At 73.0% G+C, this 56,300-nt stretch carries 49 protein-coding genes and 3 pseudogenes (1 of these 52 running past the window's edge); 15 read left to right on the top strand and 37 right to left on the bottom strand.

The features are described from left to right. The 4 genes from ACIQCJ_RS23335 to ACIQCJ_RS23320 form a co-directional block, all read right to left on the bottom strand. On the bottom strand, window positions 1-168 hold the 5' end (the start) of the coding sequence (locus ACIQCJ_RS23335) for an ABC transporter permease (RefSeq protein WP_402712395.1). The gene continues 873 nt to the left of window position 1, outside the view; the window shows 168 of its 1,041 coding nt (coding positions 1-168); it begins with the start codon at window positions 166-168; its stop codon lies off the left edge, out of view. 4 nt (window positions 169-172) lie between these two features. Next, window positions 173-1,780, bottom strand: coding sequence for an ABC transporter substrate-binding protein (locus tag ACIQCJ_RS23330; RefSeq protein WP_391160979.1), 1,608 nt, complete (start codon window positions 1,778-1,780; stop codon window positions 173-175). Window positions 1,781-2,123: 343 nt separating this feature from the next. Further along, window positions 2,124-2,879: an ABC transporter ATP-binding protein gene (locus ACIQCJ_RS23325; protein ID WP_401307287.1), complete on the bottom strand. Its 756-nt coding sequence runs from the start codon at window positions 2,877-2,879 to the stop codon at window positions 2,124-2,126. A 136-nt stretch (window positions 2,880-3,015) separates the two neighbouring features. Further along, complete coding sequence (locus tag ACIQCJ_RS23320) at window positions 3,016-3,969, bottom strand: ABC transporter permease (RefSeq protein WP_391046344.1); 954 nt, start codon at window positions 3,967-3,969, stop codon at window positions 3,016-3,018. Between the two features lie 116 nt (window positions 3,970-4,085). Here ACIQCJ_RS23320 and ACIQCJ_RS23315 point away from each other — a divergent pair, with 116 nt between their 5' ends. Beyond that, window positions 4,086-4,724 (top strand): TetR/AcrR family transcriptional regulator, encoded by a 639-nt coding sequence (locus tag ACIQCJ_RS23315; protein WP_402712394.1) that lies wholly within the window; start codon window positions 4,086-4,088, stop codon window positions 4,722-4,724. 434 nt (window positions 4,725-5,158) lie between these two features. Here the strand turns inward: ACIQCJ_RS23315 and ACIQCJ_RS23310 are convergent, their stop codons facing one another. The 9 genes from ACIQCJ_RS23310 to infC all read right to left on the bottom strand — a co-directional run bounded on the left by ACIQCJ_RS23310 (window position 5,159) and on the right by infC (window position 14,752). Then, window positions 5,159-5,755 carry a hypothetical protein gene (locus ACIQCJ_RS23310; RefSeq protein WP_402712393.1) on the bottom strand — a complete coding sequence of 199 codons (597 nt, stop codon included), beginning with the start codon at window positions 5,753-5,755 and terminating at the stop codon, window positions 5,159-5,161. Between the two features lie 60 nt (window positions 5,756-5,815). After that, window positions 5,816-6,970, bottom strand: a complete 1,155-nt coding sequence (locus ACIQCJ_RS23305) for a PP2C family protein-serine/threonine phosphatase (protein WP_402712392.1) — start codon at window positions 6,968-6,970, stop codon at window positions 5,816-5,818. 261 nt (window positions 6,971-7,231) lie between these two features. After that, window positions 7,232-9,757, bottom strand: a complete 2,526-nt coding sequence (pheT, locus tag ACIQCJ_RS23300; RefSeq protein ID WP_391046336.1) for a phenylalanine--tRNA ligase subunit beta — start codon at window positions 9,755-9,757, stop codon at window positions 7,232-7,234. After that, window positions 9,757-10,887 carry a phenylalanine--tRNA ligase subunit alpha gene (pheS, locus tag ACIQCJ_RS23295; RefSeq protein WP_391046334.1) on the bottom strand — a complete coding sequence of 377 codons (1,131 nt, stop codon included), beginning with the start codon at window positions 10,885-10,887 and terminating at the stop codon, window positions 9,757-9,759. Before pheS ends, pheT begins: the two co-directional genes overlap by 1 nt. A gap of 186 nt (window positions 10,888-11,073) precedes the next feature. Further along, window positions 11,074-12,129 carry an ATP-binding protein gene (locus ACIQCJ_RS23290; RefSeq protein ID WP_391161384.1) on the bottom strand — a complete coding sequence of 352 codons (1,056 nt, stop codon included), beginning with the start codon at window positions 12,127-12,129 and terminating at the stop codon, window positions 11,074-11,076. A gap of 209 nt (window positions 12,130-12,338) precedes the next feature. Further along, window positions 12,339-13,196 carry an RNA methyltransferase gene (locus ACIQCJ_RS23285; RefSeq protein ID WP_355332865.1) on the bottom strand — a complete coding sequence of 286 codons (858 nt, stop codon included), beginning with the start codon at window positions 13,194-13,196 and terminating at the stop codon, window positions 12,339-12,341. A 106-nt stretch (window positions 13,197-13,302) separates the two neighbouring features. Further along, on the bottom strand, window positions 13,303-13,686 hold the full coding sequence (rplT, locus tag ACIQCJ_RS23280; protein ID WP_018564305.1) for a 50S ribosomal protein L20: 384 nt from the start codon (window positions 13,684-13,686) through the stop codon (window positions 13,303-13,305). Between the two features lie 98 nt (window positions 13,687-13,784). After that, window positions 13,785-13,979 (bottom strand): 50S ribosomal protein L35, encoded by a 195-nt coding sequence (rpmI, locus tag ACIQCJ_RS23275; RefSeq protein WP_327291998.1) that lies wholly within the window; start codon window positions 13,977-13,979, stop codon window positions 13,785-13,787. A gap of 110 nt (window positions 13,980-14,089) precedes the next feature. Further along, window positions 14,090-14,752, bottom strand: coding sequence for a translation initiation factor IF-3 (gene infC, locus ACIQCJ_RS23270; protein ID WP_401857819.1), 663 nt, complete (start codon window positions 14,750-14,752; stop codon window positions 14,090-14,092). Between the two features lie 360 nt (window positions 14,753-15,112). Between infC and ACIQCJ_RS23265 the strand changes: the two genes are divergently transcribed. Then, complete coding sequence (locus ACIQCJ_RS23265; protein WP_188281368.1) at window positions 15,113-15,466, top strand: DUF1844 domain-containing protein; 354 nt, start codon at window positions 15,113-15,115, stop codon at window positions 15,464-15,466. A gap of 64 nt (window positions 15,467-15,530) precedes the next feature. On the opposite strand, the gene ACIQCJ_RS23260 is transcribed toward ACIQCJ_RS23265, so the two are convergent. From ACIQCJ_RS23260 to ACIQCJ_RS23245, 4 genes are all read right to left on the bottom strand, one after another. After that, window positions 15,531-16,289, bottom strand: a complete 759-nt coding sequence (locus ACIQCJ_RS23260; RefSeq protein ID WP_355332870.1) for an MIP family channel protein — start codon at window positions 16,287-16,289, stop codon at window positions 15,531-15,533. A gap of 182 nt (window positions 16,290-16,471) precedes the next feature. Beyond that, window positions 16,472-17,206, bottom strand: a complete 735-nt coding sequence (locus ACIQCJ_RS23255; protein WP_401857778.1) for an SseB family protein — start codon at window positions 17,204-17,206, stop codon at window positions 16,472-16,474. A 9-nt stretch (window positions 17,207-17,215) separates the two neighbouring features. After that, a complete protein-coding gene (mycP, locus tag ACIQCJ_RS23250) occupies window positions 17,216-18,451 on the bottom strand; it encodes a type VII secretion-associated serine protease mycosin (RefSeq protein ID WP_402712391.1) in 1,236 nt (411 codons plus the stop codon). Further along, on the bottom strand, window positions 18,448-19,548 hold the full coding sequence (locus ACIQCJ_RS23245) for a hypothetical protein (protein ID WP_402712390.1): 1,101 nt from the start codon (window positions 19,546-19,548) through the stop codon (window positions 18,448-18,450). The genes mycP and ACIQCJ_RS23245 overlap by 4 nt, the downstream gene beginning before the upstream one ends. A 165-nt stretch (window positions 19,549-19,713) precedes the next feature. Here ACIQCJ_RS23245 and ACIQCJ_RS23240 point away from each other — a divergent pair, with 165 nt between their 5' ends. Beyond that, on the top strand, window positions 19,714-20,916 hold the full coding sequence (locus ACIQCJ_RS23240) for an amino acid deaminase/aldolase (RefSeq protein WP_355332882.1): 1,203 nt from the start codon (window positions 19,714-19,716) through the stop codon (window positions 20,914-20,916). 78 nt (window positions 20,917-20,994) lie between these two features. On the opposite strand, the gene ACIQCJ_RS23235 is transcribed toward ACIQCJ_RS23240, so the two are convergent. Further along, window positions 20,995-21,987 carry a DUF2510 domain-containing protein gene (locus tag ACIQCJ_RS23235; RefSeq protein ID WP_355332884.1) on the bottom strand — a complete coding sequence of 331 codons (993 nt, stop codon included), beginning with the start codon at window positions 21,985-21,987 and terminating at the stop codon, window positions 20,995-20,997. A gap of 141 nt (window positions 21,988-22,128) precedes the next feature. Next, complete coding sequence (locus tag ACIQCJ_RS23230; protein WP_401721233.1) at window positions 22,129-23,079, bottom strand: LysR family transcriptional regulator; 951 nt, start codon at window positions 23,077-23,079, stop codon at window positions 22,129-22,131. Window positions 23,080-23,149: 70 nt separating this feature from the next. On the opposite strand from ACIQCJ_RS23230, the gene ACIQCJ_RS23225 reads away from it, so the two are divergent. Further along, window positions 23,150-24,271 carry a TDT family transporter gene (locus tag ACIQCJ_RS23225; protein WP_402712389.1) on the top strand — a complete coding sequence of 374 codons (1,122 nt, stop codon included), beginning with the start codon at window positions 23,150-23,152 and terminating at the stop codon, window positions 24,269-24,271. Window positions 24,272-24,286: 15 nt separating this feature from the next. Here the strand turns inward: ACIQCJ_RS23225 and ACIQCJ_RS23220 are convergent, their stop codons facing one another. After that, entirely contained in the window at window positions 24,287-25,036 is a 750-nt protein-coding gene (locus ACIQCJ_RS23220; protein ID WP_401306835.1) for a helical backbone metal receptor, read from the bottom strand. 48 nt (window positions 25,037-25,084) lie between these two features. Between ACIQCJ_RS23220 and ACIQCJ_RS23215 the strand changes: the two genes are divergently transcribed. After that, complete coding sequence (locus ACIQCJ_RS23215; protein WP_355332893.1) at window positions 25,085-26,023, top strand: 5'-3' exonuclease; 939 nt, start codon at window positions 25,085-25,087, stop codon at window positions 26,021-26,023. A 75-nt stretch (window positions 26,024-26,098) separates the two neighbouring features. On the opposite strand, the gene ACIQCJ_RS23210 is transcribed toward ACIQCJ_RS23215, so the two are convergent. From ACIQCJ_RS23210 to ACIQCJ_RS23185, 6 genes are read right to left on the bottom strand one after another with little or no spacing between them, the layout of a single operon-like run. After that, window positions 26,099-27,334, bottom strand: coding sequence for a cytochrome P450 (locus ACIQCJ_RS23210; protein WP_402712388.1), 1,236 nt, complete (start codon window positions 27,332-27,334; stop codon window positions 26,099-26,101). Continuing rightward, entirely contained in the window at window positions 27,331-28,644 is a 1,314-nt protein-coding gene (locus tag ACIQCJ_RS23205) for a cytochrome P450 (protein WP_402712387.1), read from the bottom strand. The genes ACIQCJ_RS23210 and ACIQCJ_RS23205 overlap by 4 nt, the downstream gene beginning before the upstream one ends. Continuing rightward, window positions 28,644-29,270, bottom strand: a complete 627-nt coding sequence (locus ACIQCJ_RS23200; protein ID WP_355332899.1) for an ATP/GTP-binding protein — start codon at window positions 29,268-29,270, stop codon at window positions 28,644-28,646. Before ACIQCJ_RS23200 ends, ACIQCJ_RS23205 begins: the two co-directional genes overlap by 1 nt. Next, window positions 29,245-29,610, bottom strand: a complete 366-nt coding sequence (locus tag ACIQCJ_RS23195; protein WP_355332902.1) for a DUF742 domain-containing protein — start codon at window positions 29,608-29,610, stop codon at window positions 29,245-29,247. The genes ACIQCJ_RS23200 and ACIQCJ_RS23195 overlap by 26 nt, the downstream gene beginning before the upstream one ends. After that, window positions 29,607-30,029, bottom strand: coding sequence for a roadblock/LC7 domain-containing protein (locus tag ACIQCJ_RS23190; RefSeq protein ID WP_355332904.1), 423 nt, complete (start codon window positions 30,027-30,029; stop codon window positions 29,607-29,609). The genes ACIQCJ_RS23195 and ACIQCJ_RS23190 overlap by 4 nt, the downstream gene beginning before the upstream one ends. Continuing rightward, a complete protein-coding gene (locus tag ACIQCJ_RS23185) occupies window positions 30,026-31,648 on the bottom strand; it encodes an ATP-binding protein (RefSeq protein ID WP_402712386.1) in 1,623 nt (540 codons plus the stop codon). Before ACIQCJ_RS23185 ends, ACIQCJ_RS23190 begins: the two co-directional genes overlap by 4 nt. 429 nt (window positions 31,649-32,077) lie before the next feature. Here ACIQCJ_RS23185 and ACIQCJ_RS23180 point away from each other — a divergent pair, with 429 nt between their 5' ends. The 3 genes from ACIQCJ_RS23180 (at window position 32,078) to ACIQCJ_RS23170 (ending at window position 34,389) form a co-directional block, all read left to right on the top strand. Beyond that, a complete protein-coding gene (locus ACIQCJ_RS23180) occupies window positions 32,078-32,863 on the top strand; it encodes a polysaccharide deacetylase family protein (protein ID WP_402712385.1) in 786 nt (261 codons plus the stop codon). A gap of 168 nt (window positions 32,864-33,031) precedes the next feature. Continuing rightward, window positions 33,032-33,733: a FadR/GntR family transcriptional regulator gene (locus ACIQCJ_RS23175; protein ID WP_402712384.1), complete on the top strand. Its 702-nt coding sequence runs from the start codon at window positions 33,032-33,034 to the stop codon at window positions 33,731-33,733. Next, a complete protein-coding gene (locus ACIQCJ_RS23170) occupies window positions 33,730-34,389 on the top strand; it encodes an alpha-ketoglutarate-dependent dioxygenase AlkB family protein (RefSeq protein ID WP_402712383.1) in 660 nt (219 codons plus the stop codon). The genes ACIQCJ_RS23175 and ACIQCJ_RS23170 overlap by 4 nt, the downstream gene beginning before the upstream one ends. Window positions 34,390-34,464: 75 nt before the next feature. Here the strand turns inward: ACIQCJ_RS23170 and ACIQCJ_RS23165 are convergent, their stop codons facing one another. The 4 genes from ACIQCJ_RS23165 to ACIQCJ_RS23150 all read right to left on the bottom strand — a co-directional run bounded on the left by ACIQCJ_RS23165 (window position 34,465) and on the right by ACIQCJ_RS23150 (window position 43,740). Further along, window positions 34,465-38,646 carry a carboxypeptidase regulatory-like domain-containing protein gene (locus ACIQCJ_RS23165; RefSeq protein ID WP_391046300.1) on the bottom strand — a complete coding sequence of 1,394 codons (4,182 nt, stop codon included), beginning with the start codon at window positions 38,644-38,646 and terminating at the stop codon, window positions 34,465-34,467. A gap of 168 nt (window positions 38,647-38,814) precedes the next feature. Next, on the bottom strand, window positions 38,815-39,861 hold the full coding sequence (locus ACIQCJ_RS23160) for a LuxR C-terminal-related transcriptional regulator (RefSeq protein WP_402712382.1): 1,047 nt from the start codon (window positions 39,859-39,861) through the stop codon (window positions 38,815-38,817). A gap of 195 nt (window positions 39,862-40,056) precedes the next feature. Beyond that, window positions 40,057-41,763, bottom strand: coding sequence for a nitrate/nitrite transporter (locus ACIQCJ_RS23155; RefSeq protein WP_401721201.1), 1,707 nt, complete (start codon window positions 41,761-41,763; stop codon window positions 40,057-40,059). 279 nt (window positions 41,764-42,042) lie between these two features. Beyond that, a complete protein-coding gene (locus tag ACIQCJ_RS23150) occupies window positions 42,043-43,740 on the bottom strand; it encodes a cellulase family glycosylhydrolase (RefSeq protein ID WP_402712542.1) in 1,698 nt (565 codons plus the stop codon). A 362-nt stretch (window positions 43,741-44,102) separates the two neighbouring features. On the opposite strand from ACIQCJ_RS23150, the gene ACIQCJ_RS23145 reads away from it, so the two are divergent. Next, on the top strand, window positions 44,103-45,041 hold the full coding sequence (locus tag ACIQCJ_RS23145; protein ID WP_402712381.1) for a siderophore-interacting protein: 939 nt from the start codon (window positions 44,103-44,105) through the stop codon (window positions 45,039-45,041). Window positions 45,042-45,286: 245 nt separating this feature from the next. Here ACIQCJ_RS23145 and ACIQCJ_RS23140 read toward each other — a convergent pair. Further along, window positions 45,287-45,556: pseudogene (locus ACIQCJ_RS23140) on the bottom strand (ABC transporter permease); the annotation flags it as partial. Beyond that, window positions 45,556-45,885: pseudogene (locus tag ACIQCJ_RS23135) on the bottom strand (PadR family transcriptional regulator); the annotation flags it as partial. The pseudogenes ACIQCJ_RS23140 and ACIQCJ_RS23135, both read right to left, overlap by 1 nt. Window positions 45,886-46,039: 154 nt before the next feature. Here ACIQCJ_RS23135 and ACIQCJ_RS23130 point away from each other — a divergent pair. Further along, the gene (locus ACIQCJ_RS23130; RefSeq protein ID WP_402712380.1) at window positions 46,040-47,632 is read left to right on the top strand and encodes an amino acid permease; all 1,593 of its coding nucleotides are present in this window, start codon (window positions 46,040-46,042) and stop codon (window positions 47,630-47,632) included. Between the two features lie 96 nt (window positions 47,633-47,728). On the opposite strand, the gene ACIQCJ_RS23125 is transcribed toward ACIQCJ_RS23130, so the two are convergent. Then, the gene (locus ACIQCJ_RS23125) at window positions 47,729-47,917 is read right to left on the bottom strand and encodes a hypothetical protein (protein WP_402712379.1); all 189 of its coding nucleotides are present in this window, start codon (window positions 47,915-47,917) and stop codon (window positions 47,729-47,731) included. A 168-nt stretch (window positions 47,918-48,085) separates the two neighbouring features. On the opposite strand from ACIQCJ_RS23125, the gene ACIQCJ_RS23120 reads away from it, so the two are divergent. Continuing rightward, complete coding sequence (locus ACIQCJ_RS23120) at window positions 48,086-48,214, top strand: hypothetical protein (RefSeq protein WP_402712378.1); 129 nt, start codon at window positions 48,086-48,088, stop codon at window positions 48,212-48,214. Between the two features lie 10 nt (window positions 48,215-48,224). Here ACIQCJ_RS23120 and ACIQCJ_RS23115 read toward each other — a convergent pair whose 3' ends face one another. Continuing rightward, a complete protein-coding gene (locus ACIQCJ_RS23115) occupies window positions 48,225-50,057 on the bottom strand; it encodes a sensor histidine kinase (RefSeq protein WP_402712376.1) in 1,833 nt (610 codons plus the stop codon). Between the two features lie 49 nt (window positions 50,058-50,106). Beyond that, window positions 50,107-50,835 carry a response regulator transcription factor gene (locus ACIQCJ_RS23110; RefSeq protein WP_355332939.1) on the bottom strand — a complete coding sequence of 243 codons (729 nt, stop codon included), beginning with the start codon at window positions 50,833-50,835 and terminating at the stop codon, window positions 50,107-50,109. A 111-nt stretch (window positions 50,836-50,946) separates the two neighbouring features. Between ACIQCJ_RS23110 and ACIQCJ_RS23105 the strand changes: the two genes are divergently transcribed. The 4 genes from ACIQCJ_RS23105 (at window position 50,947) to ACIQCJ_RS23090 (ending at window position 55,236) form a co-directional block, all read left to right on the top strand. Beyond that, window positions 50,947-51,642 carry a hypothetical protein gene (locus tag ACIQCJ_RS23105; RefSeq protein ID WP_391161022.1) on the top strand — a complete coding sequence of 232 codons (696 nt, stop codon included), beginning with the start codon at window positions 50,947-50,949 and terminating at the stop codon, window positions 51,640-51,642. 128 nt (window positions 51,643-51,770) lie between these two features. Next, window positions 51,771-53,216 (top strand): peptidoglycan-binding protein, encoded by a 1,446-nt coding sequence (locus tag ACIQCJ_RS23100; RefSeq protein WP_402712375.1) that lies wholly within the window; start codon window positions 51,771-51,773, stop codon window positions 53,214-53,216. Continuing rightward, entirely contained in the window at window positions 53,213-53,899 is a 687-nt protein-coding gene (locus tag ACIQCJ_RS23095) for an ABC transporter ATP-binding protein (protein ID WP_355332945.1), read from the top strand. Before ACIQCJ_RS23100 ends, ACIQCJ_RS23095 begins: the two co-directional genes overlap by 4 nt. A 158-nt stretch (window positions 53,900-54,057) precedes the next feature. Continuing rightward, a complete protein-coding gene (locus ACIQCJ_RS23090; RefSeq protein WP_355332948.1) occupies window positions 54,058-55,236 on the top strand; it encodes an ABC transporter permease in 1,179 nt (392 codons plus the stop codon). Between the two features lie 526 nt (window positions 55,237-55,762). Here ACIQCJ_RS23090 and ACIQCJ_RS23085 read toward each other — a convergent pair. Then, window positions 55,763-56,116, bottom strand: coding sequence for an anti-sigma factor antagonist (locus ACIQCJ_RS23085; RefSeq protein WP_391047940.1), 354 nt, complete (start codon window positions 56,114-56,116; stop codon window positions 55,763-55,765). After that, window positions 56,113-56,300 (bottom strand): annotated as a pseudogene (locus tag ACIQCJ_RS23080) (histidine kinase); the annotation flags it as partial. The pseudogene ACIQCJ_RS23080 and the gene ACIQCJ_RS23085, both read right to left, overlap by 4 nt.

The raw sequence follows: 56,300 nt of genomic DNA, 5'->3' as shown, positions 1-56,300 counted from the left end.
CGCCACCAGCACGACGGCGAACGAGATCGCCGCGCGACGCAGTCGTTGCAGGACGAATTCGAGCCTCGGCGATCCGGCCAGGAGCCGGGGGCGCCCGGCCCGAGCGGCGGCCGGTTCGGCCTGCTCGGGGGGCGCGGCGGTGGTGACCGCGTTCGAAGGGATCGTCATGCCGTCAGCCCAGCATGCGGATGGTCGTCGGCGCGATGCCCCAGGGCACGTCGGCGGTGGCCTTGTTGAAGAAGGTCGGCGCCGCGGTCTGCGCGAGGGGGTAGGCGTCGGCCCGGTCGATCAGTTCCTTCTCCGCGCTCTGCCACAGGTCGCACGCCGCCGTGGTGTCCTTGGCGGTCATCGCCTGCTTGGCCAGGTCGTCGTACGCGGGGTTGCGCACGTCCATGAAGTTGTAGCCGCCCTTCTCGCTGGTGGCGCCGAGGAAGAACAGGCTGAGCGTGGAGGGCTTGTTGGGGGCGAGCTGGATGAAGCCGGTGTCCCAGTCGTAGGACTGGTAGAGGTCGGTGGACCAGCCGGTCGGGTCCTCGGCGACGAGCTTGGTGTCGACGCCGATCTCCTTCCACTCGGCCTGGATCTCCTCGGCGGCGGCGGAGTGGCTGGGCGTGCCCGCGTCGTACAGGAAGCGGATGGTCAGCGGCTTGCCGTCCTTGGAGCGCTTGCCGCCGGAGCCTGCCGGGTACCCGGCCTCGTCCAGCAGCGCGCCGGCCTTCGCCTTGTCGGTGGCGGGCAGCGTCCACTTCGGGCCGCCCTTGACGCACAGGAACGGCGCCTGGACGACCAGCGACTTCATCTCCTCGGAGTGGCCGTTGGTGACGAGGTCGCCGACCGAGGAGCGGTCGAGGGCGAGTGTGAGCGCCTTGCGCACGCGCTCGTCGGAGGTCGGCCGGCTGGAGCGCTCGTTGAAGAGCATCTCGCCGATCGGGTTCGGCACGCCCTTGGACGCCAGCTTGGCGGCCTGGAGGCGGTCGCGGTCGGTGCCCGCCACGCCTGCCGCGTTGAGTCCGCCGGACAGCAGCAGGTTCGCCGCCGTGGACTCGTCGGTCACGACCTTCCCGACGACCTTGTCGGGCAGCCCCTTGGTGCTGCTGGTGACGCCCTGGGGTCCCCAGGTGTAGTCGGTGCGCTTGGTGTAGACGTACTCGTTGCCCGCCTTGGCGGTGGTCAGGTGGAACAGCGCCGTGCCGTTGGTCGCGTTCTTCAGCGAGTCGGGCTTGTCGAGGCCGCCCTGGCAGACCATCTCGACCTCGCCCGTCATGCTGAGCAGGAACGGGTTGCTGGTCTTCGAGGTGATCGTGAGCTTGTTGCCCTCGGCCGTGGCCTTCATGTCGGCGGTGACGTCGGAGCCGTGCCAGAAGGTGCCGTGCTTGGCGTCCGCCTGGTAGGTGATGTTGTTCGCGGCCGTCGCGGCCGTGAACGTGCTGCCGTCGGAACAGGTGACGCCGTCCTTGAGGGTGTACGTCACGGAGGTGGGGGTCTGCGTCCAGCTCTGCGCGAGCCACGGCAGGGACTGGCCGTCCCCCGAGGTGTAGACGAGCGATTCGTAGGCGTACGGCACGAGCTGGCGCTGCACGAGCGAGACCCCGGTGAGCGGCGAGAGGCTGCCCGGGTCGTCGTTGAGCCCGACGTTGAACGTGCCGCCGGAGACGTACGAGGTCGGGCCTGCGCTCGCCTTGGCGCCGGAGCCTGAGCCGGAACCGCAGGCGGCGAGCGTTACGGCCGCGACCGCACATGCCGCGACCGCGACGGACGGCTTGAGGTGCTTCCTGGTCATTGCTGTCGTCCTTTGGTTCGACGCGGTGCGGGACGGGAGCCTGGTCGATGGGGCCGGGCGGCCCCGGGTACTCCGAGGCCCTGGGTCCGAGGCTAGAAAGCCCGGATACACCCGACAATGTGCCGACGACGCAGAGAATCGTGGCGCACTGTGCTGTGAACACAGTGGCCGGCACCACATCGGCTCGTGACCGCGCGCCGTCCGGGTACCGGTGTCCCCGCACCCGCGCCGGGTACGGGCCGCTCGAAAGCCGCCCCGGCGCGGTGATCTCCCTGGAGACGATGCAGGAGCGGGCTCCGTACTTCAAGCCCCGACGGCATCGACATGTGCCGCGACCAGCGGTTCAGCCGCCGCCGCTGTGCTCCTCGTAGGCGGCGACGACCTCTTCGGTCGGGCCGTCCATCACCAGCTCGCCCTTCTCCAGCCAGATCACGCGGTCGCAGGTGTCGCGGATGGAGCTGTTGTTGTGACTGACGAGGAAGACGGTGCCCGCCTCCTTGCGCAGCTCCCTGATCCGGTCCTCCGAGCGCTTCTGGAAGGCGCGGTCACCGGTGGCCAGCGCCTCGTCGATCATCAGCACGTCGTGGTTCTTGGCCGCCGCGATCGAGAACCGCAGCCGGGCGGCCATGCCGGAGGAGTACGTCCGCATCGGCAGCGAGATGAAGTCGTCCTTCTCGTTGATCCCGGAGAACTCGACGATGCCGTCGTACCGCTCGCGCACCTCCTCCTGGGACATGCCCATGGCCAGGCCGCCGAGGATGACGTTGCGCTCGCCGGTCAGGTCGTTGAGCAGGGCAGCGTTGACGCCGAGCAGGGACGGCTGGCCGTCGGTGTAGACCCGGCCGCGGTCGGCGGGGAGCAGGCCCGCGATGGCCTTGAGCAGGGTGGACTTGCCCGAGCCGTTGGAGCCGATGATGCCGATCGCCTCACCGCGGTAGGCCGTGAAGGTGACGCCCCTGACCGCGTGCACGGTGTGGACGTTCGGCGAGGCCCTGCGGGAGACCAGCCGGTGCAGGGCGGAGGTCGCGTTGCCCCGGCCGGTGCCCGCGCCGTAGATCCGGTAGACGACGTGCAGTCCGTCGACGATGACGGTGGGCACCAGGGGCCGGACCAGGCGCGGGGCGACCTCCGGGGCGATCTTCGGGTCCAGGGCGGCGGCCAGCTCGGGGGCCAGGCCCCTGGCGCTGTTCGGGACGGCGTTCAGCGCGGTCTCCTGCGTTGCCTCGTCCGTTGGTTCAGCCACGGCCGTACTCCTCCTCCGACGACCAGAAGAACGCGTACCCTGCGCAGGCGGCCACGGCCGCCCAGCCGACCGCGAGCGGCCAGATGTGCGGCGGGAGCTGTTCGCGGGTGACGCTGTCGATCAGCGCGAAACGCATCAGACCGACATATACCAGGGCGGGGTTGACGTTGAGCATCACCGCGACGGCGTGCGGCGCGCCGACGGTGAAACGGGAGAGGTCGTAGAAGACCCCGGAGACGTACATCCAGGTCCGCAGCACGAAGGGCAGCACCTGGGCGAAGTCGGTGGTCCTGGCGCCGACGCGGGCCAGGCCCAGTGCCAGCCCCGCGTTGAAGAGCGACTGGAGGGCCAGCGCGGGGACGGCGAGCAGCCAGCGGGTGGTGACCGGGATGCCCTCGGCGACCACGATGACCGAGAGCACGCCGAGCGAGAGCAGGAGCTGCCGGAGCTGGAGCAGGGTGGCGGCGATCGGCAGGCAGGCGCGCGGGAAGTGCAGGGCGCGGACGAGTCCGATGTTGTCGGTCAGCGAGCGGGCGCCGCCGAGGACGGCCGACTGGGTGAAGGTGAAGACGAAGACCCCGGTGCACAGGAACGGGATGTAGTCCGTGACGCCGCGGCCCGCGCCGAGCAGCAGTCCGAAGATCAGGAAGTAGACGGCCGCGTTGAGCAGCGGGGTGAGCACCTGCCAGAGCTGGCCGAGGCGCGCGTCGCTGTAGAGGGCGGCCTGCCGGGCACCGGCGAAGGTGGTGACGAAGTGGCGGCGGGCCCAGAGCCGCCGGGTGTACTCCACGATTCCGGGGCGGGCGCCGCTGACGGTCAGGCCGTGGGCGGCGGCGAGCGCGGCGGGAGCGAGGTCCGCGGGGCCCGGCCGCGCGGGTGCGCGCGGGGCGGTGATCACGGCGGGAGAGGCGACGGGCATGGGCGGCTGCCTTCGGGTGACGGGCATGGGGAGACACCTGCGCAACGACGGAACGGGCCCGTATCGTCGTCACGGTCGACGGTAGAGCAGTCGCGGGATGGAACGCAACCGTTCCGTCGTCACGTCGGGTTAGGATCGCTCGCATGACCGACTCCGCCGAGGCCGCTTCTCCGTCCACGACGACCGGCGGTCCGCGCCGCGCCCCGGCGGGCGCCGCCGTGCTGCGCGAGGACGTCACCGAGGCGATCCGGGCGGCCGTCTTCGCCGAGCTGGCCGCCGTCGGATACGGGCGCATGTCGATGGAGGGCATCGCCCGGCGCGCGGGGGTCGGCAAGGCCGCCGTGTACCGCCGGTGGCGCTCGAAGCTGCCGCTGGTCCTCGACATGGTGTCCGACTTCGCCGCGCAGGGCCTTCCCGCGCCCGACACCGGCACGCTGTACGGGGACGTCCGCGCCCTGCTCGACGTCAGCGCGCGGGCCCTGCGGCATCCGGTCGCGGCGCAGATCATCCCCGATCTGCTGGCCGAGGCCGCTCGCAGTCCCGAGCTGGCCGACACGCTGCGCACCGCGCTGCGCGAGGCCCAGGGCGGGATCACCGTCGCCGTCATACGCCAGGCCGCCGCGCGCGGCGAGCTGTCCCCCAGCGCCGATCCCGAACTCGCCCTCGACCTCATCGCGGGCCCGCTCTACTGGCGTCTGGCCGTCATGCGCGCCGCCTACTCCCGAGCGCAGCTCGACGCCCTCACCTCAGCCGTCGTCGCTGCGCTCCAGGCTTCCACGTAGCGCGTACGTCCGCCCCCACCCCGCCGCCGCGCTCCCGGCTTCCGCATAACCACCGGGCCTCCGGCCCGGACCCCCACAGGACCTGCCCCGCTGGGACCGGTCCGCACAGCGCACCACCGCCGCGGCCGGCCGCGCAGTTCCCCGCGCCCCTAAAAACCCGCCGCACCCAGCCGAGCAACCACGCGCCCGAAGGGCCGCGGGGAACTGCGCGAGCAGCCACAACGCACCGGAAGTCGGCGAACACCCGGCCGGGCTACGGCGCGCGCCCGAAGGGGCGCGGGGAACTGCGCGGGGAAGCCACCACCGGCGGGTGGTCGGGGGGATGCGGCAACCGCCCCACCGGGGCCGGTAGTGACCGGCAGGTCAAAGGCCGTCCACGTGCCGGTGGTGACCGGCGGTCAAAGGGCGTCCACGTGCCGGTGGTGACCGGCAGGTCAAACGGCTTCCCCGTGCGGGAGCACCACGGTGCGGTGGGCGTGGTCGCCCGCCGCGTCCGCCGTGGGGGCGGCGGCGATCACGAGGATGCCCGCGGCGGCGACCCCGCGGAGGCGGGCCCAGATCCGGCCCTCGGCCGGAACGGCGAGGTCGGCGGGGTCGACCAGGAGGACGTCCGGGGCCGGGATGAGGGCCAGGGCGACGGCCAGGAGAAGCTGGTCGCAGACCCCCAGGTGTTCGAAGCGGGCGCGGCGGGGGACGACGCCCGGCCGCTCCGGGTCCGGGTGGTCGGCCAGGGTGAGCCCGGCGGCGGCCAGGGCTTCGTGGATGCGCCGGGCGCCGACACGCAGGCCCGCGTGGACGGCCGCCAGGTCGAGGAGTTCACCGACGCGGTCGTACGGGTCGGGGGCCCCGGGGCCGTACACCCGCGCCACCCCGGTCCTGCGCCCGCCGGGCCGCAGCCCGCGCCCGAGCGCGACCAGCATCGCGGTGCGTTCGGGACCCGCGGGGCCGATGACGGCCAGGAGTTCCGCGGCCGATACGGCGGCGGGCGCGACGCCGTGTGCGGGGGCGCTGTGCCCGGTCACTGTCACCACGCCGTCCCCTTCCTTCGTAGAGGCGAGCAATCCGCCCATATCTACCAAGGAAGGGGGCGTTCAGCGGCGCGGCACTCCGGAGAGCGCCGCCGTACGCGGCCGGGTCGCCGGCCGTACGCCGTCCCGGACGAGCACCAGCAGGGCCACGTCGTCGGCGGGGCGGTCGGCGGCGTGCCGCAGGACGGCGGCGCGCAGGTCCGCGGCGACGGCGCGGCCGGACAGCGGGGTGCCGGGGCGTACGTCGGCCGCGTCGGCCAGGGCGTCGGCCAGCGGGAAGAAGACGCCCTCGGCGTCCCGCGCGTCCTGCATGCCGTCGGTGCAGAGCAACAGCCCGTCGCCGGGCGGCACATGGCCGGTGGCGGCCGGTGCGGCCGTCCGCGCCGGGTCGAACAGGCCCAGCGGCGGCAGGGGTTCGCCGATCGGCAGCGGACCGGGCGCGGCGTCGAGCAGATACGGCTGCGGGTGGCCGCAGTTGACGATCCGGTAGGCGCCGTCGTCGGCGAGCTCGACGAGTTGGAGGGTGGCGAATTCCTCGGCGACCGGATCCTGTGGCGGGACACCGGCCGCCGCCGGGTGCTCACCGCGGGTCCGCTCCCGCAGATGGCGTCGCAGGGCCCCGTCCAACCGCCGCAGCACGCCCGCCAGTTCGGGTTCCTGATGGGCCGCCTCGCGGAAGCTGCCGAGCAGCGCGGCGACCATGCCGATCGCGGGCAGGCCGTGGCCGCGCGCGTCCCCGATGAGCGCCCGCACCCCGAACGGCGTGGCCAGCACCTCGTAGAAGTCGCCGCCGACGTGAGCGCCCCGGCTGGCCGACACGTACTCCCCCGCCACCGTCCAGCCGCCCGCTCTGCGCGGCAACGGCCGCAGCAGCACCTGCTGGGCGGCGACGGCGATCTCCCGCGTACGGTCCAGCTCGTCGCAGAGCAGCGACCGGCGGCGGGCGGTCCACATCGCCGCGGCTATCACCGCGACCACGGTGGCCGCGGCGCCGAGCACCGGGCCGAAGCCGTCGAAGGAGTCGTCGGCCAGTTCCGCGCCCAGCACGCCGAGCGCCAGCAGCCCGCTGCCGAACACCCAGAGCCGCCGGGCGCCCGCCGCGCAGGCCACCGCGGGTGTCACGGCGAGGGCGGGCAGCACGTCCGCGCCTTCGGACAACTGCCAGGTGAGCACGCCCATCACCGCCACCCACACGGCGGGTACCAGCGCCCACGGCACCCTTCGCAGCGCACGGACTGCCCGGTTTCGGATCATCCGCCCGGCTCCCCCCAGAAGCCGCGGTCGCGGCAGCGTCGGAGCCGCGGCCCGCATGCCCGGCTCCCGCATCCCGACCGATTCTGGCCATTCCCCGCGCACAAGTGGCCCGCCGAACGGGGTAATCACTCGAATGAGCGACGAAACCCTTGAGCGCTGCCCGAAAGACGAAGGGGGCCGCCCCGGTGCGTCCGGGACGGCCCCTCTCTCGGGTCCTGCGCGCCGTCAGGCGCCGCGCAGCACCGCCCCGGTGAGGGCGTGGGCGCTGGCGACCGCCGCGTCACGCGCCGCCGTGGTCTCCTCGGCCGTCAGCGTGCGGTCGGGGGCCCGGAAGCGCAGCGCGTAGGCGAGGGACTTGCGGCCCTCGCCGATCTGCTCGCCGGTGAAGATGTCGAACAGCCGGAGCGATTCGAGGAGTTCACCGGCGCCGTCGCGCAGCGCGCGCTCGACGTCGGCGGCCGGGACCGAGGAGTCGACGACGAGCGCCACGTCCTGGGTCGCCACCGGGAAGGTGGACACCCGCGGCCCGGTGGGCCGGTCGCCGCCCGCGCGCTCGACCTGGTCCATGTCGAGTTCCATCGCGCAGGTCCGCTCGGGCAGGCCGAGCGCCTTGGTGACCCGCGGGTGCAGCTCCCCCGCGTTGCCCACCAGCGTCTCCTGGCCGTCGACCACCGCGTACAGCGCGGCGCAGCGGCCCGGGTGGTAGGGGGCGTGCTGGTCCTGGCGGACGCTCAGCTCGACCCCGGCCTCGCGGGCCACGGTACGGGCCGCCTCGACCGCGTCGGCCCAGGTCGCCGGGTGTCCGGCGCCCCACCAGCCATTACGGTCGCGGGCACCGCAGAGCACGACGGCGACCCGGCGGGGCTGGTCCGGCAGCGCCTCCTGGAGCCGCGCGATCTCCGCGTCCGTCGGACGGCGGTCGACCGCGAGACGCGGCGGCGCCTTCTCCGCGCCGGTCGGCAGGAAGACCAGACCGGTCTCGAAGAGCGCCAGGTCGTGCGTGCCGCGGCCCAGATTGCGGCGCAGCGTGGCCAGCAGACCGGGCAGCAGCGTCGTGCGCAGACCGGGCTCGGTGTCCGAGAGCGGGTTGGCGACGGTCACCGTGCGGCGGCGCGGGTCGTCCGCGTCGAGCCCGAGCTGGTCGAAGACCTCGGCGCTGACGAAGGGGTAGCTCGGCGCCTCCACGTATCCGGCACCGGCCAGGGCCCGGCCGACCCGGCGGCGCAGGAGCTGCGACTCGGTCAGCCCGCGTCCGGCGGGCGGCTTGGGCAGCGTCGACGGCAGATTCTCGTAGCCTTCGAGCCGGATGACCTCTTCGGCGAGGTCGTTGGGGAAGGCCAGGTCGGGGCGCCAGCTCGGCACGGTGACGATCAGCTCGTCGCTGCCGTAGACGTCGCAGCCGATCTCCTGGAGGCGGCGGACGACGGTCTCGCGGCCGTACTCGGTGCCCGCGACGCGGTCCGGATGGTCGGCGGCCATCGCGACGGTGCGCGGGGCCGACGGCGAGACGACCTCGGTGACGCCGGGGTCCGCGGTGCCGCCCGCCAGGCCCGTCAGCAGGTCGACCGCGCGCTGGGCCGCGGCCGAGGTGGCCTGCGGGTCGCTGCCGCGCTCGAACCGCTTGGACGCCTCGGAGCCGAGCTTGTGGCGGCGCGCGGTGCGGGCGATGGTGACCGGCGCGAAGTGCGCGGCCTCGATGACGATCTCGGTGGTGCCGGTGACGACGCCGGTCTCCGGGTCGGTGGCGGGCGCGGCGATCTCGGTGTTCGCGCCGCCCATCACGCCCGCGAGGCCGATCGCCCCGGAGTCGTCCGTGATGACCAGGTCCTCGGGGTCCAGCGTGCGCTCGACGTCGTCCAGCGTCGTCAGCTTCTCGCCGGGCAGCGCGCGGCGCACCCCGATCGGCCCTTCGATCCGCGAGCGGTCGTAGGCGTGCAGCGGCTGGCCCAGCTCGAACATCACGTAGTTGGTGATGTCCACGGCCAGCGAGATCGGCCGCATGCCGACCTTCTGGAGCCTGCGCTGGAGCCAGATCGGCGACCGCGCCTCGGGGTCGAGACCGGTGACCGTACGGGCGGTGAAGCGGTCGCAGCCGACCGGGTCGGCGACCTTGACCGGGTAGCCGAACGCGTTGGGCGCGGGCACGTCGATCAGCGCCGGGTCGCGCAGCGAGACGCCGTACGCGATGGCCGCCTCGCGGGCGACGCCGCGCATCGACAGCGCGTAGCCGCGGTCCGGCGTGACGGCGATGTCCAGGACCTCGTCGACCAGTTCGAGCAGCTCGACGGCATCGGTGCCCACCTCGTGCTCGGGCGGCAGCACGATGATGCCCTCGTGGTCGTCGCCCATGCCCAGCTCCTGCGCGGAGCAGATCATGCCGTGCGAGACATGGCCGTACGTCTTGCGCGCGGCGATCGCGAAGTCGCCGGGCAGCACGGCGCCTGGCAGCACCACGACGACCTTGTCGCCGACCGCGAAGTTGCGGGCGCCGCAGACGATCTCCTGCGGCTCGCCGGTTCCGTTGGCGTCGCCGACGTCGACCGTGCAGAAGCGGATCGGCTTCTTGAAGCCCTCCAGCTCCTCGATGGTCAGCACCTTGCCGACGACCAGCGGGCCCTTGAGCCCGGCGCCGAGCTGTTCGACGGTCTCGACTTCGAGACCGGCGGAAATGAGCTTGGCCTGGACGTCGCGGCCGGTCTCACCGGCGGGCAGTTCGACGTACTCCCGCAGCCAAGAAAGCGGGACCCGCATCAGATCTCCATCCCGAACGGAAGGGTGAAGCGCACATCACCCTCGACGATGTCTCGCATGTCCTCGACGCTGTGGCGGAACATCAGCATCCGCTCGATGCCGAAGCCGAACGCGAAACCGCTGTACTTCTCCGGGTCGACGCCGCAGGCGGTGAGCACCCTGGGGTTGACGACGCCGCAGCCGCCCAGCTCGATCCAGCCCTCGGAGGAGCAGGTGCGGCAGGGGCGGTCGGGGTTCCCGACCGAGTCGCCGCGGCAGACGTAGCAGAGCATGTCCATCTCGGCGGACGGCTCGGTGAACGGGAAGTGGTTGGGCCGCAGCCGCGTCGTCATGCCCTCGCCGAACAGCGAGACCACCATGTGGTCGAGGGTGCCCTTGAGGTCGGCCATGGTCAGGCCCTCGTCCACGGCGAGCAGTTCGACCTGCGCGAAGACCGGGGTGTGGGTGGCGTCCAGCTCGTCGGAGCGGTAGACGCGGCCCGGCGCGATCACGTAGACGGGCAGCTCGCGCTCCAGCAGGGCACGGATCTGCACCGGGGAGGTGTGGGTGCGCAGCACCACGCCGGACTCGCCGCTGCCGCCGGGGCCTTCGGGGCCCTCGACGAAGAAGGTGTCCTGGGTCTCGCGGGCGGGGTGGTCGGGCGGGAAGTTGAGGGCGTCGAAGTTGAACCACTCGCTCTCGACCTCGGGACCCTCGGCGACCTCGTAGCCCATGGCCACGAAGATGTCCTCGATGCGCTCGGAGAGCGTGGTGAGCGGGTGCCGCGCGCCGACCGGGCGCCGGTCGTAGGGCAGCGTGACGTCCACGGCCTCCTCGACCAGCACGCGGGCGTCGCGCTCCGCCTCCAGCTCGGCCTGCCGGGCGGCCAGCGCCTTGTTGACCGCGCCGCGCGCCTGGCCGACGCGCTTGCCCGCCTCCGCCTTGGCCTGCGGCGGCAGCGCGCCGATCTCGCGGTTGGCGAGCGCCAGCGGCGAGGCGCCGCCGGTGTGCGCGGTCTTCGCGTGCGCGAGCGCGTCGAGGTCGGTGGCGGCGGCGACGGCGGCCAGCGCCGCGTCGCGCATCCGCTCGATCTCCTCCGGCTTCAACGCCTCGACCTCCACAGGGTCGTACGACTTGTTCGGTGCCGACATCTTTTCCCGTTCCGCAGTGGATGGTGGTGGGGGCGCCTCCCAGGACGGAGTCTCCGAGTGGAGGCTCTGCCCGACCGGACACATACCGAAGCCCGATTCTACCGGCGCCGCGTGGACCGCCTGATCACGCCCGTCGGGGGTCCGCCGGGACGACATCCCCGGCGAACGCTCTGCCCGCGCGGCCGGTCAGGCCATGAAAGCGGGTGCCCCGACGGGCAGAATAAATCGGAACTGGGCGCCGCCGCCGGGGGCCCTGCCGACGGAGATGGTGCCGCCGTGCGCCTCGACGATGCCCTTGACGATGTACAGGCCGAGGCCGGTGCCGCCGCGCTTGCTGCCCCGCCAGAAGCGGGTGAAGACGCGGCCCATCGACTCCTCCGGAATGCCGGGGCCCTCGTCGCTCACGGTCACCGCTGTGCCGGTGCAGCTCCGCTCCTGCGCGGAGAACGAGGGCTCTACGTCGATGGTGACAGTCCCCTCGCCGTGCCGCACCGCGTTTTCCAGCAGATTGCCGAGGACCTGGTCGACCTTGTCGGGGTCGGCCCACAGCGCGGGCAGCGGCTGGGTGACCCGCACCCGGAAGCGGTCGGCCCGCTGGCCCGCGGCGACATGGCCGTCCACGTGCCGCTGCACGGCCGCCGCCATGTCCACCGGCTGGCGGCGCACTTCCAGGCGGCCGGAGTCGATCCGGGAGATGTCGAGGAGTTCCGCGATCAGCCGGGTGACCCGGTTGGCGTCGGCGTCGACGGTCTCCAGCATGAGTTTCTTCTGGTCGTCGGTGAAGCGTTCCCACTTGGCGAGCAGGGTCGCGGTGAAGCCCTTGACCGAGGTGAGCGGCGAGCGCAGTTCGTGCGCGACGGTGGCGATCAGCTCGGCGTGGCTGCGTTCGGTACGGCGGCGGGCCTCGGTGCCGCGCAGCGAGACCACCAGACGGCGCACCGGTCCCGTGGGGTATTCGCGCACATAGCGGGCGGCGACCAGCACTTCGCGTCCGCCGGGCAGCAGCAGATTGCGTTCCGGCTGGCCGACCCTGATGGCCAGGCCGCCGTACGGGTCGGTGAGCGCCCACCAGCGGCGGCCTTCGAGGTCTTCCAGCGGCAGCGCACGCTCCACGGATTTGCCGAGCACGTCGCGCGGGTGCAGGGCGGTGATCCGGGCGGCGGCGGCGTTGAAGGCGATCACCCGGCCGCGCTCGTCGGCGACCACGAGGCCGTCGGGGAGGTCGTCCGGGTCCAGGCCCAGGGAGTCGACGCCGAACGGTTCCGCGCCGAGGGGGCGGGCGGCACGCGGCGCGGTGTCCCGCGATTCCGCTTCGTGGCCCGCGGGCCCCGGTGTCCGCGGTCCCGCGGAGCGCGCGGTCCGGCCCAGGACGGCGCTGCGCGCCTCGTCCTCTGGCACCGTCACATCCATCCCCGCCACTCCCCTTTCAGGGCCCCCGGGCCGCCACCCTACTAGGTGGATGTGACGCTGCGGCACCCTCCGGGCGCGCGCTGCGCCCGCGCGGAGGCGTAGAGGCAGACGGCGGCGGCCGTCGCGAGGTTGAGGCTTTCGGCGCGGCCGTGGATCGGGACGCGGACGACCTCGTCGGCCAGCGCGCGGGTCTCCTCGGGCAGGCCCCACGCCTCGTTGCCGAAGATCCAGGCGGTGGGGCCGTTCATGGTGCCCTCGTCCAGCTCGGCGTCCAGGTCCCGCCCGCCCGCGCCGTCGGCGGCCACCACCCGTACCCCGGCGGCCCGCAGTCCTGCCACGGCGGTGTCGACGGGCACGCCGACGGCGACCGGCAGGTGGAACAGGCTGCCCGCGGAGGCGCGTACGGCCTTGGGGTTGTACGGGTCCACGGACGCGTCGGTGAGCACCACCGCGTCGGCGCCCGCGGCGTCGGCGCAGCGCAGCACCGTACCGGCGTTGCCGGGGTCGCGGACGTTGGCGAGCACGGCGACCAGCCGGGGCCCGGCGCGCAGGATCTCCTCGAACGGCGAGTCGAGGAAGCGGCACACCCCGACCAGACCCTGCGGGGTGACGGTGTCGGAGATCTCCGCCATCACCTCGGGGGTCGCGGTCAGTACGGGCGCGCCGACGGTACGGGCGGCGGCCACGATGTCGGCGTGCCGCTCGGCGGCCTCCGGGGTGGCGTACAGCTCGACCAGGGTCCTGCCGCCCTCGGTGCCGGGGTGCGCGATGGCCTCCCGTACGGCCTGCGGTCCTTCGGCGAGGAAGCGGCGCTCCTTGCCGCGGAAGCTGCGCTTGGCCAGCCGGTGCGCGGCGGTGACGCGCGTCGAACGCAACGAGGTCAGCTCGGGGGCTGGCATGGGTGACTCGCCTTCGGGATACGGGTGAAGCGGGCATGGCACAGGCCCGCAGGGGACAACCACCCGCGGGCCCGGAACCGTACCGTGAACAGGGCGCGTGTCGGCGTCAGGCCGCCTTGGGCGCGTTCACGTCGGAAGGCAGCGCCTTCTGGGCGACCTCGACCAGCGCCGCGAAGGCGTTCGCGTCGTTGACGGCCAGCTCGGCGAGGATCTTGCGGTCCACCTCGACGTTGGCGGCCTTCAGGCCCTGGATGAAGCGGTTGTAGGTGATGCCGTTGGCGCGGGCAGCGGCGTTGATCCGCTGGATCCAGAGCTGACGGAAGTCGCCCTTGCGCTTCTTGCGGTCGTTGTAGTTGTAGACCAGGGAGTGGGTGACCTGCTCCTTGGCCTTGCGGTACAGGCGCGAACGCTGACCGCGGTAACCGCTGGCCTGCTCGAGGATTGCCCGGCGCTTCTTCTGGGCGTTGACTGCCCGCTTGACGCGTGCCACTTGATAACTCCTTCTAGGGGACCGCGGTGATGCTCACACGGTCCGAAAGCGAATGAGGTCCCGGATCGGAACGGCGTGCCCCCGTCGGGGCACCGCCGTCACTTGCCGAGAAGCTTCTTGATCTTCTTGGCGTCCGACTTGGCGACCTCGACGGTGCCGGTGAGGGCGCGCGTCTTGCTGGACGGCTTGTGCTCAAGCAGGTGGCGCTTGCCGGCGCGCTCGCGCAGCACCTTGCCGGAGCCGGTGATCTTGAAGCGCTTGCTCGCACCGCTGTGCGTCTTGTTCTTCGGCATGGCGCCGTAGTCTCCTCGTCGCTGGCCCTCCCGTCCGCCGGTGGGCGCACGGAGAGCGTCAGTCCTGCATTACGGCCCGGAGCCGGAGGCTCCGGGGTGTTCGTCTCGTCTCAGGCGTCGGCCTGGGCCTCGTCCGGCACCTCGACGTCGTCGTGGGACACGGCCTCGTCGTGGGAGACGTCGTCGTCGGCCGGGGCCTCACCCAGGCGGCTGGCCTTGCGGGCGGCCTGCGCCTCGCGGGCCTCGGCCATTGCCTCGGTCTTCTTCTTGTGCGGACCGAGGACCATGATCATGTTCCGGCCGTCCTGCTTCGGGTTCGACTCGATGAAGCCGAGGTCCTGGACGTCCTCCGCGAGCCGCTGCAGCAGCCGGTAACCCAGCTCCGGCCGGGACTGCTCGCGACCACGGAACATGATCGTGATCTTGACCTTGTCACCCTGCTTGAGGAACCGGACGACGTGACCCTTTTTGGTGTCGTAGTCGTGCGGGTCGATCTTCGGCCGGAGCTTCATCTCCTTGATGACCGTGTGCGCCTGGTTCTTGCGCGCCTCACGGGCCTTCATGGCCGACTCGTACTTGAACTTCCCGTAGTCCATGAGCTTGCACACGGGCGGACGGGCGGTCGCCGCGACCTCGACCAGGTCGAGGTCGTACTCCTGCGCAAGCTCCAGGGCCTTCGCAAGCGGCACGATGCCGACCTGCTCGCCGCTGGGACCGACAAGTCGAACCTCGGGAACGCGAATCCGGTCGTTGATGCGGGGCTCGGCGCTGATGGGGCCTCCTCGGTTGCACCACGCGGCTGACTGGCCGACAGCCGCGCATGAGTCTGTCTGGTTCTTCCGACCCCGTACCCAAGGCGCAAAAAACGCCCCGTACGGTACACAGGCGGGGCTCCTCACAACCGGGGAGCACCGCCGCGTTATTCCGCGGGGCGCATCGGACGGTGCCCGGTGGTGTCATGCTGACCGGAAACCGTCTGACCGGGGACCCGTCGGCCGAAAGGCCAACCAGGTGGGAGATCGGAGCCTCCACTTGATGGCCGGGACACACGGGTGCCCGGCCGGTCGTTCTCCCACCATACCAAAGGCTGACCGAAGCCCGTAATCCGCCGGACGGGGCATATCGTGTGCGGCATGAGCGACGAACAACAGACCCCGGACTTCGACAGCCTCACCCGCGACATCGCGGATGTGCCCGCCGTCGAGGTGATCACCACGGTCGCGGTGCACCTGATGAGCGCCGCCGCGGTGAATCTGGGGCTGGCCGAGGAGGGCCCGCAGCACAAGGACCTGGACGAGGCCCGCAAGCTCATCCAGGCGCTGGCCGGTCTGGTGACGGCGAGCGCCACCGAGATCAGCTCCTTCCACGCGGCCCCGCTGCGCGACGGGCTCAAGTCGCTCCAGCTCGCCTTCCGCGAGGCGTCGCTGGTGCCGGACGAGCCGGGTCAGGGGCCCGGCGAGAAGTACACCGGGCCCGTCTACGTCTGACCTCTGCCGCCGAGGGGGTCCGGGACCGGCGCGGCCGGTGCCGGGCGGCGCGGCCCGCGGGACCTCATGACGCCTCGGTCGCGCCGTCCCCCTTGTCGGCCAGCGCCTCGTCGACGGCGGCGGCCCGCGCGGCCTTGGCGGCGACCAGCGCCGGGTGGGTGACCTGGTGGACCAGGGCGGCGAGCGCGCCGCCGATCAGCGGGGCCACGATGAACAGCCAGAGCTGCGAGAGCGCCGGGCTGCCCGCGAAGAGCGCGGGGCCCAGGCTCCGCGCCGGGTTCACCGACGTGCCGGTCAGCGGGATGCCGACCAGGTGGATGACGGCGAGCGCCATGCCGATGGGCAGGCCGTCGAAGCCGACCACCGCGACCCGGTGGGTCACCGCGAGCACCACGAAGACCAGCAGGAAGGTCAGCACCACCTCGGCGATGAAGGCACCCGCGGTGTTGATGCCGACCGCGGACCGGTAGCCGTAGCCGTTGGTGCCGAAGGCGCCGTGCGTCTTGAGACCCGGCACCTGCTTGGCGACCAGCAGGAGCAGCGCGGCGCCCGCGATGGCGCCGAGGAACTGCGCGATCCAGTACTCGACGGCGGTGCGCACCGTGATCCGCCGGGCGACCAGCATGCCCAGCGTGACGGCCGGGTTGACGTGGCAGCCGGATATGGGGCCGAAGGTGTAGGCGAGCGCGAGCAGGACGAAGCCGAAGGCCAGCGCGATACCGAGGGTGCCGATGTACTCGCCGGACAGCACGGCGGCCCCCACGGCGAAGAAGACCAGCAGGAGCGTGCCGAGGAATTCACAGGTCACTGTTCGCTTGTCCATCGGACCTCCTTGTGACGAGCACAGCCTGCTCACGCCATTCTCGGCCTTGCTGATGAAATCCACATCTCGGGTCATTTAGGGCAAATGAACCGGTCCGGACGGCGCTCTGGAGCGGTGCCACCCACCCGAAGGCTTTCGGCTCGACGCACGAGGTCCAGCGCACGAGGTCCAGCGCACGGGTCTCAGCGCGCGAACAGCGGCTCGCCCGGCAGTACGGCGCCCGGCGGCAGCAGCGCCAGGTCGAGGCCGCGCACCAGGCCCGCCCGCAGCACCTCGTCGGCGGCCAGCGCGGCGGCGATCCTGCGCCCGGTCTCCTGGACGTCGGCGTCCGGCGCCAGCACCAGGCCGAGCGTGCCGTCGCCGTCGGTCCCCGGCGTCAGGTGCGCCCGTACGACACCGGGCTCGGCGGCCACCGCGGCCCGCAGCGCCTCCCGTACGGCGGGGTCGGCGGTCGGGTCCGCGCGGCCGGGCCCGAGGGCGGCGGCGCGCAGGGCGGGTCCGGTCAGTTCGTACGTGACCGGCCCCGCGAGGTCGATCAGCAGCGTGTCGGCCCCCTCGTGCGCGAGCGCCTGGAGGGCCTGCGACAGCGGTACGGCGACCGGCCGCGCCTCCGGCCGCCAGCGGGCCAGCGCCGCCACGGAGGTGAAGGCGGGCAGCGCCCGCCGCCCGTCCGGCGCCTGGATCGTCGGCACCGCCATGTCGCTGCTCTTCTCGCGGCGCAGCCCGTCCTCGCCGGTCTCGGCCTCGCCGAGCACCGCGACCACCGGCACCAGCAGCCGGGCCCCGTGCAGCGCGGCGACCACGGCCGCCTCCGTCCCGGGGTCCCGCGCGTAGCCGGTCAACGCGTCGGCCAGTGCCGCGTCGGCCGAGCCGTCGTCGTCGGAGAAACCGGGGTCGGGGATGTTCTTCAGCGCCACCCCGGAACCCTATCCGCCGTCCGCCGACAGACCGTGGGCGGGCCGTCCCGCGCGGCGGGGGCGGAACCACAGCAGCGCGGCGACCACGACCAGGGCGGCTCCGGCCACGGCGAAGACGGTCGCGACACCGTCGCCGAGGAAGCGGGCGGGCTCGGGCGCGCGGACCGGCGGCGCGGGGCCGGGGCTGAAGTACGTCCGCGGATAGCCGGCTGCGGCCGGTACGGGGGGCGCGGGCCTCAGCTTCGCGGCGGCCTTCAGCGCGGCGGCCGGGTCGATCAGACCGGTGCCCATCTCGTCGCTGCGCCCGTCCTTGGGCCGGTCCCGCGTCGTGTCCTCCAGCACCCGCTTGACCTGGGCCGGGCTCAGCCTCGGGTCGGCGGACCTGATGAGGGCGGCGGCGCCGGAGACGTACGCGGAGGCGGCGCTGGTGCCCCAGCCCTCGTAATAGGTGCGGTCCGGGTCGGCGATCACGACGTCGACGCCGGGCGCGGAGACGGACGCGTACCAGCGGCGGGTGGAGAAGGCGGCGTGCTGCCCGTTCCTGTCGACGGCCGCGACCGCGATCACTCCGGGGTACGCGGCGGGGTAGGAGGAACGGTCCGCCTCCTCGCCGCCGTTGCCCGCGGACGCGACGACCACGACGCCCTTGCCGAGCGCGTACCGGATCGCCTCGTCCTCGGCGGCGACGGGCGCGGCGGTGGCGCTGTCGTCGCCGAGCGAGAGATTGATGACGTCGGCGCCGTGGTCGACCGCCCACCGGATGCCGTCGGGCAGCGCGTTGCCCTTGCTCGTACGCGCCTTGGACCGCTGCGGGTCCTTGTCCTCCAGGATCACCCGCACCGGCAGGATCTTCGCCTTGGGCGCGATGCCCATGACGCCCGAGTCGTGGCCGGGACCGTGGCCGTGCCCCGCGATGATCGCGGCCATCCCCGTGCCGTGCCGGGCCCAGGAGCGGTCGCCGCGGCCGGCGCCGAAGCCGACCATGTCCTTGCCCGTCAGCACCTGCCCGGTCAGGTCGGGGTGCGTCGCGTCCACCCCGGTGTCGAGCACCGCGACCGTGACGCCCGCGCCCTGGCTCGTACGCCACGCGCTCTCGGCGTGCAGGGCGCTCAGCGCCCAGTCGGCGTTGCGCACGGCGTCGGCGGCGGCGGGCTGGGCGGCCAGGGCGAGGGCCGCGGCGCCCGCGGCGAGCGAGGTCAGGGCGCCGAGCAGGCGGCGGGCCGGGGGACGGGAGGGGCGGCTCATCGGGACTTCTCCGTACCGGTGGCGCCGGGACCGCCGGGGCCGCTGGACGGCCTGAGCAACGCGGTCACCGCGCTGTGCAGGCGGTCGTCGACGGCCGAGGCCAGGCCGGTCGCGTCGTAGCCGAGGCCGGCCTGGGCGGCCACGCTGGTGGCGCCGGACTTAGTGGCCTTGTCGGCGGACTGCGGGGTGAGGGTGCGCCCGTCGGCGAAGCCGGTGACCGCGTACACGACGAAGGGCAGGTCGGCGGAGACCTGCACGTCCCAACTGCCGCGCTGCTTCACGCCGAAGGAGTCGGCGGCCGTGCCGGGGAAGGCCACCGGGCGCGGGATCAGGTCCGCGCGGTCGCCGAGGTGCTGCGAGGCCCAGCGTCCGCTGAACCCGCGCATGGTGGCCGACTCGGCGGTGGTGACCAGCAGGCCCACCGTGGTGACCGAGGTCGACGTGCTGTCCACGTAGGTCGCGCGCAGCAGGCGCGCGCAGCCGACCGGGGCGAGTACCTGCTGGAGCAGCGGGTCGAAGGCGGCGGCGCAGCCGCCGGGCGCGGCGACGCCGATCCTGGTCCACGCGCGGTCGGCCCCGCCGGGACCCGCGCCGTTGGCGGACACCGTGCGCGGGAACAGCGCGTCGACCGGCGTGCTGCGCCACACCTCCCGTACGGCGGCGAACGCTTTGACGCTCCCGTCCACCAACGGCGGCTCCGCCCGCGGCTTGTGGTTGATCGCGCTCCCGGCGACCGCCCCGCCGATCAGCCCGAGCCCGAGCACCAGGCAGAGCGCCGCCCAGATCCGGGCCGAAGCCCCGCGGGCGGCGGGGGCGACGGCCCGCGCGGGCCCATGGTCGTATCCGGCGGGCGCGTGTCCGCCGGGACCGTACGCCGTGAACTGCGGCGCGGCGGCGGGCGGTGGGGTGTAGGGCGGTGCGGGGGGCCGCGCCGGAGGCGGGGGGACGGCCGGGGGCGGTTCGGCCGCGGGCGGCGGAGGTCCCTCGGGGTGCGGGGGGACCGTCGGCGGAGTCTGCGGGCTCTGTTCCCGGCGAGGTTGGAGCGGGGGGAACGACGGGGACGTGGAGCCTCCTCCGTTGTCCACTCCAGTGCTCACCGGCGCCCCCTCGTGACATGTCCTCACGGCTTGCGCGTCACTCTACGGGGTCGACCGGACGTCGTGGTCCAGCAGGCCGTCCGGCATCCGTCCGCGTGACACGGCGGCGGCCGTGCCCCGTACGCCCCTACCGCCCGGTAGCCCCTGTCTGGCAAGCTTCATGACATGTCAGAACGCGCTGCCGACCGCACCCGGTACGACCGGGCCACCGCCCATCTCGACGCCCCCGTGGCGATCGTCGACCTGGAGGCGTTCGACGCCAACGCCGACGACCTGGTGCGCCGCGCGGGCGGCAAACCGATCCGGGTGGCGTCCAAGTCGGTGCGGTGCAGGGCGCTGCTGGAGCGGGCGCTGGCCCGCGACGGCTTCGCGGGCATCATGTCGTTCACCCTGGCCGAGTCGCTGTGGCTGGCGCGCGCGGGCTTCACCGACATCCTGCTGGCGTATCCGTCGGCGGACCGGGACGGCTTCGCGGAGTTGGCCGCCGATCCCAAGCTGGCCGCCGCCGTCACGGTGATGGTGGACGACGTCTCGCACCTCGACCTGATCGACGCGGCCCGCGGCGGCGGCGACGAGACCGTCCGGGTCTGTCTCGAAATGGACACCAGCCTGCGGAAGTTGGGCGGGCGGCTGCGGATCGGCGCGCTGCGCTCGCCGCTGCACGACCCGGAGCGGATGGCGGCGCTGGCCCGTACCGTCACCGCGCGGCCCGGCTTCCGGCTGGCCGGGATCATGGCGTACGAGGGGCATGTCGCGGGGGTCGGCGACGCGGTCGCGGGCCGTCCGTTGCGGTCGCGGGCCATACGGCTGATGCAGTCGGCGGCCCGCAAGGAGCTGGCGGCGCGGCGCGCGGAGGCGGTCCGCGCGGTGCGGGCGGTCGCGCCGGAGCTGGAATTCGTCAACGGCGGCGGCACCGGCAGCGTGCAGACCACCGCTGCCGAGGACGCGGTGACCGAGATCGCGGCGGGCTCCGGGCTCTATGTGCCGCGGCTGTTCGACAACTACACGTCCTTCCGGGGCCGTCCGGCCGCGCTCTTCGCGCAGCCGGTGGTGCGCAGGCCCGGCGTCGGCGTGGTGACCGTGCTCGGCGGCGGCTACCCGGCGTCCGGCGCGGCCGGGCCCGACCGGCTGCCGGTGCCGTATCTGCCGGAGGGGCTGCGCTACGACCCGCAGGAGGGTCCCGGCGAGGTGCAGACCCCGCTGCTGGGGTCGCCCGCGGACGACCTGCTGATCGGCGACAAGGTCTGGTTCCGGCACGCGAAGGCCGGTGAACTGTGCGAGCGCTTCGCCGAGTTGCACCTGGTCGAGGGCGACCGGGTGACGGCGACGGTGCCGACGTACCGCGGTGAGGGCAAGACGTTCTTGTAGCCGCTGAAGGCGGCAGGGGGCGGCACCCGGGGTCCGGGCACCGCCCCCTGTCGCGTACGGCCTCGCGCGGGACGCGGGTCAGACGCCGGTGCCGCCCGTGCCGCCGGTGCCGCCGCTGCTGTCGGCCTTGATGCCCTGGGTGATCTGGTCCATGACGGCCAGGCTCGGGGCTTTGGAGCCGATGTCGAAGCCGAAGCGGACGACCGCGATGTTCTTCGGGTCGCGGGGCGAGGGGAAGGCGAGGGACTCCACGTACCCGCTGGTGCCGGACTTCGTGACGATCTTCCAGCGGACGAAGTACCCCTTCTGCCCGGCGACCGTGACCGGCTGCGACGCGATCTGCTGGTGCGAGGTCGTGGCGCCGTAGATGTCGGTGCTGTACGCGTCGGCCGCGTTCTGCGCGATGTCCGCCTTGGCGGCGGCCTCCGCTCCGGTCGCGGTGAGCTTGAGCGCCTCGGCGGGCTGGGCGAAGACGCCGCCGCGCACGCAGTCCTTGGTGGCGTCGCCGGGGCACGGGTAGCCGCCGGTGACCACGCTGGCGCCGATGCCGTTGGCGCCCGAGGTGCCGGTCCAGCCGTTGAGCACGGGAAGCCTGATGCCGTCGTAGCCGTCCACGGCCTTGCCGTCGCTGCCGCCGTCGGGACCCTGCGAGCCGTCCGGGGAGTCGGGGTCGGGCGACCCGCCGCCCGGCGACCGCGGTGTCCGGGACTCGCCCCGGTGCGGCGCCGAGGCGCTGGGCGTCGGCGAGGCGTTCTTGTCGCTCTTGTCGTCCTTGCCCAGGACCAGGATTCCGGCGACCACGCCACCGATCAGGACGAGCGCGGCCACGATCGCGATGACCACCGCACCGGTACGGCGACCGCCGCCGCCGGGGCCGCCGGCCACGACGTCGCCCGGATAGCCCGGCGTGCCGGGGTAGCCCGCGTAGGGCTGCTGGACCGCGTCCACCGGGACGGGCGCGGTCCTGGTGTACTCCGTCCACGTACTCCCGTCCCACCAGCGTTCCATGGCCGGGCCGTTGCCTGTGTGCCCGGGTTCTGGATACCAGCCGGGCGGGGTCGTCGTCGTCACGGCCGTCACCCTATGGCCCCTGCATGAGAATCCCGTAAGGGCGTCGGTCACAGCCCGGTTACACCCGTTCTGTCACCGCGATTTCCGGCCGCACGGCCGCCCGTCCCCCGCGCTGCCCGTCCCTCTCGCCCCTCGGCGCTCCTACCGCTTGCCGCTCTTGCCTCGGGTCAGCGTCAGCAGGTCGCGCGCCGGGCCCGCCGGGCGGTGGCCCGCCGTCCACACCGCGCGCAGCGACCGGCCGAGGTCGAGACCGGCGACGGGGACGCGGACGAGGCGGCGGGCGGCCAGCTCCTCCACGACGGCGAGTTCGCTGAGCACCGCGGGCCCCGCGCCGCTGACGGTGGCGGCCTTCACGGCGGTGGTCGAGGCGAGTTCGAGCAGCGGTACGGCCGGGCCGCCGTGTCCCGCCAGGCCCGCGTCGAGCACTTGCCGGGTGCCGGAGCCCTCCTCGCGCAGGACGAGCGGGGTCGCGGCGAGTTCGGCCGCGGTCAGCGCCTTGCGGCGGCGGGCCCAGGGGTGGGCGGGCGCGACCACGACCAGCAGCAGGTCGTGCGCGATCACGACGGCGTCCAGGCCCGCGGGGACGTCCACGCCCTCGACGAAGCCGAGGTCGGCGGTGCCCGCGAGCACCTGCCGGGCGACGGCCGCGGAGTTGCCCGCGGCGAGCGAGACGGCCGTGTCCGGGTGGCTGCCGTGCAGGGCGATCAGCCAGCCGGGCAGCAGGTATTCGGCGACGGTCATGCTGGCCGCGACCCGGAGCCGGGAGTCGCGCCTGCCGCGCAGCGCCCGCGCGCCCGCGTCGAACGCCTCGGCGGCCTCCAGCACCTTGCGCGCCCACTCGCTGACCAGCGCCCCCTCGTCGGTGAGGCGCGAGCCGCCGGGCGAGCGGCGGACCAGCGCCACGCCGAGCTGCCGCTCCAGGCCGCGCAGCCGCCCGCTGGCCGCGGGCTGGCTGATGCCCAGCTCCCGCGCGGCCCGCCCGAGGCTGCCGAGCCGCGCGACGGCCAGCAGCAGCTCCATGGCGGCGAGGTCGGGGACCCGGCGGGCGAGCGGAGTGCCTGGTGGGGGCGGCGCGGTGGACGGCTGAGCCATAAGCCCACGTTATGCCCTCATAGCCTCGCGGGCTCTACCGGGGCGGCCCGCGGGAGGGGAGGGTCGGAGCATGGCCACTGTTCACGCCGCCCAGCCGTTCGCCCAGGTCCGTACCCGTGTCCCCGCGGTACGGCACGTCGGTCCCAACTGGTACGCCACCGTCATGGGGACGGCGATCGTGGCGAACGCCGGGGTGGCGCTGCCGGGCGCACACCGCTGGCTGCGGGACGTGTGCACCGGGGTGTGGGCGCTGTCCGCGGTCCTGCTCGTCGCGGTCCTCGCGGCCCGCTGCGCGCACTGGGCCTGGCACACCGACCAGGCGCGGCGCCATCTGCGCGACCCGGCCGTGGCGCCGTTCTACGGCTGTCTGCCGATGGCGCTGCTGGCCGTCGGCGCGGGCACGCTGCTGCTCGGGCCGCCGGTGCTCGGGGAGCGTACGGCGGTCACGGTCGACGCGGCGCTGTGGGCGGTCGGGACGGCGTCGTCGCTGGCGGTCGCGGCGGCCGTGCCGTATCTGATGGTGGCCAGACACCGGATCGGCCTCGATGACGCGTCGCCCGTGTGGCTGCTGCCGGTGGTGGCGCCGATGGTCGCGGCGGCCACCGGGCCCGCGCTGATCCCGCGTCTGCCCGCCGACGCCGTACAGGCCAGGGAGGCGCTGCTGCTGGGCTGTTACGCGATGTTCGGGCTGAGCCTGCTGGCGACGCTGACGATGCTGCCGCTGGTGTGGTCGCGCCTGGTGCGCCGCGGGCCGCTGCCGCTCGCCCTGACCCCGACGCTCTTCCTGGTGCTCGGTCCGCTCGGGCAGTCCACGACGGCGGTCGGCCAGGGCGCCGACGTGGCCTCCGGCGCCGTCCCCGCCCCGTACGCGACGGCGCTGCGCGGCTTCGCGGTGCTGTACGGCGTCCCGGTGATGGGCTTCGCGCTGCTGTGGCTCGCGGTGGCGGCGGCCCTGGTGGTACGGGCGGCCCGGCGCGGGATGCCGTTCGCGATGACCTGGTGGGCCTTCACCTTCCCGGTCGGCACCTGCGTGACCGGCGCGGCGAGCCTGGCCCGGCACACCGGTCTGCACGCGCTGGGCTGGCTGGCGGTCGGGCTGTACGCGGCGCTGGTCGTGGCCTGGCTGGCGGCGGGCGCGGGCACGCTGCGGGGGACGGTGAGCGGCCGGCTGCTGGCGGCGCCCACGGGGTGACCGGCTTGACCGGTCTCAGTACGTGCGCGCCGCCCTCAGCGCGGCCCCCACGACGGCGGGCGCTCGCACCAACGAGGGCCCGTACCAGGTGAGATGGCGACCGCTGACCAGGGCGGCGGGCAGGCCGGGGAAGGACTCGGGGCCGTCGTCGGCGGTGAAGCGGTACGGCTCGTCGGGGAGGACGACGAGGTCGGCGCCCACGGCCCGCAGCTCCTCGACCGGGACCGCCGGGTAGCGCTCGGCGTGTCCGGCGTAGGCGTTGCGCACGCCGAGCCTGGCCAGCAGGTCACCGGCGAAGGTGTCGCGGCCGAGCACCATCCACGGCCGCCGCCAGATCGGCACGACCGCCGTCGCCGTGACCGCGGGCGCCGCCGGAATCCCCCGCCAGGCCGCCTCCGCCTCGTCCAGCCACCGCGGGCGCGGCACCCCGCAGCCGTCGACCAGCATCCGGTGCAGCTCGCCGAACGCCTGGGGCAGCGTCCGTACGTCGGTGACCAGGACGCGCACTCCCGCGGCCCGCAGCGCGGCCAGGTCGGGGGCGCGGTTCTCCTCCTCGTTGGCGACCACGAGGTCGGGGGCGAGGGCGACGACGGCGGGCACGTCGGGGTTCTTGGTGCCGCCGATCCGCACCACGTCGAGGTCCGCCGGATGGGTGCACCAGTCGGTCGCGCCGACCAGCAGTTCCGGCGCGGTGGCGGCGACCGCCTCGGTCAGCGACGGCACCAGCGAGACCACCCGGCGTACGGCGTAACGGCCCTGATTCACCCGCCCACCGTACGACGGACTGTCCGACCCCCGTGCGATGCTGGCGCCGTGACTGACGACACGCCCGGCGGCAAACTGCTCCTGCTCGACACCGCGAGCCTGTACTTCCGCGCCTACTTCGGGGTGCCCGAATCGGTGAAGGCACCGGACGGCACACCGGTGAACGCGGTGCGCGGGCTGCTGGACTTCATCGCCAGGCTGGTCGCCGACCACTCCCCCACCGCGCTGGTCGCCTGCATGGACGCGGACTGGCGCCCGCAGTGGCGGGTGGACCTGATCCCGTCGTACAAAGCGCACCGCGTGGTCGAGGACACCGAGGGCGTCGAGGAGGTGCCCGACACGCTGTCCCCGCAGGTGCCGGTGATCGAGGCGGTGCTCGACGCGATCGGCGTCACCCGGGTCGGCGTCGCCGGTTACGAGGCGGACGACGTCATCGGCACCCTCGCCACCGCCTCCCGCACGCCGGTCGCGATCGTCACCGGGGACCGCGACCTGTTCCAGCTCGTGGACGACGCGCGGGGCGTGCGCGTGCTCTACCCCCGCAAGGGCGTCGGCGACTGCGACGTCATCGACGAGGCGGCCATCCAGGACCGGTACGGGGTGCGGGCCGGGCAGTACGCGGACTTCGCGGCGCTGCGCGGCGACCCGAGCGACGGGCTGCCCGGCGTGAAGGGCATCGGCGAGAAGACGGCGGCCCAACTCGTCACCGAGTACGGGGACCTGGCCGGTGTGCGGGCCGCCGCGACCGACCCGATGTCCAAGCTGACCCCGGCCAGGCGGCGCAACATCGTGGAGGCCGCCGCCTATCTCGACGTGGCGCCCAAGGTCGTGGCCGTCGCCGCCGACGTACCGCTGCCGGACTTCGATCCGACGCTGCCGGGCGAGGCCGCCGACCCCGAGGTGCTGGAGTCGCTCGCGGAGCGCTGGGGGCTCGGCGGCTCGCTGACCCGGCTGCTGGACACGCTCGCCGCCAAGGGCGCGCGCTGATCCTCCTCACGTGCGGCCTTGACGTGCTGCCCTTACGTGCTGGGGGCCTTCGCGTGCGGCCGTGCGGCAGCGGCGTCAGCCGTGCAGATGGACCGGGATTCGCTGCCAGCCGTAGGCGATGAAGGACGGCACCTGCTGCAACTCGTCCTGCGGGACGGCGAGTCGGAGGTCGGGGAAGCGCTCGAAGAGGGCCGGGAGGGCGGTGCGCGCCTCCATCCGGGCCAGCGGGGCGCCGATGCAGCGGTGCACACCGATGCCGAAGGCGAGATGGTCGTCGGCGGCCCGCGTCGCGTCGAACTCGGCGGCCGTGGGCCCGTAGTGCGCCGGGTCGTGGCCGGCGGCGGCGTACGTGGTGACGATGGCGTCGCCCGCCGGGATGGTGACCCCGTCCACCGTGATGTCGCTGACCGCGAAGCGCAGCGGCAGCGCCGCGATCGACGGGTGGACGCGCAGCACCTCGTCGATGACCGCGTCCCAGCCGATCTCCCCCGCCCGTACGGCGGCGAGTTGGCCGGGGTGTGTGAGCAGCGCGACCACCGCGTTGCCGATGAGGTTGACCGTGGTCTCGAACCCGGCGCCGATCACCAGCAGCAGGGTGTAGAGCAACTCCTCGTCGCTGAGCCGGTCGCCGTCCTCGGCGCGCATCCGGATCAGCTCGGTGGTCATGTCGTCGCCGGGGTGCTCGGTCCTGTGGCCGATCAGCGCGGGCAGCACGACACCGATCTGCTCCTGGACGAACCGTCCGTGCTCCGGGGTCGGGTCGGAGGTGTCCATGATGGCGGCGATCAGCGTGCCCGTCGCCTCCGTCAAGTGGTCGGGGACGCCGAAGAGTTCGCAGATCATCCGCATCGGCAGCGGGTGCGCGTACGCGGCGCGCAGGTCGACCGGCCGGCCGTCGGCCGCCGCCAACTCCGGTGCGCTCAGCAGCTCCTGAGTGATCGTCTCGACGCGGACGCGCATCGCCTCGGTGCGCCGGGCGGTGAAGCTGGGCGCGACGAGCTTGCGCAGCCGGGCGTGGTCGGAGCCGTACGTGGAGAGCATGTTGACCACGCCGACCCAGCCGAGGACCCAGCCCCAGGCGGGGTGGTCGCCGACCTCGGACCACAGCGCCCAGTGCTGCCGCGGGTCGCGGCTGACCCGCGGGTCGAGGATCAGCGACTTGAGCGTGTCGTAGCCGGTGGGCGCCCAGGCCGGGATGCCGCCCGGCAGTTCGACCGGCACCACCGGGCCCAGCGCCCGTAACTCGGCGTTCTCCAGGGGGATGTCGGTGCCGAACGGGTCGATGGCCACACGGGCGGCGGGCGCGGTCATGCGCGGTCTCCGGTCTGGTCGGGGGTGCGCGGGGTGAAGCGGACGGGCAGCGCCGTCAGCGAGCGGTGGAACGGGCCCGGCCGCCAGGTGAGGCGGTCGCGGTCGGTGGTGGGTTCCAGGTCGGGCAGCCACTGGGTGAGGCGTTCGATGGCCTCGGTGGCGATCAGCAGGGTGTGCTGCTTCACCGGGCAGGAGTGCTCGCCCGCCGACCAGGACAGGTGGGAGGCGTCGCCCGGGTGGTGGGCGCCGCCCGACTCCTGCTCGGCGAAGTGGCCCAGCGCGCCGTAGGAGATGACGACGGGCACGGCCGCCCGCACCCACACGCCGTGGAAGCTCAGCGGCTCGCGCGCGAAGTGGATGCCGTAGTTGGACAGCGGCGTCTCGTACCGCAGGACCTCGACGACGGCGTCCATGACCGGGCGGGAGCCGCTGGTCAGCGTGGTGTAGAAGTCGGGGTTGCCGAGGATGCGCGACAGCGCGTTGGAGACCAGATTCGCGGTCGGCTCGTGGCCCGCGCCGAGGGTGAGGAAGACCTGCCAGGTCACCTCTTCGGCCGTCAGGTCCTCCGGGTGGTCCAGCAGCCAGCTCGTCAGGTCGGGGCCGCGGGTCTCGCTCTTGGCGGCGATCAGTCCGAGCACGTACGCCCCGAACTCGGCCTCGCCCTCGGCCGCTTGGACGCCGCCCTCCATCATCTTGCCGAGCGCGACCTCCAGTCGGCCGCTCTCGCTGTCCGGCAGCCCGAAGAGGTTGTTGAAGATCAGCGACATCAGCGGGCGGGCGAAGTCGGCGACGAGGTCGGCGTGGCCGACGGGTCCGAAGCGGCCGATCAGGATGTCCACCGCGCGGTGCACCCGCTCGCGCAGATCGGCGGGTTCCACCAGGTCGACCGCGTCGGCGAAGGCGCGGCGGTAGCGGACGTGCGCGTCGCCGTCGGAGAACAGGGTGTTGGGCCGCCAGCGCATCATGCCGAGGATCGGCGCGTCCTCGGCGACCGTGGACTCCCACGGGCGCGGGTCGTGCGACCAGGTCTCCGCGTCACGCAGCAGGTCGAGCGCGGCGCGCCGGTCGGTGACGACGTACGCCGGTACGCCCGCCGCGAGTTCGGCCCAGCCGAGCGGGCCCTGCGCCTTGAGCGCCGCGTAGTAGCGGTGCGGGTCGGCGGCGAAGCCGTCCTCCCAGAGCCGGACCGGCGCCGACCGGGCGAAGGTGTCGGCGGGAGTGGCGGGCGCGGAGGAGGACGATGGGGAGGACGATGGGGAGGATGACGGCGCGGCGGGCGCGGGAGAGGGCGCTGCGGGAGGGTGATTCATCAGAGGGCTCCGGGCGTTGGGTCGGCGTCCTTGCGGTCGATCAGGTGCTGCACCAGCGCGAGCAGCGCGTCGACGGAGGAGTTGGTGTCGCGCGCGTCGCACGCCACCATCGGCGTGCCGGGCTCCAGGTCGAGCGCCTGCCGCAACTGGGCCTCGGTGTACGTCCGCGCGTCGGGAAAGGTGTTGAGCGCGACGGCGTACGGCAGGCCGGTCTCCTCCACCAGGCCGAGGACGTCGAAGGAGTCGTTGATCCTGCGGGTGTCGACCAGCACCAGCGCGCCCAGCGCCCCGTACGCGATGTCGGCCCACAGCGAGCGGAACCGTTCCTGCCCCGGGGTGCCGAACAGGTACAGGACGACGCCGCCCGCCATGCTGATCCGGCCGAAGTCGATGGCGACGGTGGTGGTGGTCTTGTCACGGACGCCGTCGAGGTCGTCGACGGCGGCGGACGCCTCGCTGAGGTGTTCCTCGGTGTGCAGCGGGCGGATCTCGGAGACCGAGTCGATCAGCGTGGTCTTGCCCACCCCGAACGGACCCGCCACCAGGATCTTCACCAACTCGCGGGCGCTGTCCGGCAGATGTACGTCGCCTCGGTGGGGGTCAGTGCTTGAGGGCGCGGAGGCCATCGGCCACTCTCTTCAGCAGGTCGGGTTCCGGCAGGTCGGCTACGGGTACGGGCGGACGGACGCTGACCAGCCCCCGGTCGGTCAGCTCCGCGGCGAGTACCCGGACGGCGGAGACGGGCAGCCCCAGCAGGGCCGCCGTCTCCACCACGGTGAGGGATCCGCCGTCCAGCAGTTCCAGCAACGCGTGCTGGGCGGCGGGGAGTTCGGCGGGAATCGCGCCGTCGGCGTCGGTGCTGGTCAGCACCGACAGCCGCTCCAGGCTGTCCCGGCTCGGCCGCGCCACCCCGCCGGTGGACAGATAGGCGGGGACCAGCGGGCGGCCGGTCCGGCGGCCGGTCATTCCGCGGTGCCGCCATCGCCCGCGCGGGGCGCGGCGGTCATGGCCTTCTCGCCGAGCCTGGCCACCTGCGAGTGGACCCGGTGGGCGAGCAGGTCGAGACGGACCTCGGGACCGCCGAACGCGGCCACGCACGTGCCGTGTTCGGTGGGCGCGACCAGGATGTAGCCGTGGTCGGACTCGATCACCACCTGCCGGATTCGCGCGTCGGTCCGGTCCGCGAAGGCGGCGGCGGCCGTACGGCAGGCGCCCTGGACGGTGCTGGTGATCGCTGCGGTGCGCTCGGCGGTGGCCTGGGACAGCGCCTCCGAGTACCCGGAGACGAGACCGTCCCTGGTGAGCAGGACGGCTGCGGTGACATGCGGGATCTCCAGGATCGGATCCAGCACCCACGCGGTGTCGCCGGTGTCGCGGCTGGTCATCGCGGGTCGTTCCCTTCGGTGTCGACGGCGTTTCTGGCCGCGGCGGTTCCGGCCTGGAGGGCGCCGAGGGCCGCGGCGGCCTCCTCCGGTGTGCGGGCGGGTGCCGCGGGCGCGGCGGCGGTCCCGTTCGCCGCCGCCCTCCCGTGGGCGGCGCGGGCCTTGCGTCGCCGTTGCGGCAGCACCTCCGCGGCGGTGTCGTCGGCGCCCGTACCGCTGTCGGCCCCGGGTCCGGTTTTACGTCCGGGTCCCGTTTCGGGTCCGGCGTCCGTCTCGGCCGCCCGCTGGTGCCCGGCCGCCGTCTCGCGTACGGCCGCGGAGGCGGATACGGCTCCGGGCTCGGTGTCCGCCGGGGACCCGGCGCGGGCGTGGGCCGGGTCGGGCGCGCCGTCGTCCGCGACGGCCGGGCGGGTGGAGCGCGGCGTGCTGGCGGCGGGCGGCTGCTCGACCGGGTCGATATGGCTGAGCAGGTGCTTCCTGACCAGCAGGACGGCCCGGACGCCGCCGTAGGGCGACGGCGAGGAGAGGTCGACGGACAGGTCGAAGCGCCGGGTGAGCTGGCCGATCGCGGCCAGGCCCATGCGCGGCGGGTCGCCGAGGTCGGAGAGCAGGATCGGGTCGGTGCCCGCGACCATCTTCTGCGCGTACGCCCGCTCGTCGGCGGCCATGCCGACGCCGGAGTCGTCCACGGTGACGGAGACACCGTGGTGGACGGTTTCGAGGTTGACCACCACGGCGGTGTCGGGCGCGGAGTGCCGCAGCGCGTTGTCCAAGAGCTCGGCCACGATGATGGCGACGGGCTCGACGGCGTGCGAGACCAGCGCCGTACCGGGTTCGAGGTGGTTGTTGACCCGGACGCGGTGGTAGCCGACGAGCCGGGACTGGCCGCCGGTCACCGCCTCGACCAGGTGCGACTCCTCGCGGGCCAGGCCGACCCAGGCCCCGCACACCACGGCCGTCACCTGGGCGCGGCGCAGCGACTGCTCGTTCTCGTGGTCGAGGGCGAACAGCGTCTGGGCCAACTCGGGCTCGTCGTAACGCTGTTGGAGTCCGCGCAGGACGTCCTGGAGGCGGTAGAGCCCGGCCTGGATGTCGCGGGTGGCGCCGCGCATGCCCGCGCGGGCGGCTGCGTCGACCCGCTTGCGCTCCCGGGCGGTCGCGGCGAGGACGGCGGTGAGGACGTCCCCCAGGGCGGCTTCGATGTCGGCGGGCGGGGGTCCGGCGGCCGGGCGTTCAGCGGCTGGGGGTCCGGGGTGCGGCGGGTCGGGGTGCGGGGGGTCGGGGTGCGGCGGTCGGCCGTCCGGGGACTCGGCGTCCGCCGTGGCCCGGCCGCCGAGGGTTCCGGGGTGCAGCGGTCCCGGCACCCGGACGTGCGGGTGGGCGGCGCGGGTGGCTTCGGCGGGGATGCGCGCGGCGGCCAGGTGGGCGATCTCGGCGGCGACGGCCGTGGTGACCCGTTCGGTCTCCTGCCGCGCCTCGTCGAGCCGGGACCGCAGCCCGGCGATCTCCGCACGGTGCCGGGTCCTGTGCCGTAAGGAGCGCAGCAGGCCGCCGCCGAGCACTAAGGCGGACACGGTCCCGGCGGCCAGGCCGGCGACGGCCAGGTCCGGTATCTCGATCATCGAATCGGCCTCGGAGGATCAGGGAACGGCGGGACGGCGGGCCGCCCGGGGGCGGGCCGTGCCCAGTACACACTGGAACCGATCGGTCGCGCGCTGTTTTGCGCGAAGATCCTTTTCGATATGGCACGAGGGCGACCGGTTCTGCCCGAAGTGTCGACACAACGGACATTCATGCACCGGGGCACCCCTGTCCCACCTGCGGCGTGGCCGAAACACCCCGCTATACATGCCGTACATAGCGGGTGTGTAAGGTGAGTCTCCGTCCGCTCAGCAGACACAGAGCGGACATACAGACTTCGCACGGATGTCGCCCGGCGAGCCCGCGCGGCGGGCCGGGCGGAGCCCCGTGCCGAGCAGCCGTACGCAGCCGCGCGGTGCCGTTCCGAGCCACCGCGCGGCGCGCCCACGCACAGACCCGGAGGACCCGCCATGCCAGGAACGCCCTCAGCCATACGACGCCGGTGCGCCGGAGCCGCGGTGGCGGCGGTGGCGCTGGCGACGGCGCTGAGCGGGTGCACCACGTATGACACCCAGTCCCCACGCAGCGCGCGGAACGCGGCGGCGAAGAAGGCCGGGGCCGACGCGGCGCTGCCCGCCGGAGCCGTCGACTGCCGCAAGGCCAAGTGCATCGCGCTGACCTTCGACGCGGGCCCCAGTGAGCACACCCCCGCGCTGTTGAAGGTCCTCGACGAGAAGAAGGTGCGGGTCACCTTCTTCCTGCTGGGCCACAACCACGTGGACAAGTACCCGGACCTGGTCGCGCAGATGGGGCGGAACGGGAATGTGCTGGGCAACCACACCTGGACCCACCGCAGGCTGACCGACCTCAAACCGGCCGAGATCCGCACCGAGTTGGACCGGCTCAACACGGCGGTCGAGAAGCTGACCGGCAAGCGGCCGACGCTGATGCGCCCGCCGCAGGGCCGTACCAACAAGGAAGTCGCCAAGATCTCCAAGGAGTTGGGCCTGTCGCTGGTGCTGTGGAACGACACGGCGAGCGACTACGCGACCACCGACTCCGCGCTGATCCACAAGCGCATCCTCAAGGACGCGCACCAGGACGGGATCATCCTGCTGCACGACCTCTACAAGGGGACGGTGCCCGCGGTGCCCGGGATCATCGACTCGCTGCGCGCCGAGGGCTACACCTTGGTGACCGTGCCGGAGCTGATGGCCCCCGCGAAGCCGGAGCCGGGGAAGATCTACAAGCCCTGAGGCCCCTCCCGCGCACCGGGCCCCGTGTGCCCCTCCCGCGCATCGAGCCCGCGCGTCGAGCCCCGCTTTCGGCCGCCGTCCCGCTCGGGTCGCCGGCCCGGTGGCCCCGAGTAAACTGATCTTGGGACGACTCCTCAGAGAACCTGAGACCTGCGAGGTGAGACGCCGATGACCGTCGGATCACTGCGCCCCAGTCCGCTCGTCGAGCAGGCCGCGCAGCGCCTGCGGGACCAGATCGCCGAGGGGCGCTGGCCGGTGGGCGCCAGGCTGCCGGGCGAGACGGCGCTCGCCGCGTCGCTCGGTGTCGGCCGGTCCACGGTCCGCGAGGCGGTACGCGCCCTGGCCGGTGCCGGGCAGCTGCGGACCCGGCAGGGCGCCGGGGTGTTCGTCATCGCCACCGAACCGGTCGAGGAGTGGTCGGCCAAGCTCGGCAGGGCGGCGGCGACGGACGTCCACGAGGTGCGCGCGCTGCTGGAGACGCGGGCCGTACGGCTGGCGGCGCGGCGCCGTACCGGCGAGGACGCGGCGGCGCTCGACGCAGCACTGACCTCGGCGCTCACGGCCACCGCACGCGCCGCCCGGCCGGAGGCCGCCGCCGATCCGGCGGCCCGCGTGGACGCCGACCTCGCGCTGCACGCGGCGCTGGTGGCCGCGGCCGGCAATCCCGTACTCACCGATCTGTTCGCCGAGTTCGCGCCCGCGCTGCGCGAGGCCCTGTTGGCCCTGGGGACCGCGGGTCCTGACGGTCACGAAGCGCTGGTCGCGGCGGTGCTCGACGGCGACGCGGACGCGGCCGAGCGCCTGGTCGCTGCCGAACTCGACGTCTTCGCCCGCCTGTTGCGCGAGGCGCGGGCCAGGAGCGCGACGTGAACGCGCTCATCCCCCGGCCGCGCTCGCGGCCCGCGCCCGGCGCCGTCCACGTGCCCGGCTGGCTCTCCCCCGAGGAACAGGCCGAGTTGGTGGCGGCGTGCCGCGCGTGGGCGCGCGGCCCGGTGCCGATGCGGCGCACCCGGCTGCCGCGCGGCGGCGTCATGTCGGTGCACACGATGTGTCTGGGCTGGCACTGGAGCCCGTACGCGTACTCGCGGATCGCGCACGACGTGAACGGCGCCCGGGTCGCCGCGTTCCCCGAGCGCCTGGGCGGGTTGGGCCGCCGCGCGGTGGCGGACGCGTACGAGGACGGGGCCGCGGGGGCGGCGTACGCGCCGGACACGGTGCTGGTGAACTTCTACGGCGAGGGCGCCACGATGGGCATGCATCAGGACAAGGACGAGAAGTCCGGTGCCCCGGTGGTGTCGTTGAGCATCGGCGACACCTGCGTCTTCCGCTTCGGCAACACCGAGACGCGCGGAAAGCCGTACACCGACGTGGAGTTGGCCTCCGGTGACCTCTTCGTCTTCGGCGGGCCGTCCCGCTACGCCTTCCACGGGGTGCCCAAAGTCCTTCCGCACACCGGCGATCCGGCCGTCGGGCTGAGCGGCGGACGCCTCAATCTGACGCTGCGCGTCACCGGCCTCACCGACTGAGGCCCCTCGCACGGCGGCGCCCCCGCCGCCGGTGGGAACCGGCGACGGGGGCGCGCTGCTGCGAAGGAGTCCCGATCAGTCCTTCAGCAAGGTGAAGTTGCTGGTGACGGTCGCTCCCTTCGTGATCTTCACGGTGGCCACGGTCGGCTGCCAGCCGTCCTTGGCCACGATGAGCTGGAGCGGGTTGTTGCGGACGTCCAGCCACAGGGCGTACGTGCCGTCGGGGGCGGTCTTCAGCGTGTAGTGCGTCGCCCAGGTGTTGATCTGGACGGTGGCCCCGGCCAGCGGCGATCCGCCGCCGCTGACGGTGCCGGTGATCTTGCCCCAGGTGGCGGGCGGCTTGACGGTCAGCGACACGGGGATCGGGGCGATGCTGTACGGCGTGTCACTGGCCAGGCCGATCGAGGCCGAGTACGTCCCCGGCTGGGTGATCTCGGGGACGGAGGCGTCCAGGGTGACGGTCAGCGTGGTGCTGGCGCCGGGTGCGACGGTGACGGACGTGGCGCTCTCCGACAGCCAGGTGACGTCGGTGACGTCGGGCTGGTCGTAGCCGGGGAGCACTTCCGCGTTCTTGGCCGGGGTCTGGCCCGCCAGGCCGCCGACCGAGTAGAAGCCGGCGCCGCCGCTGCCGCGGTAGAGCGAGGCGTTGGCGTTGGGCAGCGCCGTCCAGGTGTTGTCGGTGGGCTGGTAGGCCCACGTCTGGTTGGTCAGCGCGGCGCCCGCGTTGATGGCACCGCCCTTGACCAGCAGCACGCCGTTGGCCGAGGTGTACGTGGCGCCCCACGCGTCGGTCGGCTGGTCCGCGATCGGCGACCAGGAGTCGGCGGCGGGGTCGTAGACGTACGCGTGAGTGGTGCTGCCCGCGTCCGTGGTGCCACCGGAGCAGTAGAGCTTGCCGGTGACCGCGCCGCAGGACTCCCAGGCGATGGGCTCCGGGTAGGCGGCGGCGCTGGCCCACGTGTTGGTGGCCGGGTCGTAGGAGGTGACGTCGGCGGTGCCGCACGCGGTGGCGGTGCAGCCGCCGACCGAGTACAGCTTGCCGTTGAGCACCGCGCTGCCCGCGCCCGCGTACGGCTTGGGCGAATTGGCTCCGGTGCTCCAGGTGTTGGAGGCGATGTCGTAGATTTCCAGCTTGGCGTCCGGGTTGCCGCTGGCGCCCCAGCCGCCGGCCGCGTAGAACTTGTCGCCGATCACGCCGTGGACCGGGGCCTCACGGGTGTCGGCGGCGGAGGCGAGCTTGGTCCAGGCGCCGCTGTCCGCGCTGTACGCGTACAGGTCGCTGGTGTCGGCCACGCCGGTGAAGCCGAACGCCGAGTAGACGGTCCCGTTGTGCACGGCCACCGCGTTGTCACCGGTGGGTACGGGCAGGTCGGGGATGGTCTGCCAGGCGTCGCCCGCCGCGCCCTGCGCGTTGGCGGCGGCGTCGGTGGTGGCCTTGCCGCCGGGCGACAGCGCGCCCTTCTTGGCGCTCGCGCCGTGCGTGGTGAGCGACAGCGGCGAGTAGTGGCCCTTGACGAGGTTGAGCGGGGCGCCGCCGGCCTTCTGGAGGACGACTCCGCCCGGCGTCTCGCCGAGGGTGACGGTGGCCGGGGCGTTACCGGTGTTCTTCACCGTCACGACCTGGCTCGCGCTCTTGCCCCAGGCGACGGTCTTGCTGATGCTCGCCGGGGTGACCTTGATCTGGCCCGCCTTGAGGGCGAGGTTGTGCGAACCGACGCCGTCCCTGGGGACGTTCACGGTCGCGGTCGCCGAGGTGTACTTCGACGCGGTGGCCGTGATCGGGTGCTTGCCGGTGAGGTGCGAGAACATCCAGAAGAAGCCGTCGCCCAGGTTCGGGTCGTCGGGCGTGGCGTTGGTGGTGGTGTGGTCGTCGGGCGCGTCGGTGCTGGTGACGGTGGCGCCGTTGACGCCCGCCTTGGTGTTGCTGTCGGTCACGTTGCCGACGATCAGGCCGCCGCTGACCGGGTCGTAGGTCCGCTTGCCGACGAAAACGTTGTCGAGCTGCCACCAGTAGGCCCAGTTGCCCTTGTAGTGGAAGCGCAGCCGTACGTCGCTCTTGCCCGCGTAGTCGGCCAGCGGGAGTTCGACGTGCGTGGGACCGGCCACCGAGGTGGTCGTCTTGTGCCAGACGGTGGTCCAGGTGGCGCCGGCGTCGGTCGAGACGTCCACGTCGGCGGTGGAGTTGCTGAACGCCTTGTAGTCGGTGTCGAAGCCGAGCACCGGGGCGGCGACGTCGGTGAGGTCGTAGGACGGGGACAGCAGCGAGCTGTCCTGGCTGAGACCCTGGCCGATGTTGTCGCTGTCGATGTTGGCGAAACCGCCGCTGCCGCCGGTCCTGTTGCCGCGGGCGCCCGGGTCGTTGAAGACCCAACCGCCGTTGGTGCTGTCCGCGTTGGTGACCGACCAGCCCGCCGGGGGTCCGGTGGTGGAGGTGAACGCCTCGCTGCTGCCGGTCAGGTGCACCGCGTAGCCGGGCGCCTGGTCGGACGACGGGTCGACGGGCACGGGGACGTTGAGCGTCTGGTCGGCGGTGCCGATCTGGAGGCTCTTGTCGACCGTCTTGTAGCCGGGGTAGTTGGCGCTGACGTGCAGGGTGTACGCGCTGCCCTGAGGGAGCGTCAGCGAGTAGTCACCGGTGACGGGGTCGGTGTAGACCGGCGCGCCGGGGACACCGTCGACGGTGATCTTCGCGTACAGCGGCCAGCCGTGGCCCGAGCCGTCGGTGACCTTGCCCGCGACGGTCTGCTTGGCCACCGCGTCCAGGGCGAAGGAGGTGGTGACGGTGGCGCCGTCGGCCAGTTCGACGGCGGACGCGGTCTTGCTCGCGTAGCCGTAGGCGGCGGCGGTCAGGTCGTAACTGCCCGGCGGGACGTCCAGCTTGTAGCCGCCGGTCGCGTCGGAGGTGGCGCTGTAGTCGCCCGCGGTCACCTTGGCGCCCGCGATGGCCGCCCCGGTGGCGTGGTCGGTGACCTTGCCGGTGAGCACGCCGTGCGGGCCGCTGCGGAAGGCCGCCAGGCCGTTCGGGGTGCCGAGGCCGGTCGGGCCGTCGTAGCCGGGGCCCGCGGTGCACTGCTGGGTGGGCGAGCAGGTGCCGTTGTTGCCCGCGGTGACGTCGTTGAGGGCGCCGGCCTGCGCGTACGGGTAGGAGTTCGGGTACGTGCCCGCGGCCGGGGTGCCGGCCGACGCGTACACGCCCGCGATCAGCGGGGAGGAGGCGCTGGTGCCGCCGTAGACCGCCCAGCCGTTGCCGCCGTAGCCCTGGTAGACGGAGACGCCGGTGACCGGGTCGGCGACCGCGGAGACGTCGGCGACGGACCGCTTGTCACAGAAGCCGTTGGTCTGGAAGGCCGGCTTGGGCTCGTAGAGCGAGCATCCCGAACCGGGGCCGCCGTAGGTGTTGTTCCACACGGACTCGGTCCAACCGCGGCTGGTGCCGGTGTCCTTGGCGAGCGCGGTGCCGCCGACGGAGGTCACGTACTGCGAGGCCGCCGGGTAGCTGACGCCGAAGCCGTCGTCGCCGGAGGAGGCGACCACCGCGACACCCGGGTGGTTGTAGTACGGGTCCATGTCCGTGGTCTCGGACGGGTCCTCGCCGCTGCCCGGCGTGCTGCTGTAGCCGGTCCCGTAGGAGTTGGAGACGTACTTCGCGCCGAGCGCGACCGCCTCGTCCACCGCGGCGCCCAGGTCCGCGAAGTTCGCCGAGTCGGCCTCGACGAGCAGGATGTGGGCGTTGGGGGCGGCTGCCGAGACCATGTCGACGTCGAGCGAGATCTCGCCCGCCCAGTCGGGGTCGGGTGACGGGTAGTCGGTGCCGCCGCGCTGGCTGACCTTCTTGAAGCAGCCGTTGGCGGTGGTGCACTCGGGCAGGCCGTACTGCGCCCGGTAGATCGCCAGGTCCGCCTCGGCGGTGGGGTCGTCGTAGGCGTCGACGATGGCGATGGTCTGGCCCGCGCCGCCGTCGGCGGGCAGGTTGTACGCGTCCTGGAGGTCAGTGGCACCGAAGCCGGCCGGGGTGGCGGCGAGCGGCTGGATGCCCTTGTGCGCGGCCACGTCGGTGCGGCGCAGCGCGAAGCAGCGGAATTGACCCGGCTGGGCGTCGCCGCACTGCCGTACGACGTCGGGCCGGGAGGAGGGTGCGGCGGACGCCGTTGCCGCGGCGGGCAGTTGAAGGCCGAGCAGGGCGATGGTGGCCGACGCGAGGGCGGCTACCGCGGTAGCGGCGCGCCGACCTCCGCTCCGTCTGGGAAATATGCGCAAGGCGGGACTCCGTGATGCCGGAGGGGACCGTGCCATGACGAGGTCGTGGCCGGTTGCGGTCCGATCGAACCGCTGGCGTATACCTGTGCCTCACACGCACCACTGGAACCCGAAGTGATTGTCGGATACCTGACATCACCCACACCGGAACTGCACGTCGCGTTCACGTCAACCAGACGGCACAACCTCACCGCGTCCGTATCCGTCGTCCAGCCAGCCGTGCCGGGCCGCGTGCCAGACCAGCCGTATACGGTTGTCGACTCCGGCGTCCCGCTGCATCGCCGCGATGTGCCGCTGCACGGTCCGCACCGCGACACCCAGGGCGCGGGCCATCGCCGCGTCCGTGCTGCCGCTCACCAGCATGGCCAGGATGCGCAGTTGGACGGCGCTGCGGGCCGATCCCGCGTCGGCGCGGGCCGGCGAGGGTCCGGCGTCGGGGCGGCCGAGCGGCACCGCGTCCGCCCACACCGACTCGAAGAGCGTGACCAGCGCGTCGAGCAGTCCGCTCGGCCGGATCACCAGCATCACGGGGTCCGGTGGCCGCGCGTCGGCGGGCAGCGGCAGCAGCGCCAGCGAGTGGTCGGCGACGCACAGCCGCACCGGCAGCCGGTCGGTGACCCGGACGAACGCCTGCTGCCGGGTGCCCGGCGGGTCGAGCGCGGCCAGCGGGTCCAGGCCCATCGACTCCAGGCCCGCCCGCTCGAAGACCACCCGGCGGCGTATCCCCGGCACGGCGGCCGAGCCGCAGGCCAGCGGGTCGGGGACGGTGTCGTCCGCCGTGTCCTTGTCGGTACGGACGAAGGCCATCAACTCCGAGACGGCCGAGGCGTGGAGCTGTTCCGCCCAGCGGCCGATGGCGGCCTGGCCCTCGACCACCCGGACGATCTCCTCCGCCCGGTGGCCCTCGTGCACCCGCTGGTACTCCACGCCCAGCCGGTCGAGCAGTTCCCGGCCGCGCCGCAACTGCTCCTGGGCGCGGGACACCAGCGGCAGCAGCGTGCTCTGCGGCGGCACCGGATACCAGCGCCCGTCGCGCCCGAGCTTCGCCAGGCCGCGCCCGGCCAACTCCCCGCAGGCTTCCTCCGCCCGCGCCCTCGACACCCCCATCTGCCGAGCCAGTTCCGCATCGGCCACTCCCCGCGTGGCCACCAGCAACGGGTAGGCCCGGTCCGCGTCGGCACTCAACCCCAGAGCCTCAAACGGACGTTCGCTCATGATCGGGACTGTAGCCCTCACGGGCCGCCGAGACCGGCGATTCACACAGGCGCGCCATGGCCGTCGCACATCATTCATGGGCCCGCCGGGCGCCGAGGCACCTGACGGGCCCATGACCGGGCCATTACCCCCGCATGACTGACGCTGTGTCATTTCTTGAGCACGGCGGGCGATTTCGCGGATGTGCCGTGTGCCTCAGGCGGGTTCCGCCGCGAGCGCCGCCATTTCGCGGTCCACCGCCGCCTGGTGCTCATCGGCGTCCTGCTTGGCCCGCTTGGGACTCCAGCGACCGGCCATCACGAACACGAACGGCAGGAAGAGGACCTGGCCGCCGACACAGATCCACCACCAGGTACGCCACTGGCCGGGGCCGTCGTGCGCGGCCTTCTGCACCTTGGCGCCGTACTTAGTGAGCACGGCCAACTGCGGCTGCGCCTTCTGGACCACGGCGAGGTCGGCGGGGCCGACCTCCTGGACCGCCTGCTGGGTGAGGGCCGCGGGCGCCTTGCCCGGCGGGTACTTGCCCAGTTCCGCGAAGAGTTGGGGATGGGCGTTGACGACGGCGAGCGCGGGCGCCGCCTGCCGCTGCGCGACGGTGACCTCGGTGCCGTGGTCGACCAGCGGGGTGACGGAGGTGACCAGCACCGGGATGAAGGCGGCCGAGACCGCCACCACGATCCTGATCGTCCAGCCCCACACCGCCAGGCCCGTCGCGGTGGCCGCCGGATTGTGCTTCTCGACGGTCTCGGTGAAGCTCGCCATCCACGGCCCGTAGGCGATGCCGCTGAAGACGCCGATCCCGATGAACAGCCACGCGAAGGTGTAGTAGCCGGTGGTGGGGTGGGTGGCGCGGGAGGCGAAGATCGCGGTCACCACGATGGAACCGACCGCGCCCACGATCATGAACGGCTTGCGCACCTTGAGCCGGTCGGAGATCACGCCGATCACCACCAGGGCGATGGCGTTCGCCGCCCAGTACCAGTTCGCGACCGCGTTGGCCCGCTGCTCGGTGTAGCCGTAGGTGGTCGCGAAGTAGACGACGAAGTTGCCGACGGCCGCGAAGTACAGCAGCAGGAAGAGCGAGATCGCCAGCGCGGAGCCCGCCACGTCGAGCCGGAGCATCTGCCGCCACTCGCCGCGCCTCGCGGCCTGCGGGTCGATGCCCTTGGCGCGCGCCTCGACCAGCGCCCGGTCCCGCAGCGTCACCATGATCTGGTCGCGCAGTCCGGGGGACAGCTCGCGCAGCGCGAAGATCGCGATCACGAAGACCACCAGACCGGAGACGCCGGAGTAGCGCAGCTCGTCCTGCCAGCTCGACGTGTCCAGGGTGTTGCTGGTGACGGTGGTGACGACGAGGCTGCCGATCACCGGCCCCATCGTCCAGGCGCCCATCGCGGTGGCCCGCCCGACCTGCGGCGAGAAGTCGCGGATCAGCGCGGGCGTGGCCACGAGCACGATGCCCTCGATAAAGCTGACCAGCGCGAACAGCACCAGATACGTGGTCTTGCCGCCCGCGTTCGGCAGTCCGAGGAAGACCAGCAGCGACGCGACGAGCAGCCCGTAGACCACCAGATTCGCCCGCCCCCAGCGGTCGGCGAGCCCGGCCACCAGCGAGGCGAAGGCGCCCACCGCGTTGCCGATCACCGAGACCCACACGAAGTAGCGGTAGGTCATGTCGAAGTGCGTGATGATCGACGTGGCGACCGCGTACTGGATGTAGAGCATGTAGTACAGCACGACCGTGGTGATCACCACGATCGCCAGATACGCCATACGACGCCCGGTGGCCGGATATTCGGCCAGGTCACGGCGGTAGAGCCGACTGAGCGCGGTACGGGCGCCTGCGGACCGGGCGTCGGGCCCGGGTCTGTCGGCGTCGAGCGGCGTCGGGGTGGCGGACATACGGCTCCTCCTGGAGATGCTTGGAGACCGGGTGGAGTGGCACGGGGACGGCACTGCTGCGGCCCCTCGGGGGTGCGGTGCGGCCGGCCCCGAAGGTGTGGCCAGAGGCTAGTACCGACTGGTCGGTATGCCTAGGGGTCTGCACAGGTTCAATTCCGCGTCGCATCAAGGCCGGGGCGGGCCGCGCCGGCCCCGCGCGCAACGGCGACCGGCGGGCCCCTGAACGGGACCCGCCGGTCGGTGGCGCCCCGCGGGGAGCGCCGGCACATCAGTGGTGCGTCAGGTGGCGGTGCAGGTCAGCGCGGGTGCGCCGAGGGTGCCGCTGGAGGTGCCCTGGAGGCCGAAGGTGGTCGTGGCGGCCGGGGCGAGCGCGGCGTTGTAGGCGAGGCTGCCCGCGGTCACCGCCGCTCCGGTCTGGTGGATGTCCGCGTTCCAGCCGCTGGTCTCCTGCTGCCCGCCCGGCCACGTCCAGGTGACCTTCCAGCTCTTGGTCGCGGCCGTACCGGAGTTGGCCACGGTCACGGTGGCGGTGAAGCCGCCGCTCCACTGGTTGTCGGTGTGCCAGGTGGCCGTGCACCCGGAACTGCCGCCGGTCGGACCGCCGGTGGAGCCGGAGGTCGTACCGGTCGACGTGCCGGTCGTCGTACCGGAGGAGGTGCCCGACGAGGTGCCCGACGAGGTGCCGGAGGACGTGCCGCTCGACGTGCCCGACGACGTGCCGGTCGACGTACCGCCGTTGGTGGTGCCGCCGGTCGTGCCGCCCGAGTCGCCGAAGCCGGGCGCCTTGATGCTGGCCAGGTAGCCGTCCTTGACGGTGTTCACCGTCGTCCAGTCGTCGTTGAGGATGCCGCCGGTGTCACCAGAGTTGGGATTCCACGACCAGAAGGTCCAACTGAAGCTGTCGCCGCCGTAGGTGCTGGTCGGCCGCAGGTAGTCCACCAGCGTCCGCAGCCAGGTCTGGTCGACGGTCGACTGGAGGGTGGTGCCGAACTCGCCGACCCAGACCGGGGCGATGTTCTGCTTGAACAGATAGCCCCAGTACTTGTCCCAGATCGCCGACATGTTCGCCGGGAAGCTCGGGTCGCTGAACCACGGCTGCTGGGCGACGCTGGTCGCGTAGTCGTGCGCCGAGTAGACCACCCGGTTCGCCACGTTCAGCTCGACCGGGTACTGCCCCGCGCCCATCAGGTTGCCGCCCCACCAGCCGGACGTCCCGTTGAAGGTCTGGACGCCCTCCACGAAGATCAGCAGATTGGGGTTGACACCGAGGACGGCGTTGCCGCCGCGCTCGGCCGCCAGACGCCAGTCGATCGTGGTGTCGCCGCAGCCCCAACAGGCCGGGTCGTGCGGCTCGTTGTGCAGGTCGATGCCGACGACCGCCGGGTTGTTCAGGTAACGGGTCGCCATCGCCTTGAGGTTGGTGATCCAGGTCGACTCGGGGACGGCGGCGGTGTACCAGAGCGCGGACTGGCCGCCGGAGTCCGGACGGTGCCGGTCCAGGATGACCCGCAGCCCTATGGAACCGGCGTAGTTGACGATCTTGTCCATCACGCCGAGGGAGTTGAGGCCCTGGAGGTCGGCGTTCATGCCGCCGGAGTAGTTGATGCTGGAGGGCATCGTGCCCTTGAAGATGTCGTCGCTGTACGGCAGTCGGATCGTGTTGTAGCCGAGCTGCTTCATCTGGTCGATCATGCTCTTGTAGTCGCGCGACCAGATGCCGTGGGCCACGTAGTTGCTGGTCTCGAAGCCGAACCAGTTGACGCCCGCGATGCGGACCGACTTGCCCGTGGAGTCCAGGATCTGGCGTCCGCTGGTGTGCCAGTAGCCGGTGGCGGCCTCGGCCGCCGCCGGAGCCGCGGGCGCGCCCGCGGCCGTCGCGTGCGTCTGTCCGGCGAGGGAGAGCAGCGCGAGCAGCGCCGCCGCGACGGCGGCGGCCAGAAAGACCCGCAGCCTGTTCGTTTTTCTCAGGGGGCTCAGCGAGCCCGGAAAGGGGACCACGGTGGCGATTCCTCTCGGTGGGGGGACGGAACGCTTCAGTTCGTGGTGGGGGTGGACGGCGGAAGCCTGGTGGGAGCGCTCCCATTCGTAACCGTATGGAAGCGAGGACACGCGAGTGGCGTCAAGAGGAAACACAGGCTTCAAGTAGTGAAGCCGAGTAGGGGGCGGGGCCAGGGGCCGCACTGAAGAGGTGTCGGAGTGGGGTCTGGGAGTCATACGAGCGGGGTCGCCGACACCTGGCCCGTAATCAGTTAGGCTTACCTAACTAAGCCTGGGGGAACAGTCCGGGCGCAGCGCGAACCACGCAGTACGGCACAGCACCGAGAGAGCGGAGCACGCCCATGGCAGACCGACCGGTGGGACGGGCGACGGACCAGCAGACGGGCGCGGCGACGCAGGGCCCGCGGGCCGAGGAGCCGGCGGCGCCCGCCGCCGCCGAGCGCCCCGCGCGCCGGGCCCCGCGGCTGAACCACGCCCGCGTGATCCGTTCCGAGCGCGTCACCCCGCACATGATCCGGGTGGTGCTCGGCGGTGACGGGCTCGCCGGGCTTCCCGTGGGCGACTACACCGACCATTACGTCAAGCTGGTCTTCGCGCCTCCCGGGGTCACGTACCCCGAGCCGCTGGACATGGAGGCCGTCCGCCGCGACCTGCCGCGCGAGCAGTGGCCGACCACCCGTACGTACACCGTGCGCGCCTGGGACCCGGTCGCGCCCGAGATGACGATCGACTTCGTCCACCACGGCGACGAAGGGCTGGCCGGGCCCTGGGCGGCCGGTGTCCGGCCGGGCGACGGCATCTACTTCATGGGCCCCGGCGGTGCCTACGCGCCCGACCCCGCCGCCGACTGGCACCTGCTCGCGGGCGACGAGAGCGCGCTGCCCGCCGTCGCCGCGGCGGTCGAGCAACTGCCGCCGGGGGCACGGGCGAAGGTCTTCGTGGAGGTCGAGGGCCCGGCGGAGGAGCAGAAGCTGGCCACCTCGGGCGACGCCGAGATCGTCTGGCTGCACCGCGGTGCCCGGCCGGTCGGCGAGGCGCTGGTCGAGGCCGTCACCGGTCTGAAGTTCCCGCCGGGTGACGTCCAGGTCTTCGTCCACGGCGAGGCCGGTTTCGTCAAGGACCTCCGCCGCCACCTCCGCCTCGACCGCTCGATCCCCCGCGAGCGCCTGTCGATCTCCGGCTACTGGCGCCGCGGCGCCGACGAGGACGGCTGGCAGGCGTCCAAGCGGGAGTGGAACGAGCAGGTGGAGCGCGAGCAGGAGAGCGGCGCCGGGCGCTGAGCGCGCGGCGGGCGCTGAGCGCGCGGCGGGCGTCCCTGACGGACGGGGAGCGGGGCCGACCCGTTGCCCGCCCGGTCGCGGATGGAGCGTCTCCCGGCCGTGGACACGCGCGGCGGCGGCCCGCCGCCCGTTCGGCCCGAGTGGGTGACCCGGGGGGGCGGGCCGCCGCCGCGCGGGGCGGACCGCTGCCGCCGGGAGCCGCCATCACCACTCGGGCCGTTGATGCCGCTCGGGCCGGAGGGCTGGACCGACTTCTGGTACGAGCGGAAGGTGCGGGTCGACAGCCACACCGCGACCAGGACCAAGGCGAGCAGGCCGCCGCCGCGGCTGAGGACGTCGCCCCGGCCGGGGTCGGCGGACATCGCGGAACGGCCCGCGACCAGAGCCCAGTTGACCGGGTTGACGTCGGCGATGTGCCGCATCCAGGACGGCATCAGGCCGGGTGCCATGAAGGCGGAGGACAGGAAGGTCAGCGGCAGCAGCAGGAACGTGTTGATGCCGATGATGCTCTCGCGACCATGTGGGCCTGGAATTCGGTCTCCACCACGAAGATCCGGGGCAGTTCACCGTCCAGCTTGTCCAGGACGCCGCGCAGGGCCGCGCTGTGCACTTCCAGCGTGTTGGCCCGCTCGGCGAGCAGTTCCGCCACCTCGTCCGGGTGCAGCGCCATGACCAGCGACAGCGCGGACTCGAGGGCGGGGTACTCCCTGGCGGGCACGGCCACCATGTCGGCGAGCCAGTCGTGCATCTCGGTGCGGCCCTCGGCGGTGAGCCCGTAGAGCGTGCGCTCCGGCCGGTTGCCCTGCCGCTGGACGCCCGCGACCTCCACAAAGCCGTGCTTCTCCGCAGGCCGTCGGTACTCCCGCACGGTGAGGCGCCCGCGCGCGAGGCGGGGTGAGGACTTCGGCCCGCGCGCGACACGGCCGTGTCATTCCGGCGAAACACCGGGTCCCTAATTTCTGTCGCCCGACAGGAATTCGTGACAGGGGGCCAGGCCCATGACCGCCACCGCACCTTCCGAGGTCCGCTCAGACCCGCCGGACCACGGCACCGCCGCCGACGCCGCGGGCACCGACGCGCCGGGCACCGACGCCGCGGGCACCGACACCGCGGGGCTCGCGGGCTTCGGCTACCGCCAGGAACTGCACCGCAGCCTCGGCCGGTACGCGTCCTTCGCCGCCGGTTTCTCCTTCATCTCGGTGCTGACCACCGTCTTCCAGTTCTTCGCCTTCGGCTACTCCTTCGGCGGCCCGCGCTTCTTCTGGACCTGGCCCGCCGTCCTGATCGGCCAGCTCCTCGTCGCCGCCTGCTTCGCCGAACTCGCCGCCCGCTACCCGATCTCCGGCGCCGTCTACCAGTGGTCGACCCGGCTGAGCAACGCCGTCTTCGGCTGGTACGCGGGCTGGATCATGGTCATCGGCCAGGTCGTGGTGGTGGCCGCCGCCGCGCTCGCCCTCCAGGTCGTCCTGCCCGCCGTCTGGTCCGGCTTCCAGCTCATCGGGACCGATACGTCACCGGTCTCGTCGGACGGCGCGGCCAACGCGGCGCTGCTCGGGATCGCGCTGCTCGTCCTGACCACCGTCGTCAACCTCCTCGACAACACGGTGATGTCGCTGGTCAACCGGGTCGGCGTGACCGCCGAGATCATCGGCGCCGTGCTCATCGTCACGCTGCTCTTCACGCACGCCGACCGCACGCCGTCGGTGACCGTGCACGGCGGGGGCGGCTCGTCGGCGCTGCTCGTCAGCTCGATCGCCGCCGCGTACGTGATGATCGGCTTCGACAGCGCGGGCGAGATGAGCGAGGAGACCCGCGATCCGCAGCGCGTCGCGCCCCGTACGATCCTGTCCGCGCTCGCCGCGGCCGGCGCCCTGGCCACGCTCCTCGTCCTCGCCGCCCTGCTGGCCGCGCCCAGCCTCACCGACGGGCGGCTCGGCACCGAGGGCCTGTCCTACGTGCTCACCAGCCGGCTGGGCGACGGTGTCGGGCGCGCATTGCTCTGTGACGTCGCGGTGGCCGTCACCGTGGCGACCCTCGCCATCCAGACGTCGGCCACCCGGATGCTCTTCTCGATGGCCCGCGACCGGGCACTGCCCTTCTCCGGGCCCCTCGCCCGCGTCTCCCCCCGCACCGGCCAGCCCCCCGCCCCCGCCCTCGTCGTCGGCGTCCTCGCCGCGGCCCTCCTGCTGCTCAACTTCGGCTCCCCCGACGCCTTTCTCGCCATCGGCACCACCTGCATCGTCATGCTCTACCTCGCCTACGCGATGGTCACAGGCCCCCAACTCCTGCGCCGCCTGCGCTCCCCCCTCCCCCCGGCCACCGACCCCTCCGGCAACCCCCTTTTCTCCCTGGGGCGTTGGGGCCTCCCCGTCAACGCCCTCGCCCTCCTCTACGGCCTCGCCATGACCGTCAACCTCGCCTGGCCCCGCGCCACCGTCTACGACCCCTCCGGCGGCCACTGGTACTTCCAGTGGTTCACCCTGCTATTTTTGCTGGCCGTGCTGCTGGTGGGCTTCCTCTGGCGGACCCTGAGGGCACATCGGGGGCGCGTGGCCCCCGAAGGGGCAGCGGTTCCAGCGCCGACTCCATGACAGCCGCCGTGGTGTCGTCGCCCACCGGCCACAAGCCTGTGTACTCGTCGAGCGTGATCGACGGCTTGCTGTGGCCGAGTCGCACCTGAACGGTCTTCACGTTTCTCGTTGTTCTTGATCGGACACGACGGCGTACCAGTCGCGGAGCCCGTGGAGCGTCAGCTTCTCGGGCACCCGCGCCACCGATCCGACAGCGATCAGGACGCGGTTCGCGTCCTCGCGCATCCACTTCCGAATTCGTGCCCACGCCGACCGGCGGATCGGCCGCCGCCGCATCGTCGCCATCGCCCCCGCCTACGCCGCACCGATCGGCGAATGGCTCTCCGGCAGCGCCTCTGTCCGGGAACGCGTCATGCGCGGTCTCGACCCCGCGGACCGCGCCGCGGTCATCACCGCCCTGCACGCCTACGAGGCCGCAGTGGCCGCCCTTGGCGCCGACGGGTGATACCTGGGGTGACGGAGCAGCGAGACGTCTCTCGCTCCGGCCGGGACAGCACCACATCCTGGCCCGACCTCAAAGCGGCCGGGACGGCGCTGGAACCCGGCGTGATCCTGGACGGCGAGGCCGTCGTGTTCACCTGAGGTGTCGAGCTCAGCGCTCCCGGCGGTCCTTCGCCGCCCCGGCGGGGTCGCGCCGCAGAGGCGGTGCGGCGGCGGACGGCAGGTGGAGGGTGAAGAGCGACCCCGCGCCCAAAGTGCTGGACACCGTGACCCGGCCGCCGTGCGCCTCAGTCAACTGGCGAACAATCGCAAGGCCGAGGCCGCTGCCGCCCGTCAGCCGACTGCGGGACTTCTCCGACCGCCAGAAGAGGTCGAAGACGTGCGGCAGCTCCTCATCGCTGATGCCGCTGCCGGTGTCGGCGACCTCGATCAGCACCGACCGGTCCCGAACGGACGTCCGGACCTCGACGCTGCCGCCCGGCGGGGTGTGCCGGACCGCGTTGGACAGCAGGTTTCCGACGGCCTGCCGCAGCCGCAGCGCGTCGGCAGTCAGCTCCGGATCGCCTTCCGCGGACCAGGTCAGCGCGACCCGCGCGGTGCGGGCGGCGTCACGGTGGGCGGCGCAGACCCACTCCACGACCTCCGCGGCCCGGACCCGCTCGGTGTGCAGCCGGAAGGTGTGCGCGTCGTCGGCGGCCACGTCACGCAGGTCGTCGATGATGTGCTGGAGCAGCAGCGCCTCACGCAGCAGCCGCGAGGTCAGGGGCCGGTCGGCGACCGCCACGCCGTCCTCGACCGCCTCCAGCCAGCCCCTGATGTTGCTCAGCGGGGTGCGCAGCTCATGGGCGACGTCCCGGACCATCGCCTTGCGCTGGTCCTCCAGGCGTTCGCGGCGCGCGGACAGGTCGTTGAAGGCGACCGCGAGCGAGCCGATCTCGTCGTCGGTGGAGACCGGGACCCGGTTGCGCGCCTGGTCGGGCCGCTGGGCGGCCTCGGTCAGGGTGCGCAGCGGCCTGATCAGCCGGGTCGACATCAGCACAGCGGCGGCGACGGTGACCGTGAGCACCAGGGCGGCGACCTCGACGATGCGGACGGCGTTCGCACCGGTCAGGGCGAAGCCGGTGGTGTCGGCGCCCGGAACGCCGGTGACGAAGAGCAGGGCACTGGGCGCCACGTAGGGAGCGAGCTGTTCGCGGCGCCCGTCCTCGACACAGCCCTCGGTGATCCGGCCTGCGTCCATGGGCGCGTAGAGCGTCTCGATCGACTGCGGGCCGATGTAGTCGAGACCGATCCGGATGGGCGACATCCCCTGGCGGCGCAGACACGGGTTGACCAGGCCCTCCAGTTGGTGGAGGGCGGCGGCCTCGGTCGGGGTGGGGCGGGTCAGGATCCTGCTCTGGCCGCCGCACACGTCGGGGATCACGGGGGCGGCGGCGGTGAGGGACTCGGTGGTGACCCGGGGCCGGCCGCTGGGGGCGTAGCTGATCTGCGACGGCTCGCCCAGCTTGAGCAGGCACCCGGTGATGCTCCGCGCCGAGGCCGCGAGTGCCGTCCGCTCCGCGGCGGTGAGGCGATAGGGGCCGACAGCCCGCGGGTCGATCGGGGTGGCGCCGGTGCCACCGGTCAGTGAGGAGTCCACCGCGAGCGGGTTGACGACCGCGGACACCGCGGCGGGCAGTGCGGCGTGGTCGGCCGCCGCGGAGTCGGCCAGCGTCCGGCGCTGCGGGGTGGTCAGGACGATACGGCGCCCGGTGCGCTTGGCCAGCGACGCCACGGCGGGGGCCACCGCGTCCCAGTTGCGGTGGGTGGCCGCGTAGCCGAGCAGCGCGTCGTAGACCTGGGCGTCCCGGGCCAGTACCTGCCCCTGCTCCTGCCGCAGCGCGTGGGACGTGGTCGTCGCGGCCAGCCAGGCGGTCGCGGCGATGGAGCAGACCGCGATCAGCACGGAGGTGGCGAGCAGCCGCACCATCAGGCTCTTGCGCAACGGGACGCCGCGTCTGCTACGGGTACGGCTCCTACGGGTGCGGCTGTCGCTACGGGGCACGGTGGCCGCGATCCGTGCGGTCCCGGCCGTTCGCACCGTCCGTCAACTTGTAGCCCACCCCGAAGACGGTGACCAGGCGCGCCGGGCGGCGCGGATCGGCCTCGGTCTTCCGGCGCAGGTTCATGACGTGCATGTCGATGGTGCGCTCGGAGGTGTACGCGTCCGTGCCGGAGACCTCCCGCAGCAGTTGGGCGCGGGTGAAGACCCGGTCGGGCTTCGCGGCCATCGCCGCCAGGATCTCGAACTCGCCGCGTGTGCAGTCCACGACATCGGAGTCGATCCACACCTGGTGCCGGGCCGGATCGACGGTGAGGCCGCCCACGTGCAGGGTGAGCCGCGACCACCCGCCGGACCGTTGGGAGCGGAGCAGGAGCGTGCGTACCCGGGCCATCAACTCCCGCGGGCTGTACGGCTTGGTGACGTAGTCGTCGGCGCCCAGGCCGAGGCCGAGCAGCAGATCCTCCTCGTCCGTCCGCGCGGTCAGCATCAGCATCGGCACGTCGCACTCCCGGCGCAGGATCCGGCACACGTCCATGCCGTCCACCTCGGGCATCATCACGTCGAGGATGAGCAGGTCGGGCCGGAATCTGCGGGCCTGGTCGAGGGCTTCACGGCCGTCGCGGGCGACGACCACGCCGTGGCCCTCATGCTCCAGATACCGCTGGAGGAGTTCGGCGTGCGTCTCGTCGTCCTCCGCGACCAGGACACGTGCGCTCATGCGACGACTGTAGAGCCGTACAGGTGCGATCCGAAGAGACCGGAAATACGAAAAACAGAATTCTGACAAGTCTCTGACCAGGTGCCCACACCCCTTGTCCACGATGTGGTCATGCCGATCACGACCCCAGCCACGCCCTTCCGCCGCCGCAGCCTGTCCCGTCACGCGGCGTTGACCGCCGCCGGTCTGGCCGCGGTCACCGCGCTGGCCTCCCTGACCGCGTGCGGCGGTTCGCACTCCTCCGAGGGTGCCCGCGGCAGCGGTGTGGCATCGCTCGCCGCCACCTCGCCGCCCGCACCGGGCTCGGTGCCGTCGTCGGGGTCCTCGACGTCAGCGGCGGGCGAAAACCCGGCGGCACCGGCACCCGACCCGTCCAACACCGCCTCCGGTCGTCCCCAGATACGGCTCGACGACTCCCCCGCGACCCAGATGCGCCTCACCAACGCCTACGCGTCCTGCCTGATCCAGCACGGTGCCACCCGCGAGACCGGGGGTGCGGGCAAGGAGCAGGGCGGAATCCAGGCAATCGGCGTGAAGGACGGTGCCCCGCGGGCCGCGATCATCGCCTGCGAGTCGAAGGAGCCGCTCATGCCGACCAGCGAGGACCCGGACAACCCGCACGCCAGGGACTACGTGCGGGACGAGGTGAACTGCATCAACCGCAAGGGCTACGAGACGGTCAGAGCCTACGAGGGCGGCTTGAGCTGGACCTACGTGCGGGCGCCCCGCACCCAGGAGCAGGGCGAGAAGGCCATGGCGGCGGAGCGGGCCTGCCACATCCAGGTGTACTCGCACGTGTACCCGTAGGGAAACGGGAGCGGGTGCGCGGGGGCGGTGCCGTGACGGCCGCCGCCGACCGGGCCGGGCAGCGGCCGTGGTGAACAGGAGCTCGGAAAGTACGTGTGCGACCGATGATGAAACAGAGGGGCCGGGTCATGGCCGACAGCAAGAGCCCCAGACACCGGGCGGGCGGCGGCGGTGTGTCGCCCGGCGGCGATCTGCTCGGGGCCGGGGCCGGGGGCGGACCGCCGGGCGACGACGGCCGCGGGGACGAGGAGTCGGCCGCGCCGTCCCGGCGGCCGGGCGGGCGGGCGCTCGTCAGCCTCGGGGTGGCGGCAGCCGTCGCGGCGGCGGCCGTGGGGGCGGTCGTCATGCACCACGACAGCAGGTCCCCCGGCCGGGGGACGGCGTCGACGCCGGTGCAGACCGTCGCCGTGGTGCGTACCGACCTGTCCAGCTCGCAGAGCCTCAGCGGGACGCTGGGCTTCGGAAAACCGGTGACGGTCAAGGGCGCGGGCACCGGCACGGTGACCCAGCTCCCCGCGCAGGGGGAGAACGTGTCCCGCGGCCGTCCGCTGCTGCGGGTGGACGACCACCCCGTCATGCTCTTCTACGGCAGCACTCCGCTGTTCCGGCCGCTGGACCGGCGGGGGCTGGTGGGCCGGGACGTGGCGATGGTCGCGGCGAACTTGAAGGCGCTCGGCTACGACATCGGCGCGCAGCCGTCCGTCGGCAGCACGATCCGGCAGGCCGACGCGCCCGCGGCGGGCAGCGGGTCCGCGACCTCCGGCACGGACGGCTCAGGACCGGGCCACGGCTCCGGATCGGGTGCGGGCTCGGCTCCCGGCGCCGGCTCGGGCTCCGGGCCGGCATCCGCGACCGCCGGTACGACGGCCCCGCCCGGCGACGGCCCGCCCGCGGCGCCCCCGGCGTCGCCGACGACGGTCGTCGTGCGGCGCGGGGACGGTGTGCTCACCTCGTCCCTCATGGCGGCGCTGAAGCGCTTTCAGCGGACGTTCGGCATTCCGGCCACCGGCACCCTCAGCCCAGGTGACGTGGTGGTGCTGCCCGGCAGGGTCCGGGTCAGCGGAGTGCAGGCGGCCCTCGGGGACCCCGCCGCCGAGCCGCTGATGTCCGTCACCCTGGCCGACAAGACCGTCACCGTGCCCGCCGACCCGGACGCCGTGAGCAGCATCAAGGAGAACGACCGTGTCGTCGTCACCCTGCCGGACAGCTCCACCACGCCCGGCCACGTCGCCACGGTCAGCGCCACCGTCCAGGAGCAGGGTTCGGCGGGCGGCGGCTCGGGGGACGACTCCGGCAACGCGCCCCAGCAGAACGTCTCGGTGGCGCTGGACCGGCCGGCCGACGTACGGAACCTGGACTCCGCCCCCGTGCAGGTCGAGTTCACCGGCAAGGTCGAGAAGGGGGTGCTGGCGGTGCCGGTCGGCGCGCTGCTGGCGCTCAGCGGCGGCGGCTACGCGGTGCAGCTGAGGAGCGGCACCCTGGTCGCGGTGCGCCTCGGGATGTTCGCCAAGGGTCTCGTCGAGATCACCGGGACGGGTATCACCGCCGGCACCCGGGTGGTGACGGCCGCGTGAGCCCGGTCCTGGCCGTACGCGGCGCCAGCATGGCCTACCCCGGCGGCGTTCTCGCCCTCGACCGGGTCTCGCTGACCATCGAGGAGGGCGAACTGCTGGGCATCGTCGGTCCCTCCGGCTCCGGCAAGTCCACGCTCCTCAACATCATGGGCACCCTGGACCGTCCCACCAGCGGCGTGGTCGAGATCGCCGGGCAGGACGCGGCGCTGCTCTCCGACCGGCGCCTGTCGGCGCTGCGCGGGCGATGGCTCGGTTTCGTCTTCCAGCAGTTCCACCTCACCGAGGGGCTCAGCGCCGCCGAGAACGTCGCCACCGGCCTGTTGTACGCGGGGGTCCCCCGGCGCAACCGGCGGCGGCTGGCACTGGAGGCCCTGGCGCGGGTCGGCCTGGCCCGGCGGACCGCGCATCTGCCGCACCAGCTCTCGGGCGGCGAGAAGCAGCGCGTCGCCATCGCCAGGGCGCTGGTCAACGATCCCGCGCTGGTGCTGGCCGACGAACCGACCGGCGCGCTGGACACGGCCAACGGGACGGCGGTCCTGGACCTGCTGGGCCGGCTCAACGAGGAAGGCACGACCATCGCCGTCATCACACACGACCTGGGCATCGCCGCCCGGCTGCCTCGGCGGCTCCAAATCCTCGACGGCCGCCTGGTCGCCGACATCCGGCAGGGGGAGCCGGTATGAGCGGTCCCGACGCGGCCCGCCGACAGCCGCCCCGCCATGGTTCCGGTCCCGGCCTCGGTTCTGACTCGGATTCAGCCGCGGGTCCACCCGCTCGTACGGGGGCCGGGCCCGCTTCCGCGCGGGCCGCACGACCGCCCCTGCGCACGGCGCCGGTCCGATTGGCGCCCTTCGACCTGCTCGGGCTCGGCCTTCTCGGCATCCGCACCCGCAAGCTGCGCGCCGCGCTGTCCGCGCTGGGTATATCCATCGGCATCGCCACGCTCATCGTCGTGACCAGCATCCCGGCGTCCAGCCAGCGATCCCTCTTCAACCAGCTCACCGCGCTGGGGACCAACATGCTCCAGGTCAGCTACGACCCGAACGCGAAACCCGCCGTGGTCCTGCCGCCGGAGTCGGTGGCGATGGTCTCCCGGATCGGCCCGGTCACCATCGCCAGCGCGGTGGCCAACCTCAATCTGCCCGTCGAACGCTCCGACAAGATCCCGGCCACCTACGCCACCGGGCTGACCACACTCGCCACCCAGCTCAACCTGCTGCCCGCCGTCAACGGCAGCATGGCGTCCGGCACGTTCCTCACCGCGGCGACGGAGCGGTTCCCGGTGGCCGTCCTCGGTGCGACGGCAGCCAATCGGCTCGGCTTCCCCGAGGTCCTGACCGGCCGGACACCGCCGCTGATCTTCGTCGGGAAGACGTGGTTCAGCGTGGCGGGCATCCTCAAGCCGGTGCCGCTGCATCCGGACCTCGACACGTCGGTGCTGGTCGGCTGGGACATCGCGGCGACCGAGCTCGGTTTCCACCGCAGCCCCACCGTGATCTACGTCAAGGCCCCGGACGACGAGATCGACGCGGTGCACGCCGTCCTGCCCGCCACCGTCAACCCGCGGCTGCCGGGCGTCGTCCGGGTCAGCAACCCCTCGTCGGTGCTCGCCGCCAAGCAGGCGACCCGGACCACCTTCTCCGCGCTCTTCCTCGGCCTCGCGGCCGTCGCCCTGCTGGTCGGCGGTATAGGCGTGGCCAACACCATGTACATCTCCATCCTGGAGCGCCGCCGCGAGATCGGCCTGCGCCGGGCCCTCGGCGCCAACCGCGGCCAGATCCGCGCCCAGTTCCTCACCGAGTCGGCCGTGCTGTCCGGCATCGGTGGCGCGGCGGGCACGCTGATCGGGGTCGCGGCGAGCTTCGCCTACTGCGCCTACCAGGGCTGGCCGACGGTCATCCCGCCTGCGGCCCTCGCCGCGGGCCTGCTGGGCGCGGTCCTGATCGGCATGATCGCCGGTGCCTACCCGTCGGTACGGGCCTCCCGGCTGACGCCGACTCAGGCCCTCAGCGCCACCTGAGAAGCAGCCGCGGTCCCGCGCGGGCGTGAGCTCAGCCGACAGCGGGTCGACCTGGAAAGCACATCATCCGCTTCCCGACACAGACCCTGGGCTGGGCCACTCCGAGACTCCGTGCTCCCGATGCGGCGGACTGCCGGACCTGAACTCTGGTTGTCGCGCACACCCAGCTGCGGCTCGCCCGGCCCCTCGCCACGGGCTTCCGCTGGCCCTGGGAGAGACCCACCGTCTCCGGCCGTCTAACCCCGCCCGACTCTGCCGGAGGTTCAGGACATCCGCGCCCACCTCGCCTGCGCGGCCCGTGTTCCCAAACCACGAGGGCGGTAGAAAAGCACCCCTCGGTCGCCTCGCTCTGCCGGGCGCTCGCTGAACCCGAGGAAGCCGCGGTGGCCTGCCGCTGCCGCCCGAGCCCGTATGCACTCGTCAACCCGGAGAGCCGCTCACCGCCGAGGAGATCACCTGCGTGAACGACTCCGGGCCCGCCCCACTCGGACGCTGGCCCCCTTGGCTGACGCTGTCCGGAGCAGGATCAACTGGCGGCGGAGTCGCGGGCGGTGGCCGTCGTGGCGTCCGGGTGGATGGTGAAAACCTGGTCCAGGCCGATGATGCCCAGGATGCGGGCGGTGTTCGCGGGAACCGCGGCGAGGGTCATGTCGCCGCCGTGTTCGATAGCCAGACTCCGAACCGACAGCAGAGCGCTGATCCCGCTGGAGTCGCAGAAGTCCAGGCCGGCCAGGTCCAGGACCAGCAGTTGCCCCGCGGCGACCGCCAGGCCGTCTACGGCCCTGCGCAGTTCGGGTGCCGTCGCGTAGTCGAGGTCACCGGTGATCTCCAGGACGGGACCGGTGGCGGTGGCTCGGGCGGTGATCGTCAGAGGGTTCATGTCAGCTCGTCACTCGCGGTGGTGGGAAGCGGGGCGGGCATGCCGAGGGCGAGCAGGGCGGTGTCGTCGTCGAGCCCGTCGCCGAAGGAGGCGAGCAGCCCGCTCAGGGCGGTGATGAGAGCCTGCGGGCCCGTCGGCGGCTGGGCGGCGATGAAAGCACACAGAGCGTCCTCGCCGTACAGCT

The sequence above is a fragment of the Streptomyces sp. NPDC093221 genome (assembly GCF_044753885.1).
Lineage (GTDB): Bacteria > Actinomycetota > Actinomycetes > Streptomycetales > Streptomycetaceae > Actinacidiphila.
The sequence above is the reverse complement of the archived record's forward strand: the minus strand, read 5'-3'. Positions and strand labels throughout refer to the sequence as shown.

Excerpts from the sequence above, each read along its gene's own strand:
- ACIQCJ_RS23200 (WP_355332899.1), bottom strand. The coding sequence starts at position 29,270 with ATGGCCTCCGCGCCCTCAAGCACTGACCCCCACCGAGGCGACGTACAT.
- pheT (WP_391046336.1), bottom strand. The coding sequence starts at position 9,757 with ATGCGGGTCCCGCTTTCTTGGCTGCGGGAGTACGTCGAACTGCCCGCC.
- ACIQCJ_RS23230 (WP_401721233.1), bottom strand. The coding sequence starts at position 23,079 with ATGGCTCAGCCGTCCACCGCGCCGCCCCCACCAGGCACTCCGCTCGCC.
- ACIQCJ_RS23130 (WP_402712380.1), top strand. The coding sequence starts at position 46,040 with ATGACCGCCACCGCACCTTCCGAGGTCCGCTCAGACCCGCCGGACCAC.
- pheS (WP_391046334.1), bottom strand. The coding sequence starts at position 10,887 with ATGTCGGCACCGAACAAGTCGTACGACCCTGTGGAGGTCGAGGCGTTG.
- ACIQCJ_RS23155 (WP_401721201.1), bottom strand. The coding sequence starts at position 41,763 with ATGTCCGCCACCCCGACGCCGCTCGACGCCGACAGACCCGGGCCCGAC.
- ACIQCJ_RS23085 (WP_391047940.1), bottom strand. The coding sequence starts at position 56,116 with ATGAACCCTCTGACGATCACCGCCCGAGCCACCGCCACCGGTCCCGTC.
- ACIQCJ_RS23125 (WP_402712379.1), bottom strand. The coding sequence starts at position 47,917 with ATGGCGACGATGCGGCGGCGGCCGATCCGCCGGTCGGCGTGGGCACGA.
- ACIQCJ_RS23260 (WP_355332870.1), bottom strand. The coding sequence starts at position 16,289 with ATGGACAAGCGAACAGTGACCTGTGAATTCCTCGGCACGCTCCTGCTG.
- ACIQCJ_RS23240 (WP_355332882.1), top strand. The coding sequence starts at position 19,714 with ATGTCAGAACGCGCTGCCGACCGCACCCGGTACGACCGGGCCACCGCC.
- ACIQCJ_RS23195 (WP_355332902.1), bottom strand. The coding sequence starts at position 29,610 with ATGACCGGCCGCCGGACCGGCCGCCCGCTGGTCCCCGCCTATCTGTCC.
- ACIQCJ_RS23160 (WP_402712382.1), bottom strand. The coding sequence starts at position 39,861 with ATGAGCGAACGTCCGTTTGAGGCTCTGGGGTTGAGTGCCGACGCGGAC.
- ACIQCJ_RS23315 (WP_402712394.1), top strand. The coding sequence starts at position 4,086 with ATGACCGACTCCGCCGAGGCCGCTTCTCCGTCCACGACGACCGGCGGT.
- ACIQCJ_RS23205 (WP_402712387.1), bottom strand. The coding sequence starts at position 28,644 with ATGAATCACCCTCCCGCAGCGCCCTCTCCCGCGCCCGCCGCGCCGTCA.
- ACIQCJ_RS23265 (WP_188281368.1), top strand. The coding sequence starts at position 15,113 with ATGAGCGACGAACAACAGACCCCGGACTTCGACAGCCTCACCCGCGAC.
- ACIQCJ_RS23185 (WP_402712386.1), bottom strand. The coding sequence starts at position 31,648 with ATGATCGAGATACCGGACCTGGCCGTCGCCGGCCTGGCCGCCGGGACC.
- ACIQCJ_RS23330 (WP_391160979.1), bottom strand. The coding sequence starts at position 1,780 with ATGACCAGGAAGCACCTCAAGCCGTCCGTCGCGGTCGCGGCATGTGCG.
- mycP (WP_402712391.1), bottom strand. The coding sequence starts at position 18,451 with ATGAGCCGCCCCTCCCGTCCCCCGGCCCGCCGCCTGCTCGGCGCCCTG.
- ACIQCJ_RS23145 (WP_402712381.1), top strand. The coding sequence starts at position 44,103 with ATGGCAGACCGACCGGTGGGACGGGCGACGGACCAGCAGACGGGCGCG.
- ACIQCJ_RS23320 (WP_391046344.1), bottom strand. The coding sequence starts at position 3,969 with ATGCCCGTCACCCGAAGGCAGCCGCCCATGCCCGTCGCCTCTCCCGCC.
- ACIQCJ_RS23105 (WP_391161022.1), top strand. The coding sequence starts at position 50,947 with ATGCCGATCACGACCCCAGCCACGCCCTTCCGCCGCCGCAGCCTGTCC.
- ACIQCJ_RS23210 (WP_402712388.1), bottom strand. The coding sequence starts at position 27,334 with ATGACCGCGCCCGCCGCCCGTGTGGCCATCGACCCGTTCGGCACCGAC.
- ACIQCJ_RS23225 (WP_402712389.1), top strand. The coding sequence starts at position 23,150 with ATGGCCACTGTTCACGCCGCCCAGCCGTTCGCCCAGGTCCGTACCCGT.
- rpmI (WP_327291998.1), bottom strand. The coding sequence starts at position 13,979 with ATGCCGAAGAACAAGACGCACAGCGGTGCGAGCAAGCGCTTCAAGATC.
- ACIQCJ_RS23175 (WP_402712384.1), top strand. The coding sequence starts at position 33,032 with ATGACCGTCGGATCACTGCGCCCCAGTCCGCTCGTCGAGCAGGCCGCG.
- ACIQCJ_RS23110 (WP_355332939.1), bottom strand. The coding sequence starts at position 50,835 with ATGAGCGCACGTGTCCTGGTCGCGGAGGACGACGAGACGCACGCCGAA.
- ACIQCJ_RS23285 (WP_355332865.1), bottom strand. The coding sequence starts at position 13,196 with ATGCCAGCCCCCGAGCTGACCTCGTTGCGTTCGACGCGCGTCACCGCC.
- ACIQCJ_RS23100 (WP_402712375.1), top strand. The coding sequence starts at position 51,771 with ATGGCCGACAGCAAGAGCCCCAGACACCGGGCGGGCGGCGGCGGTGTG.
- ACIQCJ_RS23190 (WP_355332904.1), bottom strand. The coding sequence starts at position 30,029 with ATGACCAGCCGCGACACCGGCGACACCGCGTGGGTGCTGGATCCGATC.
- ACIQCJ_RS23180 (WP_402712385.1), top strand. The coding sequence starts at position 32,078 with ATGCCAGGAACGCCCTCAGCCATACGACGCCGGTGCGCCGGAGCCGCG.